The following is a 52,236-nucleotide window of genomic DNA, read 5'->3' as shown; positions in this document are numbered from 1 at the left end:
GGGCAAATTTAAAAAAGAAAATTAAGAATGAAATTGCTAATTTTGATTCTTTAGCTCAGGCGATTGATCATGCTTTTCAGGGGATCGTTTAAATTTTAATTCACTATAGAATGCTTCGTTTTACGAAGAACAATGGAATCACTGAAGGATTTCATCGAAAGATGAAATTGATTCAAAGAAGAGCTTATGGATTTAAAAATTTTGACAATTACAGAATAAGGGTTAGAGTGCTGTGTGGGTGAGCGAAGTGCCCCCGGATTTGGGGAAGAGCCAGAATGCGCCGCCACAAACTAGAGCTAAGTGCTTGATTTTAAATGGCGCGCTCGGAGGGACTCGAACCCCCGACACCTTGGTTCGAAGCCAACTTGATCAATTATAATTACCAATAAAATCAGTAACTTGAGATGTAACGATTCTGCCAATTACTGCCTAGAACTGCCTGAAACAACGGGGGTTGTATTTCACTTTGTTACAAATCTGCTACATCTGATTTTTGCAAATAACGAGCATTAAACTTGCAAAAAGTATCTTATAGGATACAATTAATTATGAAAGCAGTAAGAAAAAGAACAATAAAACTGTACCAGAAAGATAACGGCGATTGCCCCGTTATCTCATGGCTTAAATCCTTGAACGATTCGATAAGGTATCAGGTAAAATCAAGACTGGCTCGCGTAAGCCTTGGTAATTTGGGTGAATACAAAATGCTGGGTGAAAGTCTGGGTGAGTTAAAATTTAAATTTGGTTCAGGGTATAGATTATATTTCAGCGAAATTGATGGAGAAATTATCCTTTTACTATGTGGTGGAGATAAAAGCTCACAGAAAAAAGACATCAAGCTCGCTCGTGAATATTTAAATGATTATTTAGGGAGCAAGGACCATGGGTAAAAGCGTTGATTATCATGATTATTTAATTGAGTCTTTAAAAGACCCTAAAGAAGCTGCTGGTTATTTGAATGCAGCACTTGAAGATAATGACATTGACGGCTTTCTTGAAGCATTGCGCAATGTTGTTGAAGCACAGGGCGGGATGAGTAATCTTGCGGAAAAAACAGCCAAAGGTCGGAACAGCTTATACAAAACGGTTTCTAAAAGTGGCAATCCTTATCTGCGAAATACCAATGATATTTTGCATGCTTTGGGATTTCAGCTTGCTGTTTTACCTCAACATAACTCAAGATGAAACATTTCAAAAATCGTACCGTACAGAGAAAAACTTTATTTAATGGAAAATTGCCTGAAGTACTCTTTGAGAATTAATCGCCACAGATCAATGCCATGGTGCTCACATCACCACAGTCGGCCATAACGTGGCTGATTGTGGTGAATGGTTACAAAATAAGAAGTAGCTTCATAGCTACTTTTGAAAGTCTTCACTTCATTACTGAGCCTATTGAAATGGCATATTTTGTGGATTTACAGGTTGTGGCACATGTTCATTAGTGACAGGTGTTTTAAAGAATGTTGTGGTCTTCGCATTAGCCATCATATTTTGTGCATGAGCCGCAACAACTGGTTGAAGAGCTTGGCGTGCCTCATCAATACACCGCCTTAAATCAGTATGTGTTAAGCCATGTGTTGTTTGAGGTTGTGCAGACTGGATCCGAGCAAACAAACGGGCTATAGCGCTTTTCAAATCTCTATATGATAAGCCACTACTTAAATCACCTAACCGTAAACAATTCTGGCTTAATTCATCATTAAGTTCTTCATCTATAACAAGTTGAGGCAGTCTTTTTAGGCTTTCATTAATTTCACGTTGAATGAATAATCCTACTTGGGCAGGAGTTGGTAAAGGAACCGCTATTTTTGATCCAAAACGGGAGAATATAGGTTCGGCAATCTTATCAGGATAATTTGTTGCGCCTACAATAATAAGGTTGTTTCTGATTAAGCCATCCATTTGTTCTTGTAGGAAAACTTTTACAGGACTGTCATTATGAGCAATCTTATCAATTTCATCGATACAAATTATAGCAGAAGTATAAGATTTAGCTCTTTCAAAAATGGTAAAGATTTCTTGTGGGCTTGTACCTGATTCAATGAGGAGAAAGGGACAATTACAATCTCTTGCGAACTCCCGAATGGCTGTTGTCTTACCACTACCTGGGGGCCCATAAAGCAAGGTATGAATGCTCACATTTTGATATAGCTCAGGACAAGCTAGTGCATTTTTTAAATCTTTAAAATGATCGTCCGTTCCTTCAGAAGCGTTTTGTTGTATAGGTTCAAACATCGGCAACATCAAATAAGCAGATTTAAATTCTTTTTTAAAATCTTCTTCACAGAGTTTTTTAGCTTTTTCAAATACAGTACTCAAATAGGTACTATCTACTTCATGGCTTTTAATTTGCTCTACCATTTGAGCAAGCTGTCTTGGCGACCAACCTTGTGTTAACTCTGAGATACGCTCTATTAATTTTTCTGATATACAGTTGAAACGGAAGAGATGTGTTAATAATCTTTTTCTAGCACTTTCGTCAGGGACAGGAAATTGAATGGGGGTCATTCTATTTTTAATGGCTTTAGATAAGTTTTCAGGATAATTTGTAGCACCTATAAGAACAACATTATGTCCTTTGAGTCCGCTGATTTGTTTTTGAAACTCATTAACAATTTGTGCGTAATTACTTTCGCCCTTTTTAGCTATCCCAGAGGTTTCCGGACAGACGCCGTTTATTTCATCAATAAAAAGAATGATTGATTTAGAAGTTTTTTTAGATTCAGCTTTATTCTTGCCCCCGTTAAAAAATTCTATAACACGAAGAGACAGTTGCCCCACATACTTGTCATTTTCTTCTCCTCCTTGCCACTCCATTACCTCAAATCCTTTCGCACGTAAGTGAGTGAGAACCGCTTCTGATTTACCTGTTCCAGGTGGACCTTGTAATAATACAAAATGTCCTTCTTTATCTACATTTCCTTCTATTATAGAAATAAAATCATCCAACTCGCGCAGCTCATTTCCGAGTGGAACAAGTTTAGGACCACAAACCAGAGATTTTATAGAATAAGGATCTTCTTGTTCTAATAGAGAAAGTGGGGTTTGGTTTTGATGATTCCGTGCATAAATCATCCCTTTCATCTTTGCAGCTACTGACTTAAGCAAAACGGTATCAATATCTAGCCCTTTAGGCAGTTGGGCGAGCATGTGCAGCATATTATTTTGAGTTTGAACGCTGATTGAGTTGAAAAAATGTGGGGTATGATACCCATTCAATTCTTTTAACCATTCATTAATATTAGTGAAAGTTAATCCAAATTCATCATTTATTTTCATAAGAAATTGAGTAGAAGCATTATGTCTGTGTTTTATTTCCAAAAAGGCTGAAGGACTGACATTAAGTAATTTAGTGATTTCAATAATATTTCCACAAATTTCTAGGTGGTTTTCTCCTTCATCTAGCAAGCTACAAATACCTATTGCAAATTCTTTCATCATAGTATTGCATTGGCTAAAAGCAGGTTGCTGTTCCAATTTCGGATAAATAGTATTAAAAGCCAATAATTGTTGGAAAGTTTGCTTTAGTTTTGCAAGTACATAATCAATTAGTGAAGCAGTTCCTTCGGACGATAAATGTTTCATTAATAATTGGCGTATTTCTGGTATAGTTGCTGTTTTATTATTAAAATGAACGTATGCAACGATCAACGCTTGGAAAAATGAATAAACAATAGGTAAATAACTTCCATGTCCTTCTTCATAACCCTCTAGAATAAATAAACTTTGGATATTTAATACAGCTTGAATGCTTCTTAAATTCACAAATAAGGATTGATGACTGTTGCATAGGTTAGCTATAGCCTTCATATTGTTTTGTGCTTGCCAGTATAAAGAGGTTAGGCTATCTTTAAAAAAATGATTTAATTCAGTCAAATGATGTTTAATTAAATCTGTTGCTTGTTCATTAGGAGCACAAACTTCCTGGCCATGTGTACGTAAAAGCTCAATTAATTTTACATGTAATAATAAAATGATTACTTTTGCCCCTGTTTCTTGTGCATCATGTAAGGCTTGTTTGTATTCTTGGTAGGCCTTCTTTCTGCAATCTCTTTCTTCTTCTGCACACATTCCTCTAAAAAAATGAGCGACTGCATAATGTGCAGGGGTTAAAAAAGGTTTTCTCAATGCCCTATTTATTCCCCAACGATTAAATTCTCTATCTAACACTTCAGTGGCTTCTACAATTTTATCTTGTTCAATTAATTGACTTGCATTTTGTAAAGCTTTTTTATATTCCTCAGCATATTTTTTTCCAACGCTGCCACCAGCCAGTGTAAGCAAGGTACAGGTCAAAAAAACAGGAAGAGCTGCAGGCGCAATTACTAACAACCCCCCTCCAGCTGCACCGCCTATTAATATACCCCCGACTTCGGCAATGCCAAAAGTTAAACCTAACCCTATAGCTCCCCCAGTGGCTCCTGCTAATGCTGTTAAAGCTAAGGAGCCAGCCCAAGAATGGATAGACTCTACCGCTTTATTTGGGCAAAGTTCGACTATTTCTTTATAAGCATCACGAAGGGCTGTGTCGCTAGACATTTCAGTTAAATCACGCAAAGGTAAAGAAACGTTTGGAGTATCCAGTCTTGTTAAACTTGGCTCTGTTGAGGCACGCCATAAATTAAATTCTGGTGGGTTGGAGATATCTGCTGAAATAGCGTCTAATCGTTCTGGAAATATAGCCAAGGTTTTTTCTACTAATGTTTTTAATGCGGAACCAGTCAACATTTTTTTTGTGTTTATACTATTTTGAGATGAATCAAAGTTTAATGAAGGTAAAGATTGAAGAGCGATTTGCTGTGTGTCATTAAGTTGGCATACGTTAATCAGGGGCTGATAATGAGTTTCTTGTTGGAGAATAGAAATAGGAGCCGATTCACTGGCACCTACGGTTTGAGTTTTTGTTAAATTTTGTGCATTTTGTAAATAGATATGTATACTCACCTGCAATTTATGAGCTAATGTTTGTTGCGCAATAGGATTAACTTGACCTTGTTCAATGCTTTGAGCCCCTTCTTCAATTTGTTCAGCGGTTAAATCCGTTAAAAAGCTTGCACCTTCTGTTCTTAAATGGGCAGCCAGCCTTGAGAGAAAAGATTGTTGGATTAAAGAATTCAATGAAATAGGGAATACTCCATTTTGTTGATAATCATTCAACTCTTGTTGTAAACGAAAACAAATTGCAAAGGGCACATGCTCACCAAATATATGGCTTAGAAGAGTTGTAAATTCCTCTAGCTCTAAATGTTGGTCTTTAAAACAAGATATTAAAAACTTTTCAAAAATGACAGATTGATAAAAGCTATTGGAGTAGTTTTGAATAGTAAGTGCTTTATATTGTGTTGAAGTCGGCATGTTTTTTCCTAAAAAATATAAATTAAAGCCACATCATTAGCCAAGGACAGTCAGTTTAGGCGCGGGGCTGTATCGTGAGCTTCCAACCAGGAGAGTATTGTACGATGACCCTCAGTCACCAACTCAAACTCGGGGGGGAATGCTAATCCTCTTTCATTTTTTTTGTAAGACGGAGAAAAGCCATCGACCAGAATTTCTCGTCTTTCTTTAAAACATTGCCTTGCATTCTGTATGGCCTCTTTGCGAGGTATTTGCTGGAATAATTGTTCCGCATGCGCTTGCATGTGCTCCATAGGTATCAAGGTTTTTTGTTCGAATTCTTCTGCCTCTACCAATTGGTGGCGTTGCAATAATTCCAGTAGACGGCGAAAGCGATGTAAAGAGCAGCTTGGCTGATCTACTTCCTTTACATTAATTTTAAGTGGGGTTTGATAATTTCCCTTTATGAAAAATAATCCATGAAGCATATGCCACATACACACAAAATGAGGCAAAGCCAGCTGAACAAAGCCTGAGTCAATTAATTCCTTTATTTGTTCGTTATAAAATAGGTTAGAGATCTGTCTGTTGTTTTCTATCTCTTCTTGAGGGGAGCTGTATGTCTTCTCAAGAGAACCCCAGACATCATTAAAAAAAGCGTTTAATGTTTGAGCTATTTTTGAATGTTGATGGTAGTCTTTTGGCAGCATGTCGATGCATTCATCAATTTCATTTTGCTTTAGCCGCAATCTTTCTTGAAGTTGTCTTTCTCCGATTGGTGTTTGATATCTGTGTTTGGTTGAGCTTTTTTCTTTAAAAATTTCCAGTTCTTCATAATAAAAATTGATCAATTTTTCCATGACATCTATATATTCTTCATTGTTCTTTGCAGCTTCCAATGCTCGATGATAAAATTTTTCTGATTTACCCTCCCCACGATGCTCCCTTGCTTTTTGAACCAAAGTCTTACTGTCGTCTTTATAAAAAGATAAAACCATAGAATAAGCTTTTTCTTGAAGACATTTGGGTGGAAGAATATTTGTCGGCAATTTATCTGTTTTTTGCAAAGGGCGAACAAATGTAAACTCACGAAATACTTTAATTTTAAGAGGAAACTCATCCAGCTCTTGCCAAGGCTTAGTCCAAGGGGATGCATATTTGAAGTTTTGCCACCATTCTTCCTTCCCATTCACCAACGTTCGCTCAAGCGGGTATATATAGGTTATTACCGCTTTTCCATTCGATTTCATCACCTCATCATCCATAAACATGTATGGGTTGTCACGCATCACTTGAATAGCTTGTTTACAAAATCTTGTAATTCCTTCTAGCATCTTATTCGTTTCTTCTTCAATGGAGGGTGTATCAGGAAGTGTTGTAGTCAACGATGTATCTGTAGTATTGGTTGTATTGGTTGGCGATCCTAATACTTGAAGAAGATTTGAGTGAGATGAAGCCGTAGGTGTTGGCATATTATTTCCTAGGTTTAAGCTTGGGTCGGGCAAAGTGGTTGATTCAAAATAAGAGAAAGGAGGTGATCTAGAAGGTAGGTTTGGCTTTTCTATGCCTGCTTTCTTACAAAGATTTAACACCTTTTCAAGGTATATCGACCCATCTGTTCTCATAAAATTGACTGTACCGCGATTTTTCCAAGACCAAATCATTAAAAAAGGAATGGATATAGGAAAAGTAATAAGAATAACAGCCGCTTGAATAAGCCAAAGCCACCAAGGGGTTCGGTTCATGACTAATACTTGATAGCGCGGCACATCCAGGTAGGGGGAAATACCATGTTTTTTGTGTAAAAAATTAAGTACTTGTTGTGGCGTTTGGGCATTATTCCAAATATCAAATGCGATCGTTTTTTTAAGATGCTTACTCGTAAATAAAGACTCATTATTATGATGGATATAGGCAAGAGTAAGTTGCTTGATCTCTTCCATGGTTTCGATGTTGGTCATTTTTGCCTGGTTTTTTTTGAATGTAGTGCCAATATGTTATCCACGTAGTTCTTATTTTGTCAACTATCTTAAGACAGTTCTTAAGACAGTTCTTGTAACTGTATGAAGTGGTTTAATTGATTTAGACACATTAATTGAACTGTATAGTGGTCTGTGTTACCTATGTCTCTGGAATAGACCATTATTAAATGGCGCGCTCGGAGGGACTCGAACCCCCGACACCTTGGTTCGAAGCCAATTTGATCAAGATTAATTATCAGTAAAAATCAGCAGCTTGCGATGTAACGATTCTGCCAATTACTGCCTACAACTGCCCTATTCAACGGGAGTTGCATTTCACTTTGTTACAAATCTGCTACATGGGAATTTTTAATTTGGCAACCACCTATAGAGAGGTGACGTTATCGGCTAGCACCCTATCCTGAACATTAAATTTCTTTCAGACTCAAATGAATTTCATTTGTGGGAAATTTAGCTACAATATCAAGCTCCCCTCCCATCGCTTCAATATACTTCTTTAAAGTCGATAATTTCATATCCTTACGACGCTCAGTTCTGGACACATTGGCCTGCTTGGTATTTAACCTTAAAGCCATATCCTCCTGGGTAATTTTTAATTGCTCACGAATTTCATGTAAAAGCGTTTCCTTTAGCAGTTGATTGGTTTTTTCTGCAACCACTTTTTGCGCTTTAGCACTCATTTTATTTTTCAATGTTGAAAATGATTTAGCCATTGCCCTTCTCCTGATTTAAATCCATCAAATGCTCTTGATATAACTTTTCCGCTATAGGGATGTGTTTTTCATACCAGCGACCATCTCCAGCCTTGTTACCACCAACTAATAAGATGGCACAGCGCCTTGGATCAAATGCATACAACACTCTATATGGGTTCCCAGCATGCTGTATTCGCAGTTCTCTAAGATGAGCTAGTTTTGTTCCTTCAACCCCTGATGAAAATGGAAACTTCAAATTCGGTCCACATTGCTCCAAAAGATTAACAACAGAAGCAATGTCAATCTGCTCTTTCTCAGTCAAGCCATTCCACCAAAGCTCAAACTCATCCGTGTATTCAACTTCCCATATCATAACTATAGAAAACCTTATTATTACATGCAAGTTATATTACACCAAAGTAATCATGATTGGAATTTTTTTCTAATTAAAATGAGCTATGTTGCTATACCTTCAATAAATCTACTCAAACGCTATTAATTTAAGGGCTTTTCTCGAAATTACGCCCCCCTTTGAACCAAATAGTTCGAAAACTGCCTCACACAACATTTTTACTACAAATTTGCTACAATTGAAGAGCGGTTCAAATCGATCATATTAGAGCAAGTAGGCATAACTTGCTGATTTTAAATAATAAATAATGGCGCGCTCGGAGGGACTCGAACCCCCGACACCTTGGTTCGAAGCCAAGTACTCTATCCAGCTGAGCTACGAGCGCATGTTTGATGCTAGATTCTAGGGGATAGAAGCTAGTGGTGTTTTTAAGTTGTTCTGGACGTTTTTGTTTCTAGGTACTAGTATCCAGCTACTAGTTTCTAGGTGGTGGGCCGTATAGGATTCGAACCTATGACACAGAGGTTAAAAGCCTCCTGCTCTACCAACTGAGCTAACGGCCCAACGAACTGGATTATAAGATAATAATGGTTCTAGATGCTAGTATTAAAACTAAATTCTAGAATGGTGGGCCGTATAGGATTCGAACCTATGACACAAAGGTTAAAAGCCTTCTGCTCTACCAACTGAGCTAACGGCCCCAAAGAGGCTGAAATCATACCGGATCAGGCTGAAATTTCAAGTGTTTTGTGCATAAAATTTTCAATAAATCCTGTTTTGCTATACAAATCCTCTGCGGTGGCCAAGATCCTCAATCCTTTTAGCTGCAATTTTTTACAAAAATCTTGCTGAGCGGCCTTAGAAATTAATATCACGACGACATCGGCTCCCATAGCACCGCACCCTTTCGCAGCAAGTACTTCTGGTTGCGTCATAAGATCCCGCACTAACTCAAGAGTATGTGGCGCCACGAGATTAAATTCAGATAATGTCTGTGCATAGGCGTTTACCGCTTCAATAAGCAACTGACTGTTTTTTGAATCAAACGCTTCTTTTCCCATAACCACAAGCTTTTTTAATCGATCAAGATTATCTGGCAAACCCACTTCTTGCAGATGATTATGCGTCGGAAGCTTATGTCCCGTATGCAATAAAATAAATGAGAGATCCTCAAACACCCAGGGATACGAATAAACGGCTTTGTTAGTTTTGTTCAGGTAGGAACATCCCCATGAAATTTGGGCTAACACATCATATCCACTAGGACGCAGTCCTACTCCATTCCAGGCGTAGTTAAAATACGCTTTTAATAAAGCTGAAGAATTAAACTCTTTTGAATCTAAAGTGCTTAAATATGCGCCAATAAATTGAGCGCTGGAAGCCCCCATTCCCCCTAAGCTATGATAGGGATCATAGAAACATATCCCTTGCGTTGATGTAAAATCCTGCCAATATTTTCCAGCCGGTGACTCGGGGTGAATTCCTAACAACGTTGGCTTATCTAGAACACGCACTTCAAAACAAGGCGACGTGGTTAAGATTAACGCGGCGCTATCTGCTAAAACCGCGTATTCGCCAAGTAAAAATGTTTTTGCAGGAATTGACCAAATCATCAGACGGAAGCCACTTTGCGAATTTCAGCTAATAATTGACTGGCATGGTTTAAGCTAACACGTTTGTATACTTGTAACCAATGCTGCAACCGCTCTTTAAGCAGAGGCATTTCTTCATCGGTCGCTCCAGCGACCATCAGAAGGTTATCAATGTGCAGTTTCATATGACCTTGGATGATACCTTCCGTACATAAGGCTTTAATTGCACCCAAATTTTGGACGAGTCCAACCGCCGCAATCACTCGTGACAATTGATTGGCGGTTTCAACTCCCATCATACGAAGACACATCTTAGCGGTTGGATGTAATGAAGTGACACCACCTACGGTGCCGACAATAATTGGAGCGGTTAATTCTCCGGTTAATTCTCCATTATGATAGCGCCAGCGCGTAATGGCTTTATAACGGCCAGTTCTGGACGCGTAGGCATGGACTCCTGCTTCAACCGCACGCCAGTCGTTGCCTGTGGCGATTAACACGGGGTCAATTCCATTCATCACCCCTTTATTATGCGTCGCGGCACGATAAGGATCAATTTCTGCAAATAAGGAGGCTTCTTGCAGCCGCTCTCCAAGCTCAGGCTGAACATCTCTTATAATCACTCTCGCGGTGGTGAGCTTTTGGTCGTTTAAATTAGATAAAATACACATGGTGACCTGTTCACCTGTGATGGCTTCAATAGGGGACTTTAAATACTCAAGTACTTGGTTAATGATGTTCGCCCCCATCGCATCGCAACTGTTCATTTTCAAATGAACAACGGCCATATCGCCTCCATCTTCTCGAGGCAATCTGCGAAGCTCTAAATCTAGGACACCCCCGCCGCGTTTTACCATGCTGGCTGCAACATCTTCATTGGCTTTTTCGATAAAAAAAGGTTTGTTTTCAGCAAAAAGAAGGGCAAGTTTTTCGTAATTTTTAACGTTTGCGATTTGAATCTGGCCTAATATACAATCCCCTTCAACGTTCGTTTGAATTTCACCCGATTGCCTAATCCATTTGGCGGTTTTTGATAAAGCGGCAATGATGGATGTTTCCTCAACCGCCATGGGAATTACATAATCGTTGCCATCGATACAAAAATTCGTTGCAACACCCAAGGGTAATTGAAAGTATCCGATGACGTTTTCAATTAATTTATCAGCAAGGTTCGTGTCTCTTACACCGCCTTGACGTAAAAAAGCCAGATCACCGGTGGTTAAAGCACCAAGATCCATCAGGCGTTTAAAGCGTTCTTCGCGGTTTAATTTTGAAAAACCCTGGAATAATTCATTGGCATTTTTGCTTAGCGACATGCCTTCTCCTTTAACTCATTCAATTCACGGCTACCAGTACAAAACATAGCAACTTTTAATTCATATTCAATCATAGCCATGTGTTCAATGACGGCTTTTGAAGAGGTTAAGGCTGCGGTAAGCATGGGTTTAGCAAACCCTACCGTAGTAGCCCCAAGAGCAAATAACTTAGCTGCATCTAACCCATGCCGCACCCCCCCAGATCCCCATACCTCAAAACGGGGGGCAATTGAAATTGCGTCCTTCACGCTTTGAATGGTATCGATGCCCCAATTTTTAAACGTTGTTGCAGCACTTTGCCGAATGGGATCATGACTGGCGCGATGGCCTTCAATGCGCCCCCAATGCGTACCACCTACCCCACTAACATCAACCGCCCCAACGCCAATTTCATTCAATCGCAGTAACGTGGGCAAAGAGAATCCACATCCCGTTTCTTTCACTATAACGGGAATATCTAAGTGTTCCACAATCATAGCAAGCGCATCCCAACCCCCTTTAAAACTAGGGGTTCCCTCAGGTTGGATGCATTCTTGCAACGGATTGCAATGAATAATTAGAGCCTCGGCGTTTAAGGCTGATGTGATTTGCTGAATTTGTTCCAGAGATGAGGAAATCAGTTGTGCGATTCCTAGATTACTATACAGAACAACATTGGGAAATTCTTGCCTTAGGACATGCCATTCATCGGCCGCCTTCTCATCAGTAAGTTCTCGCCGTTGCGAACCAACTCCCATCGCCCATCCCTGCTCTGAGCAGGCAGCAATGAGATTATGATTGATGTTCACAGCATTACGATGCCCTGCTGTCATCGAAGAAACAATAAACGGCTTTGTTCTTGTTCCAAAACGCTCACCACGGATATCAATTTCATTAAAATTCATATCCGGTAGGGCTTCATGCACTAATGCCATGCGGTCAAAGGGATTTAACTCACTGGTTTGGTTCGCTTGCATGAGCGCCAGATCAATATGATCTTGTTTACGCCGTTCAAACTGACTGTAATCATCAGACATCGTGTTACCACATCACTGTTTAATTGGTTTGAATTTTACCACATCATCCTTCAGGGGACTAGGCGCCTAGTAATTCTCCGTTCTTTATCCAGAATATCAAACACATGATTTAAGTTCGTGTTTAGCTCAGTAAAAAAATACATCAGGTTGTAAAAGCCGAGCGCATCACTCTCTAGCGTTGCAAATCGCTGAGGGGAAGTCTTAATTTCACGTTGTAATAAACATGATACATCCTGTGCGGGGCACATTTCTTTTCCTTTTTTATTTTCTAACAAATCAATAAGTCTTTTTATGTTCTCCTCGGTCGTTTTTGCCGCTTTCTGGATCAAAGGAATTTCCTCATGACTTAAGCGGCACTTTAACCAGGGGAAAGACTCTATCAAATGAATGGCATAATGTGCACTTGCCCCAACATATTTAAGTAAACTGTTGAATTCTTGGGTATTTAACCGATGAAACATCAACTGATAACGAATGGCTAACGCCTCTTTTTTAATCATTAAAAATTCGATCGCTAGATTCTGGCTGGAAACATAAGTCCGCATATCTTTGGGATTAAACACCATGGTTAATGAGGCGCGCATCTTTTTCAAATAATCCACGAACATTGACGTCACATTCCGCTTTAAAGGGAAAAGAAAATTTCCAACCGTTAAGGCCACCAGAGCGCCTATAGCCGTATCGATAATTCTTACGCCCAGCAATCCCCAGTTCCACTGGCCAATTAAGGCAAATAAAAACACCACAAAGCACGTTAAAAAAATACCGCAATTAAGTGATATATGGGCATCATGAACGAGGTAAAAAATACAAAAAATAACAAAAAAGCTAATATTAATTCATTATTCGCAGGCAGGGTAAAATACAATGCTGTGCCCGCTGCCCCTCCTAAAACGGTCATACCAACGCGCTCAAATGAGCGTTTTATACTTTCGCCCCAGGTTTGAGTGGTTAGAGCCATAGCGGTCAGTGTGATCCAATACCCACGTTCAACCTTAAAATTCAAACTGATTAACTCTGCGATAGCAATGGCCACGGCAGCTTGCAATCCCATCTTGGTGGTATTCTTAAGATTCATAATGATTCCGAAGCAATTTAGCGGCGCTTTGATTGAGCAATTCAAAACTAAGCTTAAAATTTAATAGAATAATAATTAGATCCGACTCAACCGAGGGTATTTTCCCTAGTCTTTCTCCTAAATTCGGACTAAACCGATAATCGCTCGTTTTTTGAATCACAAAATCAGAATTGATATAAAGAAAAGAAAAAAATTTTGCGCATTGTTTACACATTAAGCTGAGTGCTAACCGAGTTGGCGCAGGCAATGATAGATGTTTTTGCCACAAAACATGACATGCATCAACGGCTAAAGAATACGCGTTAATGAGGGCAAAGAGGTCCGCAGTAATATAACTTAATTTCGTTTCTTCCTGCTGAAACGCCGAGCTATGGATGATAGTTTGATTTAAATCAGCCAGTTGTTTTAAAACCAGCTTAATACGCACAAATGGCAGTTCGTTAAAGTCATCGATGGGGTTATCCAGTAATATATTCGTACGAAGTTGATTCATTCCCTCACTTAATGAGTGGAAAAACAGATTGGTATTATTTAGGAATAATTGACGGTAGTTATCTGGGAAAACAAATAATATCACCCCGGCAGAAACTCCAAGACCAACCAATAAACCATAGATATTTCCCCACGCTTCCTGTGCACCATTAAACGGAAGAATGGTGGCTAAAAAGCATAAGATCCATACCATGAAAGGCGCAATGCTTTTTTCAAGACCAAATCTGCGAATATAATTCACGAGGAAACCAAGCATAGTTAAGATGATAGCTGTCCAAACTTGGGAATCCCGCACCATCAAACCTAAAGAAAATACGGCAAAATAAAAGGCATCGAACGTCAAAACATGCAGCGCTCGAAAACGCGTGGATTTAGCCACAACGCCCTGCATTGCAAAGCCGCTGCCGATACCGGCCAGCATTTTTGTCAACATGGGTTCATCCCGGACAAGCCATAAAGAAATAACAATCGCTAAAATCGTTTTAGTAGCGAGCTTAACGTTAAAATATCCTGGGTCAATATTCCAAAAAAACGTGCGAAAAGAATTTATTGCGCGCATGCACTTTGCCGAACGACCGGGTTTCGTATTATCCTAGGCTTTTCTATCTTTGATGGCAATCAATTGATGACAAAGACTCCTGCCCAGCTAATCTTCGACAATGAGAATAATCGTTATACCTGTACTGGAGACTGGTCTATGCACTATATCGCCGACCTGCACCAGCAAGTTCGCTCGTTCAGCATACCCTCAAATTCCAAAATCGAAATTGACGCTGAAATCACCCAATTTGATAGTGCTGCGGCGTTATTTTTGTTTAATTTTATTGCCACCCTTAAAGAACAGGATAATTCATTAACGCTTAATAATTTCACCCAACAACAACAGGATCTATTGTCGCTTATTGAAGATAAAAAGAGCATTTTAAACTACTCCCCACCTCCGCCCGAGCGAAAAGGACTCTTACATAATATTGGCGAAGAGACCATGCATAAATTAGACCAGGGCCAGGGTTTAATTATTATGGTGGGCGATTTGAGTGATAAAATTTTAAAGGCATTCTACTATTTCAGACGGTTTCATTTTCCAAGCATTGTTTCCACAATCTATAACACTGGCGTTACCGCTTTACCCATCATAGGTTTGTTGTCCTTTTTAATTGGAGTTGTTTTGGCCTATCAAATGGGACTTCAACTTGAAACTTATGGTGCGAATATCTTTATTGCTTATCTTTCTGGAATGGCCATTTTCCGCGAATTTTCTCCTCTAATTACCGCCATTATTGTTGCAGGGCGCACAAGCTCTGCCTTCACTGCACAAATTGGCAGCATGAAAATCAATGAGGAAATCGACGCGCTTTACACAATGGGACTTTCGCCCACAGAATTATTGGTGTTACCCAAAGTCGTTGGGCTCTTGATTGTATTTCCTTTATTAATTTTTTGGTCAGTATTATTTAGTACAATCGGCGCCATGATCATGTCAAAAACCATGCTTCATGTTGGATATAGCGATTTCTTGAGCCGGCTTCAAGATTCAGTCGGGTTTAAACAATTAGAACTAGGTCTGTATAAAGCCCCTACTTTTGCTATCTTAATTGCTATTGTTGGTTGCTTTCAAGGAATGTGTGTTCAAGCAAACGCGGATAGCGTTGGTAAGCAAACCACCAAAAGCGTGGTTCAAGCATTGTTTTTAATTATCGTTGCCGATGCGATTTACTCTGTAATTTATAGTTGGTTGGATATCTAAACATGAGTGATCCGGTTATTGAAATCGAGGGGTTAAAAAATTATTTAGGTGGCCAATGGGTTCACTCAGATGTAAATTTAACGGTTAAAAAAGGCGAAATACTGGCCATTATTGGCGGAAGTGGCAGCGGTAAAACCACCATTTTGCGAAGTATTTTAATGCTTTTAAAACCTACAGCTGGTTCCATCAAAGTATTTGGAAAGGACGTCTTAAACATCGGTGAACAAGAAGCGAATAAAATCAGACAACGCTGGGGGATGTTATTTCAACATAGCGCCTTATTTTCTGCTTTAACCGTTCTTGAAAATATTATGTTTCCTATGAAAGAGTTGACTGAGCTCAGCGCACACTTTCGCCGCCAATTAGCGATGTTAAAATTAAGCCTTGTGGGGCTTTCTAAAGAGACCGCGGGGAAATTTCCATCGGAACTTAGTGGCGGTATGCAACGACGGGCTGCTGCTGCGAGAGCGATTGCGATGGATCCTGAATTATTATTTCTGGATGAGCCAACTTCGGGGCTAGATCCATTGAGTGCCAAAAAGTTTGATGAATTGATTTTATTTTTACGCGATGCGCTTAACTTGACGGTTGTTGTCGTGAGCCATGACATTGAATCATTAAAGCGAATCTCCGATCGCGTGGCGTTTGTTGGCAAGGGAAAAATATTGAGTGTTGAACCCATCGAATCACTCATGAACAATGATAATCCATTAATTGCTGATTATTTTAGTAAAATGTAATTTGACTTTTACATCGACTCAGCGAAAATGTGACTTAGATCAGTTACGATAAAGTAAGACGGGAGCAAAGTGTTTGGAATCAAAAGTTAATTATACCCTAGTCGGCTTGACCGTTATTTTGCTTACCATTGGTTTGATCACCGCTGGTCTATGGCTATCCGTTGGGTTTGATCGAAAAACTTATAATCGCTACATTGTCTACATGCATGAATCTGTGACCGGTTTATCTGAGGAATCGCCAGTAAAATATAATGGAGTAAAAATCGGGCAGGTTAGCAAAATCGAACTAAGTAAAACCGATCCTCAAAAAACTAAAATTTTAATACAAGTTGAAGAGGGAACGCCGATTACAGCATCCACGTACGCCACCCTAATTACGCAAGGAATTACAGGCACAACTTACCTGGGCTTATCACCCACCACATCAACCTTTGTTCCCTTACAAAAAACCCCTGGAGAGCGTTATCCAGTGATCCCCTCTAAGCCTTCGTTTTTCAATCGCTTAGAAAAAAATCTAAATGAGATCAGTGAAGGATTCAAAAGCATCTTAACCAAAGAAAACGCTCGAAACCTTAACGCTGCGTTAAACGAATTGCCTAAAGCATTAAACGAACTTCAAATCGCAACGAAAAAATTTACTGCCATGTCAGAGGATATGTCCACAGCTGGCACACAAGTCACAACCACGATGAAAGCCGGGAAAGAAAGCATTGATAAAATATCACAGCAAACCTTACCCCCAGCAATCCTATTGCTTCGTCGTTTAAATGATATTGCCGCTAACTTAGAAAAAGTTAGCGAAGAAATGCGCCAAAATCCAGCGGTAATAATAAGGGGTTCAACTCCACCACCCCGCGGACCAGGAGAATAACTGTGAGACTATTCGGGATAACCATACTGGTTTGCCTATTATCGGCATGCGCCGTAAAAACATCGGTCCAAAATAAATATAAACTAGCGGAATTTAGTAGCAAGCCTTCCCAAGTAAAACATCGCCCGTCATCAATTCTTGTATCCTCCCCAATCGCCGCCTCGGGTTATGATACTGCACAAATGCTGTATATGATCAAACCCTATGAGTTAAGCCCTTTTTCGAAAAATGCCTGGATTGATGCTCCATCTGGCATGTTATTTCCACTCATTGTGCAAAGCCTGCAAGCCAGCCATTATTTTTATGCAGTAACGTCTATCCCTTATTCGGACCGTTCTGACTATCGCCTGGATACCCAATTAATTTCGCTACAACAGAATTTCTTATGTAAGCCAAGCGTTTTAGATCTGGTGGTCAAAAATGTGATTACCAACACGCAAGAAAATCAGGTGATCGCCTCTAGAATATTTACTCATCATATTCCGTGCCCAATGGAGTCACCTTATGGAGGAGTATTAGCAGCCAATCAGGCTACAAAACTTTACACAGCCGAGCTCACCGATTTCGTCATCAAAACCATTAATCGTGACCGCGGTCTAGGGAAGGTTCCCTAATAGCAGAAAGTAAAAAAAAAATGTACAATGAGCCGCCACAAGCGTTGTGCTGATAGGTCGATGTTATTGTGGGTCTTATTTTAAACTTATAATCCTAGAAAAAGCAGTTGAGTAGGTAGCGAACAAGTTAAGGGTGCTGAAGATATTGTGCCTTTAGCTTGCATAGTAGTGCTTAACCGCATTATCTTGGATAAATCAATTGCCTAAGATTTCAAGGAGATCAGAATGCGTATCCGAGCTGTATTAAAAACTGGGTTATTAGCAGCAAGTATTATTTTGCTTGCCTCTTGCTCGAAAAGCCCTGGAAGTACTGGAATGGGTGGAGAAGATGATGGCGGTTTGGCGGCTAACGGGCTAGGTCAATTAAACAGCCGCTTTGCAGGCCAAGAAGAAGGGGAATCTTATACTACTCGGGCACCTCACAATCAGGTTTATCTATTTGCTTACGACAATAGCACCTTGGCTTCTAAATACGTGCCTTCTGTAAATGCCCAGGCTGAGTATTTAAAAAACCATCCCGGCGCCAGAATATTGCTGGCCGGCCATACTGACGAACGTGGCAGTCGAGAGTATAACATAGCTCTTGGAGAGCGACGCGCAAACACAGTTGCAGATCTTATTCGCATGGCAGGCGTTAATCGCAATCAAGTTAGAGTTGTAAGTTATGGCAAAGAACGTCCCGTTAGTTCTGGCCATGATGAAGCGTCAAGACGTCAAAATCGACGAGTTGAACTAATCTATGAGGCAACCCAATGATAAAAATTCATCGCTTTTTTCTAACACTATGTTTTGCTGTGCTGTTGCCCTGCAGCGGATTTTCTGAAGTACCCGTAGTGGATGAAAGTGAAAATTACGCGATGTTGGACGACCATCAGGCCGAGTTTGATCGGCCTGATGCCCCTTTGGAGCGCGACTATGCCTTCAATGACATGGCACCGCTCGCTGTAGAAGAACCTGAATTTAATGCGGAGTTGATTGATGAAACACCTATAGCCAAAGCTACAGCTCCCAGCGCTGATGATCTTCCCATGGCCTATGATGATTATGAAACTTCTAGTACTCAAAAGAATGCGCTTCTTCTCGATAAAGTCCAGCACTTGCAACAAGAGGTGCAGGAGCTTCGTGGTCAGTTAGAGGTACAGGCTCATGATTTAAAATTACTTCAGCAACAACAACTGGCTTTTTATAAAGATCTTGACGCCCGTTTGAGCAATAACTCAAGCATTTCCGGCAAGCAAAATCAACCGATGACACTTCAGGAACCTATTAAAACCGAAGCCCTTAAGCCATCATCTTCGAGCACAACTGCAACGTTAGCGCCTTTGAATGCCGCTGCAAAAACTAACCCTGCTAATGAACAAATTAGCTATCTTGCTGCTTATGAATTGGTTAAGAACAAAAAATACGATGACGCGCTAAGTGCTATGAAAACGTTTGTTAATCAGTACCCTCAAAGTGGCTATAAACCTAATGCGGAATATTGGCTAGGTGAGCTATACTTAGTCAAGAAAAACTACCCAGAAGCGATCCAACATTTTGATGCGGTTTTACAACATTATCCTTCTTCGAGTAAAGCGGCTGCCAGCTTGTTGAAAAGTGGTTATGCACTGGCCGCCAGCGGTAAAAAAGAAGAAGCTCGCCAGCGCCTGCGTGATGTGATTAAAAATTATCCCGATACAAACACAGCACAGCTGGCAACTGCAAAATTAAATGCGTTGGGGACCTAATTACTAAATTTCGATGCATGGAGGGCAACTTTAGACGGTAAAAACACAATGGCTCGTTCGAATAATCAATTAAGAATTACAGAAATATTTTACTCCTTACAAGGAGAATCCACGACCTCCGGGTTGCCCACCGTGTTCGTGAGATTAACGGGCTGTCCTCTTCGTTGTCAATATTGCGATACCGCTTATGCATTCAACGGTGGCCGTGTTATTTCTTATGATGAAATTTTGGGCCGCATCGCTGAATACAATTGCTTAAATGTTTGCATTACTGGTGGCGAACCTCTCGCCCAACCTGGATGTTTTGATTTAATGACTGAGCTCTGTGATAAGGGATATTTTGTCTCTTTAGAAACGAGCGGAGCAAGAGATATTTCACCTGTGGATAAACGCGTCATGGTAGTTATGGATCTAAAAACGCCAGACTCTGGTGAATGTGAAAAGAATTTGTATACAAACCTGGATCATTTAAAAAAAACGGATCAAATTAAGTTCGTTTTATGCAGCCGTGAAGACTATCAATGGGCATTAACCATCATTGAAACGCATCAATTACAACAAAAAGCACAGATTCTTTTTTCCCCGAGCTGGGGGCAATTAGAACCTAAAATTTTAGCCGACTGGATTGTGGGCGATCAAATTAATGTCCGTTTTCAGCTACAATTGCATAAGATTTTATGGAATGATTCGCCAGGCCATTAGACAATACTGTGACGCACTAATGTTGTCCGCATGATCTGAGCTACGTGCGGAAGCTTAGACTCATTATTGCCCACTTTTATAAAAGTGGCCAGCTCAAGTCTATCACTTTTGTAGTTTATGCATTTATAAGGAGCATTCTCCCATGCAATGGTTCGCCCAAGCCCCATCCAATATTGCGTTAATTAAATATATGGGAAAGAAAGACGATAAGCGAAATCTTCCTATCAATGCGTCTCTTTCTTATACCTTAAATAAATTATTAAGTAGCGTTGAACTAGAAACAAAACCTGGCCACAAAGACGATTGGGCTCCGTTAACCATTCCTGGCGCGAAACCTTTTGAACTCAGTAAAACCGCACAGCAACGTTTTTTAGATCACCTTACACGATTAAAAGCCTATTTTAATTACGACGGCGCATTTAGAGTTCGCTCCAGCAACAACTTTCCCCACAGTAGCGGACTGGCAAGCTCTGCTTCGAGTTTTGCTGCGTTAACAAAATGTGCTGTTCTTGCCCTCAGTGAGCTGACCCACAAACCTATACCACCGATTGAAGAGCAGGCGCATTTAAGTCGATTGGGCTCAGGCTCCTCATGCCGCTCTTTTTTTTCACCCTGGGCCTTATGGCGAGAGGACACTGTAGAAGCCATTGAATTACCCTATAAAAATCTTATACATCAAGTGATTGTGATTAGTCATGATGAAAAAAAAATCTCTTCGAGTGAAGCGCATATGCGAATTCATACCAGCAAGTTATACCCTACTCGCGCTGAACAAGCAGAATACAATCTAAAAGCATTATTAGCAGCATTTGAAAACGAAGATTGGAAAAGTGCTTATCAAGTCTGCTGGCGTGAATTTCATGATATGCATAAATTGTTCACCACTTGCATATCTCCTTTTTCTTATATGACCGAACAATCCAATCAAGCTTTAAAACTGCTTCAAGGGCTTTGGCAAAATGTCGGGGATGGTCCTATTGTCACCATGGACGCCGGCCCCAATATTCATTTATTATATCGCCCTGACCAAGAAGAACTGGCCAACCAGTTTAAGAAAAAGTATTTGTTAGGCAACTATGATCTCATCTGATTTTAAAACAACCACACATGGAAAGTGGATTCTTGCAGGCGAACACGCGGTACTGCGAGGATTCGGTGCATTGGTGTTTCCGATTAAAGAAAAACAATTAACGTTACATTATAAAGCGACATCAGAGAATTTAAGCGCTGATTTTAATGGCAGCAACGGCGAAGATATGCACTTGCTATTTTGGAGCGTTCTTGAACATGGGATGCAGATTTTAGGCAAGTCTATTAATCATTTATCCGGACATTTTGCCATTCACAATAATATACCCATTGGCGTAGGTATGGGCGCGTCTGCAGCCCTCTGTGTCGCAATGACTCGATGGTTTGAATCCCGGGGGTTGCTCGGCAATTATTCTTGGCAAAGCTTTGCAAAGCAACTAGAAAATCTATTTCATGGAAAAAGCAGTGGTTTGGACATCGCGGGAGTTGCTGCTGACTCGGGGTTGTATTTTAGAAACGCTCATACAACGCCTATTAATCAAGACTGGAAACCTACATGGTTTTTATCCTCATCGGATCAAATTGGAATTACTTCTCACTGCATTACTCAAGTAGACATCTTATTAAAAGAAAATCCTCTGCAAGCCATAGCAATTGACGAGCAAATGAATCAGGCTGTCATTGAGGCTAAAGCCGCGTTAAACCAGTCCTCTTCCGACGCCCTCAATAGATTAGCAAATGCAATCAATTTGGCCAGTGATTGCTTTAAAGCCTGGGGATTAGTCAGTGATAATCTGATTCAACATATGCGAATGCTGAAGGAAGCCGGCGCCATCGCCGTAAAACCAACCGGCTCAGGAAATGGTGGCTATGTGGTAAGTTTATGGGAACAACAGCCAATCAATCTAAACATGACGCTTATACCCGTTTAATCTACGAAGTGGTAATAATCCTCAGTTTCTTTGATCATACCTAATTCATAGCGAGCACGTTCCTCGAGGGCTTGATCGCCAGATTTTAATTCCACCACATCGGCTTCTAAAGCCCGATTACGAGCGGTGAGTTTTTTATTCTCTTCTTTCTGGTGAGCCACTTGCTGTTCTAGCGCTTTCCATTGAACAATGCTCCCGTCACCCAACCATAGTTTATACTGTAACCCAAACAGAACCAAGAGCAAGCAGCTTATGAATATCCGCATAATATGACTCTCAATGTATCTACTCAAGAAACTTTAAATGCGACTTTTATGTTGATGCCTTTTTTACTTAAGCTTTAAGAAAAAAAGATATCGCCAAAATATCGCATTTTGAAGTATCTTGAGTAAGGCCTAATAGGCAATATTCCCGTGATCGTTCAAAATGCGTGATTTATGCTATTTCTTTTTTGCCCTGCCGCATTTTATAAAAACTCGCATTTTGAACGATCACGGGTATATCTTTTGATAAACGGGTCTAAATTTGCACTATATCGCATGACAATAGCCTTGATGGCTCACTTATTTAGACTCAATTTATCACCTTTTTGCTTCTAGCAAAAATTTCGGGCGTTAAATGCCAAGTGCTGCTTTTCCAGCATAAGGTAATTTTGCCATTTCATTAATGCGCAAAAGCTCGTTGTATTTTGCGACACGATCCGTTCTACAAAGAGAACCGGTTTTAATTTGCCCACATCCGGTAGCAACCGCGAGATCGGCGATAAATACTTCTTCGGTTTCACCTGAGCGGTGGGACATGACACAGCGATAATCATGTTCATGTGCAAGCTTAATTGCTTGTCTGGTCTCAGTTAATGTTCCAATTTGGTTAAGTTTGATTAAAATTGCATTGGCAGTTTTTTCGGCAATCCCTCTTTTCAAGATGCTTGGGTTGGTTACGAACAAATCATCCCCAACTAGCTGAACTTTTGAACCCAATTCAGCGGTCAGTGTTTTCCAACCATCCCAATCATTTTCATCCAAACCATCTTCAATACTGACAATGGGATATTGTTTTAATAAGTCCGCATAATATTGGATCATGTCTTCACTGCTATATACCTTTTGTTCCGAGCTAAGCTCATATTTCCCATGGCGGTATAATTCTGAGGCTGCAACATCTAACGCAAAAAACACATCTTCCCCTAGTCGAAACCCTGCTTTTTGGACAGCGTCCACAAGCATATCTAAGGCTTGATGATTGGACTTTAAATTAGGCGCGAATCCGCCTTCATCACCAATCGCTGTGTTTAACCCTTGCTGTTTAAGCACGGATTTTAATACATGAAAAATTTCTGTACCCATTTGTAAGGCGGTAGGAAAATCAGAAGCTCCGACAGGCATAATCATAAATTCTTGAATATCGATATTATTATCTGCATGCGCACCACCATTTAATACATTCATCATAGGCACGGGCATAGACATCGCTTCATGATCATTTAAAGATTGGAATAAAGGGGTATTCGTCACTTTAGCATGTGCTTTAGCGCATGCTAAAGAAACGGCCAGAATGGCGTTAGCCCCTAACTTAGATTTATTTTCAGTGCCATCTAATTCGCATAAACGAGCATCAATTTTAGTCTGGTTATCGACAGCAAATCCTTCTAAGGCATGATTGATTGCTTCATTAATATTTTGAACGGCTTTAAGAACACCCTTACCAGCATAACGAGCCGAGTCTTTGTCTCGTAGCTCACAAGCTTCTCGGCTTCCGGTAGAAGCTCCGGAAGGAACGCTTGCCCGCGCCATCACCCCATTATCTAACAATACATCGGCTTCTACAGTAGGATTGCCTCTTGAATCTAAAATTTCACGCCCTCTAATACTGGCAATACGCATCACACATCCTCAGTTAGTAAATTTCGAATGTACCCATTCCACCTGAAGATACTGGTTTTTTCGCGATTTGATTTTTATGTCAGCGATAGCGAAAATCCAGTATCTTCAGGTGGAGTGGGTATATACCCGTGATCGTTCAAAACGCGTGTTTTTACGCGCCTTTATTTTTTGTGCTGCCGTATTTTAAAAAGCGAGTAACGGCTTATGCCCTTGCGAGTTTTTTAAAATACGGTAGGGCGAAAAAGAAAAAGCATAAATCACCCATTTCGAACGATCACGGTTATATTGTTTTGGTCTACCAACACGATGTCAAGTTTTTTCAAAACACTCCGTTATTCAGGATATTAAGTTCTAATCCAAGGCATTCCACCTATTTTTTCTCTGTGCGGTACTATTTTTTATAAAAAAACTCTCTGTACATGACAAAAAAACTTGCAAAACATTTCGTTACTGTATTTTTTTGGATATAATTAGCCACATTTTCAGCGAGACCGTGTGAATCATGAGCCGCATTTTTAACATGTTTGGCCCATCCCCAATTCGGCCTATTGAGCAGCATATGCGCAAAGTGTATCTTTGTGCGAAACAGCTGTCTCCATTTTTTGAAGCTGTATTGAATAATAACTGGGATGAAGCGCTCATTATTCGCGATAAAATTTCAAAAGTTGAAAAAGAAGCCGATTTGATTAAGCGTGATCTTCGCTTACATTTACCAACAGGCCTTTTTCTACCCGTTTCACGCACAGATCTTCTTGAGCTGTTAAGCGCTCAAGATCGTATCGCCAATAAAGCCGAGGATATTGCAGGACTTATTATTAGCCGACAAATGCAACTTCCAAAAGCGCTTTCTAACCTCTTCATGCCCTTTTTAAATCGCTCACTAGATGCCGCAAAACAAGCTTGTAAAGCCATTAACGAATTGGATGAACTTCTTGAAACTGGTTTTCGTGGTAGTGAAGTAAAAATTGTTGAAGAAATGATCGTAACTCTCGATGAAATAGAGCACGACAGTGATGATAAGTTAGCAGACATTCGTCATCGCATTTTTGAGCTGGAAAAGGATTTGCCTGCTATTGAAATTGTTTTCCTTTACAAATTAGTCCAATGGATTGGTGACTTAGCCGACCATGCTCAAACTGTAGGTGGTCGCCTGCAAATTCTTATTGCCCGGTAAGTTCTCTATGGATTTAACACTAATATACGTAATACTCGCAATCTTTCTTTGTTTCTTTATGACCTGGGGCGTTGGGGCCAATGATTTAGCGAACGTCATGAGCACGACGATGGGATCTAAGGCCGTAACGGTTAAACAAGCCATGTTAATCGCTGTGATCTTCGAATTTGCCGGTGCTTTTTTAGGCGGAACCGGCGTGACCGAAACCATGCGCGATGGCATCATTAACACCAGCGAGTTAGTGACTCATCCCTATATTTTGATTCAGGGCATGTTAAGCGTATTACTGGCTTGCACCATCTGGATGAACCTTGCCAGCTACTATGGCTTGCCTGTATCAATTACCAATGCATTGGTCGGCTCTATGGTTGGTTTTGGTGGAATTGTACTCGGGAAAAACGCGATACATTGGCACCAAGTCTCTCATATTGCCATCGGGTGGGTGACGTCGCCCTTGATCGCTGGAACCACAGCTTATGCCTTATTTATTAGTATTCAGCAATCTATTTTCGTTAAAAGCGACCCTTTAGCCAAAGCAAAACGCTTTATTCCAGTTTATTTATTCTTAATTGGAACGGTTTTGTCGTTTATTACTGTCTTTAAAGGACTCAATCATTTCGATATTCGGTTAAATCTTAAGCAAGATATTGCAGTAACATTAGTAACAAGCATTGTCTTAACCGCAATTGGTTTAATTTTTATTCGCCGAATTCCAGAACGCCCTAATTTAAGACGGCGCGAGCGTTTTCTACAAGTCGAAAAATATTTTGCAGTATTAATGGCTCTTACAGCCTGCGCCATGGTTTTTGCCCATGGTGCTAATGATGTTTCCCTGGCCGTAGGTCCTTTAACAATTATTCACTCTCTGGTTCTTGATGCCAATCAACCGTTTGAAGCCACCGATTATCCAGCGTGGATTATCTTGTTAGGTTGTGTTGGGGTTGTCACTGGTTTATTGATGTATGGACGTAAAGTGATTGAAACCGTAGGTAGCTCCATCACTGCACTGACCCCAAGCCGAGCGTTTGCCGCAACGCTCGCAGCGGCTACAACGGTTGTGATTGCAACGTCCATTGGGATCCCCGTTTCTGCCACACAAACACTGGTTGGTGCAGTTTTGGGGGTTGGTCTCGCACGAGGTATTGGTGCTTTAAACCTGTTGGTTATTCGCAATATTTTCACCTCATGGATATTAACCTTACCTGCTGCATCCCTTTTAACGATACTTTCCTATAAAATCATCCATGCAGCGTTTGGTTAACTAAAAATCTTGCCAAATTTGATCTTGCTGTTTGCCAGCTTCAGGATTATCACGCAGATTCGCTATGCGCTCATGCTTCTTGATTTCTTTTAGCTGCGATTGGGTTTTCTCATGCGTCGCATCGTATTTATATAAAAATTTATCAATGGGACTGACGTAGGATTTATCAATATCTTGTACACTCATATTGTTTCCATTTAAACAAGTTAAACCTACTGGTAATTTTATAAGGTTTTCATTAAAGTTGCCATTCATGATTTAAATAAAGAGGGCAAAATGTCATTAAAAAAAGCAGAATTGCACGTTCACTTAGAAGGAACTATATCACCTAACCTTGCACGAACCTTAGCTCAGCGCAATAATCTTCCTTTACCTGAGGATTTAATTTCTGAAGATGGAACAAGTTATTTATCCCGTGACTTTCTTCACTTTTTACAGGTCTATGATGTTGTTGCCGATCTCATTAAACGGCCGCAAGATTATTATGACATCACTTATGATTATTTACGTTCTTGCGCTGAGGGTGGCGCTATTTATGTAGAGATGATGTACTCACCGGATCACGCGGAAAAAGCAAGTGGCATTCCTTCCATAGAACATTTACAAGCAATTCAAAAAGCCGTGGATGATTCAAAAGCAGACTTTGATATTGTTGGACGAATTATTATTACCGCGGTAAGACATTTTGGGGCCGAATCTGCTGAGCGCGTCGCACAGAATGCTGCTCGCCACTCCGTGCCTTGTGCTACTGGTTTTGGATTGGGCGGTGATGAAATTAACTTCCCTCCAGGGCTGTTTAGCAAAGCATATCAAATTGCCTCCGATGCTGGACTCGAATGTACCGCTCATGCCGGTGAGTTTGCACCAGCCAGTGGTATGGTTGAAGCGATGGAAACATTACCAATAAAACGCATTGGGCATGGCGTGCAAGTGATTAATTCACCGGAAACCATGGCTATGGTTAAAGATCGCGGCATTGCTTTAGAGCTTTGTCCATCCAGCAATATTAAGTTGGGACTATTTAAAAATCTTAGTGAGCATCCCTTTCCTAAATTATACGAAGCTGGGTTAAACATTAGCATCAACTCAGACGATCCCCCGTTTTTTACCACGAACCTAGCGCGCGAATATCGACTTGTTCAAGAAGCTTATGGTTATAGTGACGATCAGATCAATCAGATCACATTAATGGCTATCGAATCTGCGTTCGTTGATGAGAAAACAAGGGAAGAATTGCGAAGTAAATTACAGTAAGGTTATACTCTGTATTGATAAGGCTAACTACCGTAGCTTATCACCCCTTGAGTGACCGACATTGATAACACAGATGCAAGGTCACTCAAGGGGACCGACCGGTACGAGAACAGCAAGATCCATGAGATTTAAGAGCGTCTCTCTTTAGCTAAGCCACTTCTTCCATATACTGACGTAACTTTTTCATTGCATTTTTTTCCAACTGTCTGACTCGTTCAGCCGATACTCCATATTTATCAGCCAAGGCATGCAGCGTAACGGCTTTTTCATTAGACAACCAGCGCTGCTGTAAAATATCTTGGCTACGCTCATCCAGACGCTCTAAGGCTAAATGAAGCTTTTCATGGCTTTGGGTGCTGCTATCTTCTTGTTCGAGAACATACGCCGGATCACTGCCATTATCATGTAAAAAGCGAGCGGGAACTGATTTGTAACTACCGTTGTCATCTTCATCCGAATCGGAAAAATCAAATGAAGCGTCCATAGCATTTAGACGCTCTTCCATCACCAAAACATCTTCACGGGATACGCCAAGGTCTTGAGCCACAGCATCCACTTCTTCACTAGTCATCCAGCCTAAGCGCTTTTTCATTTGTCGCATATTAAAAAATAACTTACGCTGCGCTTTGGTTGTTGCGACCTTAACAATACGCCAATTTTGAATAACGAATTCATGAATCTCGGCTCGAATCCAATGCACTGCAAACGAAACCAGACGAACGCCGATGGATGGATCAAAGCGCTTTACCGCTTTCATCAACCCAACATTTCCTTCCTGAATGAGATCGCCCAGAGGTAATCCATAACCCAAATACCCTCGTGCAACACGTACGACATAGCGTAAATGCGCAAGTACTAAACGACGTGCGCTTTCTAAGTCACCTTCGTCATGAAACCGCTTTGCACAATCAATTTCTTCCTCTGCGGTCAACATTGGGATTTGATTTACGCGATGGATATAAGCGTCAAGACTACCTAACGGGAAATTTGCGGTTGAAAGATGCAACTGAAGACTCATGTTCATTCCTCTAGATAAAGCCATACTTTCATATAAAACTTATTTCTTCTTTTTTATCTGTCGAAATAATGATTGGGTATATTATAATACTATCAGTAATAAGGCTCAATAGATGCAAGCTGGCGTTTAACCGACAGCCTTGCACCAAGCCAGCCAAGTATAGTCGCTGCAAGAATGAGTAGCAAGATTTGAGCGAACGTCAGTCCTGCCAAAGGATAATGCATCTGATAAGCTGCGGCCAGATTATTGGCAGCCATAACGAGGCTTAAGAGAAAGATATTGACGAGCAATACAGCCACAACAGCTCCGGCCAACCCGTACCAAAGCCCAGAATATAAAAAGGGGCGAACAATAAATGAATCGGTAGCTCCAATTAATTTTAAAACTTGTATTTCTTCATGCCGGCTTTGAATTGCAAGACGAAGTGTATTACCAATAATTAAAATCACAGCCAAAGCCAGTAAAATCATTAACCCATGCACGATATTCGTAGCAAAATCCAAGATTGCGTGGAGACGATTTACCCATTGCATATCGAGTTTTGCCTGATCAACGTGTGAAAGCGCTTTAAGTTGCTGATATAAGGCTTCAATCTCGCTAGGTTTATCGATACTAATCGCAGGGATAATCTCAATGACTGCGGGTAAAGGATTTTCAGGTAAATAACTCATAATATCCGCCATACCTTCTTGGCGCTGCAACTCAGTCATACCTTCTTTAGGTGTTTTGAGCGTTGCTTGACCAACACCTTTTATGGAACGAACTTCAGTAAGAACAGCTGTTTGCTTAAGTTCGGATAAGGACGGCGTCAAGTACAAAGAGATGTGCCCACTTTGTTTCCAATTACTGGTGAGCTGCTCAAGGTTGGCTGTAAATACCCAAAATAAAGCCGGTAGCGATAAGGTAATTGCGATAACAATAATTGTCATTATGGTCGCTAAGGGCTTTTGCAACATGGTGTTCATGCTACTTATCGCAGCTTGCACATGATGTGCTAGATAAGTACGTAATACACTTAACATAAGCGGCCACCTCTTAACATCAAAATACGATGCTTCATTCCAGCGATCAAAGCCAGATCATGCGTTGCGATAAGTACACTTACGCCAACCTGATTAAACTCTTCAAAAATGTTCATCACTTCAGACGATAAACTTGGATCTAGATTTCCGGTGGGTTCATCCGCCAATACGAGTTGAGGCTTATGGACCACGGCGCGTGCAATTCCTACGCGCTGTTGTTCACCGCCAGACAGATGAATGGGCAACAACTTGCCTTTGCTCAGTAAGCCGACCATATCTAATGCCGCGTGAACGCGCTTTGTCAGTTTGTGCGGGTGAACACCTTGTATCTTAAGCGGTAGGGCAACATTTTCAAAAACGCTGCGGTCATTTAAAAGATGAGGGGATTGGAACGTTATCCCAAGGGTGCTACGAAACCCAGCAATATCGCGTTTTTTTATCTGGTTAAGTCTTGTCCCATTAATAATAATCTGACCCGAAGTCGGCTTCTCCAGCATAGCAATGAGTTTAAGCAAAGTACTTTTGCCTGCACCTGAATGCCCCGTTAAAAAGGCCATTTCTCCTTTCTCTAAACAAAAGTTGACTTCATTGAGGGCCTCAAAGCCACCTGGATATCGTTTACAGACTTGGTTAAATTCGATCATCATTGAAAATTGCATCAACAAAATACGCCGCATCGAAAGGACGTAAATCATCAATTCCTTCACCAATCCCTATATAACGAAATGGTATATCTAATTCATTAGCAATAGCAAATAAAATTCCCCCTTTGGCTGTGCCGTCTAACTTAGTTATAGCAATCCCTGTAACGCCAACGGCTTCTTTAAATTGCCGAGCTTGGTTAAGAGCATTCTGTCCAATCGTTGCGTCTAAAACCAACATCGTCTCATGGGGGGCATTGGGGTCTAATTTAGTTAAAACCCGCTTTATTTTTTTTAGCTCATCCATAAGGTTCTGTTGCGTATGCAACCGCCCCGCGGTATCAGCAATTAATACATCATAGTTCCTCGCTTTTGCCGCTTGCAACGCATCATAGACAACAGAGGCGCTATCCGCGCCTGAATGTTGGGCAATCACTGGTATTTTATTACGCTCTCCCCAAGCTTCCAATTGCTCAATGGCTGCCGCTCGAAAGGTATCCCCCGCAGCCAACATCACTTTTTTCCCTTGTTGTTGAAATTGTTTAGCTAATTTGCCAATAGTAGTGGTTTTGCCTGCGCCATTAACGCCCACCATCAGAATAACAAATGGTCCTTCCTCTTCTGCTTTAAGCGTCAAAGGTTCTGAGGAACGCATAAGAACCGTCTGCAAATGTACTTTAAGTGCAGCAAATACCGCGTCACCATCGGCTAATTGTTTTCGAGCAAGCCCATCACTCAACTTCTCAATAATAGCTTGGGTGGTTTCAATCCCTACATCGGCGGTCAATAACATGGTTTCGAGATCATCGAGCAAATCCGCATCGATTTCTTTTTTGCCTAATAAAAGCCGGCCGATCCCATCCCCAAGATGATGCCTTGTTTTAGTCAACCCCGCTTTAAAGCGACCGAATATTCCTTTTCTTTCCAGTGGCGGCGTTATAGCCGGTTCCTCTGCTATAATTGGAACTGATGAAGCGCTTCCCTCTTCAGGCTTTACCGAAGAGGTCTCGGATGTCTTCGTTTCTTTGTCGTCTTGATTTCGCTTAAACCATTTAATCATAGGTATACAAATTAGGTGAAATGTGGAATTCTATCACTTTTTTTTAGTTGAGGTGTAATCATGCGAGTTGTGTTAATGGTTCTATTAACGCTACTAACCCCCCTAACCTACAGTAAAACACAAGATTTTACACTGGACAATGGTTTAAAAGTTGTGGTGAAAGAAGACCATCGCGCACCGGTAGTCGTCTCAATGATTTGGTACGATGTTGGATCGGCGGATGAAAAAGGCGGTATTACTGGCGTCTCTCATGCCCTTGAGCATTTAATGTTTAAAGGGACGGAGAAATATCCTTTAGGTGTTTTTTCCAAAACCATTTCTTCTTTAGGTGGACAAGAAAATGCATTCACCAATACAGACTATACTGCTTATTTTGAAAAAATTGCAGCCCCTCATCTTGCGACCAGTTTTGAACTGGAAGCGGATCGGATGCAAAACTTACTGTTAGATAAAGAAGAATTTGATAAGGAAATAAAGGTGATTCAAGAAGAACGTCGCCTAAGAACGGATGATAACCCTCAAGCACTCACTTACGAACGATTTTTATCGGCAGCTCATCTGGCCTCTCCTTACCATCACCCCGTCATTGGTTGGATGAGTGATCTTGAACAAATGACGGTTGAAGATGCCCGTGATTGGTATGCCAAATATTATGCACCTAATAATGCCACATTGATTGTGGTGGGGGATGTAAAACCAACTGAAGTTTATGAATTGGCAAAAAAATACTTTGGGCACCTGAAACCAATCACCTTACCAAAACGTAAAGCCCAGATTGAACCACCAACTCTAGGAAAAAAAGAAGTTATTGTAAGAGCACCAGCTCAAGTTCCTATGCTCATGCTTGGATATACTGTTCCAACCGTGAAATCTATAGGAGACAATTCTTATGAACCCTATGCACTTGAAGTCATGGCGGGGATTTTAGATGCCGGAGATAGTGGACGCTTTAGCCGACAGTTAGTACGAGGAAAACACGTAGCTAGCGTTACTGATGTGATTTACAACCTCTATTCACGCTATGAGACACAATTTGTTTTGTATGGAACGCCTAGCCAAGGCCATAGCCTAGATGACTTGAAATCAGATATGTTAACTGAACTTCAACAACTGCAGCAGAAAACAGTGTCAAATAAAGAATTGCAACGAATCAAAACACAAATCATCGCTCAAAAAGTATTTGAGCGCGACTCTATTTTTGGTCAGGCAATGGAAATCGGTCTTCTCGAAACAATTGGACTTGGTTGGAAAACGGCAGAACAATATATCGAACGCATTAATCGTGTCACACCTGAGCAAATTCAAGCGGTTGCTAAAAAGTATTTCCAGGAAAAAAATCTGACGGAGGCTAAATTAATTCCTGATAATTCAATGTAACCTCAACTTGATCAAACCGAAGATTGAACGTATTACTGCTAGATTACGCAAAGGTTTAACGAGTCAAGAACAATAAGGATAATGATGAGACTATTGTACCCATTCTATCTAACGATACTGAATTTTCGCTCTTGCTTTTCGCGCATTCACGATTTTAAAACACTTCCAATAGAGCAAGCTATTATCCGTTTTTTAAAATCCCGCGGCCACAAAAATCATTTCACGGAAAAATCAGCATCTATAGGGAAAATAGGTATAGTCGCATTCTGCAGCTTATTCTTACTAATGCCTACAGCCATAGCTGCTAGCTCCTTAAAGCCAATGAGTTGGAAGACAAGCAATGGGGCCAACGTTGTTTTTTATCAAGCCATGGAAGTCCCCATGCTGAACATTAAAGTCGCATTTGCAGCAGGCTCAGCTTATGATGGCGATCAATTTGGTCTAAGTGCCCTTACAACGGATTTGTTAAATCAAGGTAATGATGGCAAAGATGCGAGCACCATTGCTGAGCTACTGGAGGCAACCGGCGCCCAATATCACACTGAAAGCACAAGAGATATGGTCGTATTGGATCTCAAAACGCTCAGCGAAGCCACCGCATTGAACAGTGCAACAGACATTTTTGCCAAAATTATTGCCAAACCAGATTTTTTAGCTCCCGCGTTTGATCGTGAAAAAAGTCAACAATTAATGGCCATCAACCAAGCATTAGAGTCTCCCAATGAAGTGGCTAATCAAGCTTTTTTTAGAGTTCTCTATCAAGATCATCCTTATGCTCATCCAGTGCTTGGAACCACTGAAACCGTGGAACAGATAGCCTTAAAAGACGTTCGTAATTTTTATAGAACTCATTTTGTGGGCCAAAATGCCACCGTTGTCCTGGTGGGAGCGATCCAACCTGACCAAGCTAAAGCAATTGCTGAGAAACTTACTCAAGGCCTTCAGAAAGGGGCTTCACCCCCTAGTATTATAAGAGCTTTACCACTCAGTGAAGACATGAATGTCGAAGTTCCCTTTCCCTCTTCGCAAACTATAATTCGGCTTGGACAACTTGGCATCACGCATCACAATAAAGACTATTTCCCCTTAGTGGTAGGAAATTATATTTTAGGCGGTGGCAGTTTGGTATCACAACTGGCTATAGAGGTTCGAGAAAAGCGCGGCCTTAGTTATGGGGTTCATAGCCAATTTTTACCTTTAGCCGGTGTTGGCCCCTTTTTGATAAGCCTAGCTACGAAAGCTAATCAAGCCAATACAGCCATTGATATCACACGAAAAGTGCTTACAAATTTTGTTCAACATGGTCCAAATCCCAAAGAGATAACCGAAGCCAAACAGTATTTAATTGGCAGCTTTCCTCTGGCCATTGCAAGCAATAGTAGCATTGCAGATATGCTTCTCAAAATAGCCTTTTATAATTTACCAGAAGATTATTTAGATACCTACATTGAACGAGTGAATGCGGTTACTCAATCTGAAATAAAATCTGCGTTTAACTCTACATTGTCTTCCAGCAAGTTGTTACAAGTTACTGTGGGGCAACGGTGAAACAAGTGATTCGAATTATTGGAGGACAATATCGCGGAAAAAAAATTCATTTTCCAGCCATCACTGGTTTGCGTCCCACCCCGGATAGGGTGCGAGAAACCTTGTTCAATTGGCTTATGTCCATCATTCGAGGATCCCGATGTCTTGATGCGTTTGCTGGAAGCGGGGCGCTTGGTTTTGAAGCACACTCACGCGGTGCAGCTAAAGTGGTCATGGTTGAGGAATCAAGCAAAGCCTATAGTCATCTTTTAAACGAAGCGAAAGCATTTGAACCTTCAGGGATAACCATTATTAAAGGGGATGCCTATCGGTATTTAAAGGAAACCCAGGAACAATTTGATATTATATTTTTGGACCCCCCTTTCGCTCAGAATTATCTTCCCTTAATCCAGGCGCTGGAACATAAAAATGTGCTTGTTCCTACAGGTTATGTGTACATCGAATCACCACAAGAAATTGAACTAAATCCTCTGTATTGGAAAAAATTAAAATTAAAACAAAGTGGCCAGGTTTTTTATGGTCTCTATCAGAAATTAAATTAAGAGCAGGTAATGCTTGACAAGGGGTCAGCCTCCTGTTTCAATCAATACTAATCTAATGTTAATAAAAAATTTAAGATGAATCATCGGATTGTCATCATTCTCTTGACAACTTTGCTGCTCGCTAGCTGCCATAACCGTGTTATGTTAAAAAAGCCTCCATTTAATGAGCCTAGTGATGACGCAACGATCAAACTTGCTGAGGCAGCTAATTCCGTTAGTCGTTCCATGTTGGAAATGGCACGAGTTGAGAAGGACATTCGACCTCCAGCCAAAGATAATGTCTTAACCATTCCAAATGCTTATAATTTGCAAGCTCGCGCATCCGTTGATTGGTCAGGTCCTATTGCCGAAATAACAGAGCGAATTGCTAAATCCGCGCATTATCGCCTGCGGATACTTGGAAAAGAACCCGCTATTCCCGTATTAATTAGCATGAACGTTAAAGATGAGAGCTTAGCGGAAATTCTCCGCGATATTGATTATCAGGCTGGAGATAAAGCCTACATCCATGTTTACCCTAACAGTCAGGTCGTTGAATTACGCTATGCCAAACTTTATTCGTAGCATTCCACTCATACTTAGCGCCTTGCTTGTATCCTGCCATTCAAACACAGGGAGAGTTGGGGATACTGGATCCCTTGCAGGCTTACAAGCAATGGGCAACGGTGGAGCAAATCAAGGTGATACTTCAACCGGAAAAATCCGGGAAATGGCTATTCGAGAAACAGCACTAAGCCTTGGCGCTCAATCCGGACTTGCCTGGCGTGCCAAGTTTATCGATGAAGAACTTGTAAAAGAAACTAGAAATCTCGATGCTATTTTCGATTTTAATTCGCTAGTACTTCCTCACAATATATTGCCCCCAGTGTTGCTTGAGGGTCGAAATACATTAAATCTTGCCGATCCTGGCACAATCCGCATTTCTGACCGCACTTACAAAGTTGCAAAACAAGCAAGATTTATAACTACCCCTCCTAATTGGCGTCAATACTTATGGATGGATTATAAAAAACCGGATTATCCCAACGTGACTTTATTGCCTAAAACCAAAGAAGAAAGAGCCGTATGGATTGAGTGCGTCGAAAAAGGTTGGAAAAATGGCGTTGACCAAGCCAATGTTATTTTAGAAGAAAGCTTAGCGCGCATTAAAGAAGATTTTAACGGCATGATCCTATATCGTAAATTATTGGCTATGAATATGATATCCGCGCCTTTTGTATCTCATACGGATCTTGGCGTTACAGGCGATGCGTCTGAAATTCATATCGATGATCGAGTTCTTCGTATTGCAGCCCTTCCTGCTTTGAATACTAACAGTAATGAATGGCGTGCTGCAGTAACCAAAGATGATAACGCTTTAGAACAGTTTAAGAAAATGGAAAAACTGGTTAATTCGGCTAAAATTAAAGTAACGAGTAAAGCCTGGCAACCAGTAATTGCGCCAATCAATATAGCGAAGTGATCCCTATCCTGGGGAAGAGAGTAATTAAAGCCGCAGTACATGGTAGCCTGGATGGAGTGCCGCGAAATCCAGGATTATAGATTCTATAACGCTCAGATCCTGGATTTCGCTTCGCCCCACTCTGGCTACCTGATGTTAATAAATACTAAGTTTTATACTCTCTAACCTATGTTCACCAATGATATGTATATATTGCGCGCCTTAGCCAGATGATTTATCCCTTATCATTGTGTTTTACAAGTATTCTAATGCTATAAGTTTTTATAGGAGTTTCGTTATATGGCAGAAAGTGATCATATTAATATCATGCCTGATGAACCGACCCGTTTTACACCCGTCTTTATGGATCGGATGCTGGAACATGCAGAATCGTTAAATGCCTCGGATATTACCATTCAAACGAGTGAGCCGATTTTTGCTGAAGTGTATGGTCGGCTTGTTAAAATCACAAAGCGCCCTTTATCCAATACCGAAGTCGGCGATTTAATTAACGCCATCTACGGACCCAATGCCACCACGCAATTACTATCGGGCACCGACATTGATACGCACTATGAATTTCGACCCAATCGTGGCGTTCGTTTTCGCTATCGTGTTAACGGTACGGCCTGTTTAGTTGAAGGCCATGATGCGATTCAAATTACCTTACGTACCATTCCTACAACTCCCCCCAGACTTGAGTCCATGGAATTACCGCAAAATATCATTGAGGCCATTGAACCGCAGGAGGGAATCATCTTCATTACTGGCGCGACTGGTTCCGGTAAATCAACCTTATTAGCTTCAATCATTCGCGACTTAATTGAAAAAGAAGAATCAAACCGTAAGGTTTTAACCTATGAAGCCCCTATCGAATTCGTTTACGATGAAATTGAAACTATTTCAGCGGTCGTCAGCCAATCTGAAATTCCACGCCACATCCCATCTTTTGCCGATGGTGTGCGAAATGCGTTGCGCCGCAAACCACGCCTAATTATGGTGGGGGAATGTCGTGATGCTGAAACCATTAGCGCGGCCCTGGAGGCCGCTTTAACCGGCCATCCAGTTTATACAACGTTACACACTTCTGGGGTCGCAGAAACCATGCGACGTTTGGTTACCTCGTTTTCTGGAGAAGAGCGCTTAGGTCGAACCATTGATATTTTAGAGACCATTCGTCTTTGTATCTGGCAAAAATTAGTACCTACGGTAGATGGAAAACGCGTAGCACTGCGAGAATATTTGGTCTTTGATGAAGAAACCCGCGATATTCTATTAGAAGGCAATCCTAATGAAGTCACCAACATGACACGTAAATTGGTACGTGAGCGGGGCCAGCTTATGACCGTGGATGCCAAACGCAAATTTGAAGAGGGCATTATTAGCGAACGCATGTATAAATTAATAATCGCTGGTACGAAAGAATATCATCATTGAAAAATTGCGTCATTAATGGTTTCAACCATTAATGACGACTATACCTAAGGCATTGGCTCTGCAGGAGGCGTAGCTCCACCACCACCAGCTCCACCACCAGATGACCCCTCATCGCCACCGCCACTAGGTGTACTTTCAGCTCCCTTACCGCCTGTTGCTTTAACGTCTGGTTTGCTAGCACCTTTTTTACCTTTTTCAATAAGTTCTTGAGCCTTCCCTTGCAACTGAGCTTGCGTAGCCGCTTGAGCCCCTGAAGTTTCTTTTGCTGCACCTTCCACTTTACCTTTGGCTTCCTCACCCCATTGAGCCGCTTCAGAACCAATCGTTTCAGGGGCACCGCCAATCCAACGTAAGACTTTATCAGGAAGATACGTAATCAACGTAAATGAACGCTGCACGATAGTTAGATACATCATCGTGTACATTAAAATAGAGAAAAAGTAGGCGAACACACCCGCCCAGCCTATGTACCCGCCTGCAACGTTACCAGCACTCGTTTGAACGGCTGAACTATGTGTAAAACTGCTTGCCAAACGGTCTGCAATATCAGCTCCGGGGATAGAAGGCTTTTCTATTCCAGCACCCGATGACGTGCCTGGCGGCTGGATAAAGGCAATCGCATGATCAAACCCAGCGTTTAATATCCAGACCCCGACATACGATAATGAAATTGCGGCGATATAACCAATGATCATCATTGAAGGCCTTAAAAAGACGTTCATGAGAATCATAATCGCTTGCTCACCTTTACCAAACGCCTCATGGCCTTCTGGGTGAGTTACCCCGAGTGCGACGATTGGCGCGGCGACCATCGCCTCTATCACAGCAATCAACCAAGCTATCGTTGCGAAAGTAAAGATCATATAAGGTAAGATTGGGACATAATACGCCGTAATAAACCCTACTGACACCATAATTCCTAACCATGCTAGAAGCAAAGGCCCGCTAAACACCATTATCACAAAGACAACGACTCCAAACCAAGGGATGATAGCGGATACGATTGATAACTCTAACATCAGTATGAAAAGCGTGCCGGCAAAGTTGATATAATAGGTTCCCATTTGAGCCAGAGCGACGATTGGGTTAATTCCTGGTGTACTAATGATCTCTACACCTTGTCTAAAAATAGCCGAGATGCCTTCTAACGGTAAAAGCAAAAAGGTGAAAATAAGTTGCTCAATAATGGCGTTAACCCATCCTAGAAAGGCGTTATAAACTGGGACAATGATCGCATTATACACCACATCGCCAATGAGCTCTCCAAGGCAGAAACTGAAAAATAAGATTTTCACTTTACCGCAAGGGAAGTCTGCAGAAGGTAAGGCATAGGCGCTAGTATCCGCTTTCACATGCATCATGTCTGCAAACTGGACTCGATTTTGGCCCGCTTGCTGTGGCGGCTGAATTAAAATTTGGTTTGTGGTAAACCCATACACCGTTGATGAAGCCGTGCTAGTCACAGGATTAGTGACGCGAGATAAATTTGTAGGTGGACTTATATTGGGAACACCACCCCCTCCCCCGGAAATTAATGTGGTGATAGGCTCAACACTGGATTTATCTTGATTTAACCAAGTGCATAAAAGACTGTATTGATTGGTTGTATCGCATCCTGTGCTTGTAAACAGTTTAGTGAGCTGGCTCACATCAAACGAGCTTTTATTTAGGCCAGTATTGGAATCAAAGGCATCTTTTGAAGCTTCCAGGGCTTGTTGATTTAACAAGACCAGATCAAAGAAATAGCTTCCAGCCATAAGCCAACCTTGGGCGTTAGCGCTTTGAATAAACGCTCTACTAGCTTCCGCTGAGGATTTATTTTGTGCTTCATTTTCAAGCGTCAACAAAGGCCGCATAACGGCATCATAATCGGAAATCGCTCCTCTAAATTCAGTGCCTGTAAACAGAGGGGGGTTTTTTGCGCCAGGCGCCTGATTCCAGACATGACAGGTTGCATTGGCCATGTTACCGCCCTGTTGAAACCATGAAGAATTATTACTTGGACCAGAACCAGGAGCATTCTGTTGGATACCACAGGCCGCCGCACCAGAAGCACTCACTGCGACACCAAAATTTTGTTCAGCCACCTCAGAATAATTGGTTTGAGTCTGATCCGCTGGAGTTTGATCGGAGAGTTCTGGATTGTTATTGACCATAACTTGGGCTATGGAGGCTAAATCTACGAACATTTGCTGAATTGCAATGGCTCGAGACATCTCAAGCGTTCCAACATCCCCACCTGCGATAGTACTGGCGTCTTTACCCACTACTTTGCGACTCCAGTTGATGGTGCCACAGATACCATTTAACGGTTGATAAGGTGATGTGCTATCAAAGTTTGGCATCGGAACTTCATAAGCGGCTCTCTGATTTTGATCATCTTGCATGCGAACATTTAAAATGTTGACTGAGTCAAGAAAACTGGGGACGGAGGTATTGCAAATCACTTGCATGTTATCTGAAACGGTTCCATAGCAAGGGCCTGTTTTATTTTGTTTCTGACGAAGATAATATTCCCGATAATTTCGTAATTGTTTTTCCAGTCCTAGCATACAAACTTGTCCTGCTAAAATGGTTTGGGCACCATCTGCAATCCCAGAGCCCCCTGCTGCCGTTAATGCTTTAGTCGGATCCTCTTGAGCAATAATGATTGAGCCTCCCTGATTGAGATAGCTTAAAGCCGCCCCCCATATTTTATCAGCGGCTCCAACGCCTTGAACCACAATCCACATGACAAAAATTTGCATTAGGCAGTAACCGGAAGCTTTCGGAATTAATAACGCCAATCCAAACGTCGTTCGCACAGGAACCCATATTGAAGACCATTTTTGGCCTAAAAATTGACCCTCATGAGCGGTATTCATCGTAGATACTAAAAGGGTATACATGATGATAATGCCACCCAATGCTAGAACCGCGGCATTGAATACGCCAAACATAGCGCCCATAATCTGGCTACCAGTGCCATGCAAAACGCCATCGACCACCCCAAAAATATTGCTCAGAAATATAATGGAATAATCCGTTGCTGGAGGCGTAAACGCTAAAGAGCTATCTGCAGCTAAACCCAAAGCAGGTAAAATGATTAGACCAATTGCCAAGATAATTTTGTTCATGGTTTCTCGCCTAATAGGCCTTGCCTATACCACTCATTAAGGGAGCAATTAAGCTTTCGTTCTTTAATAAGATAATGCCAATAGTGATATCTGAACGCCAGCATCAATGCCAGCATCGAAACCACAAAACTTAACAAGAACGCTGCGATGTTTAAGAGAAACAAATGGTACAACGAATACATCATAATTAAGGTAGAGACTACGACCATCATAATACTTAAGCGTAATAACGATTTTTGCCGAATCAACAAATCTTCATCCGATAAATTCATTTTAGTCTTCACCGCGTCAAAAGATTCCACCTTTTCGGTCGAGTTTGGGATAAAAATACGCTTGAACCCTTTCACTAAATAATCCGTGAAATTTTTCATGCGATCCCAGTCAGACCACGCTCTGACATTAAAGATGCGTTTTATTAAATTTCTGGTTCGCTTAAAGGATTTTTTTTTCATATATTTTAGTCAGTTATTCACATAGACATTTCATTTCTATACTATATTATAATAGTCATCAAACTAGCAATGCTCAACTTTCAATGGGCTTAAATAGTAAAAAAAGAGTAAAATATGCCTAATCTTAGTCATGAAGCTTCGGCCAAATATTGGCATGAGTTCATTGATCCAATGATCTACCGGGTCGTCACCTTCCTAGAAAGTGTTGAGGATTGGACGCTGGATGGCAATCCCGAGCTTGAAAGCGCCATTGAACAATTAGGGACAGAGCTAGATGCAATTGAATCTGTTGATTTAAATGCATTAGGTCAGGAAGATAAATTTATCCGTCTAGTTGGCAATATAAAATCTGGACGCGGGCTCAGAATTTTACAGGCAATCGATTCAGTCCATCCTGGCAGCGCTTCAAAAGTCCTTATTCATGCCGAAGAATCTAGTCTGTCCAGCAATGATCCGGCAGGCGTCTTTCTTAAGCGGAATATTATTTTTGAACGGTTACGATTATTATCGCGTGTCTTTTCAGAGTATCGTCTTAAACTCGTTGCACGCGCTTTAGAAGGGGAAGAATAATGATAAAGTTAAAAACAAAAGGATTCGTAGCTGGATTGTTATTAAGTATGAATCTCCCTGTTTCAGCACAATATGATATTCAATATAATCCCGATAATCCCTTTGCGGATTCCATGCAAAAATTAGTTCAGTATGTTCAAAATCTTGGAATTTATCTGGGTTATGATTTGGGATCCAAACAAACGCCAACCCCTTATTCTCAACTAGTAAATGCACCTCTAGCTCAAGTGCTACAAAGCTATGCCTTTAACACGCTGCTCGGCTCAATTCCAGTGAATGCAATCTCTGCTGCGTATTCATCGTTTACTCCTCCCGCAACCGAGGGATATAGCCAATTAAATGTCTTTGCTAATCTAGTATTTAGTCAAACTACCGGGGGGCTAGGTAAAAGCATTTATATTAATCCCGCGCTTGATCAAGAGCCGAATCAGCAAGATCCAGTTAGCCAAAATGTGCTTAATCTCTTAACCACACCCGATATCTCATATTGCACAGCCAAATCGCCTCCGCCACTTTGTAAGGGATTAGTCTCTAAAAATGTGGTAGGACAACCACCAAGCGTTGGATATTATACTTATGATCAATTAAAAAACGTTCTACCGCAATTAAATGGAAATACGCTATTGGCTCCATTGTTGTATTCCACGCAATCCGCGCAGCAAGGCACAACTTCATCAGATGCCGCTGTGTCGCAACAAAATCAAGGATTAACGGCCCAAAACCAAGCGCAAGCAGCTGCAAACTTTGTCCGGTTTGCCACGGGGATTGTGCCAATAGAACTTCCTTCACAAAGTGAATATCAAAAACTCTATGAGATAGCTACCGCTTCAGGCGTGAAGCCCCCCCCGGAGCAGCAACAACTAACGGCTCAAGCCTCTTTAAATAATTATTTAGTCTCGCTGCAATCCTATGCATCACAACTATCTATTCCTTTAAGCAATCTTTATTATATTCTTGGAAAACGCTTACCTCAGAACCAAGGCGATGCGAATAATCCAAGAATGACTAGTCAGGCTTTGAGTGAATTTTCCATGGCCACATGGAGGCTTTATAATCCTTCTGGTACTGGAGATACTCAGTGGCTCAATAAAATTAATACCGCCTCTCCTGCGACCGTTCAAAAGGAGATTGCCATTTTGCTAGCGGAAATTAATTATCAAATGTATTTAAATCGCCAACAAGAAGAACGACTATTATTGAACAATAGTTTACTTTTGATGACGAATTTAAAATCAGCACAGCCTTCCTTCCCTTCAACCGAAACGGAGGCGCAACCCGGAAGTTAATTTCAAGTCGAAATTCTATCGAACTGAGATTAAATCATCCCTCTAATCCTAACCCTCTCCCTGACACTTCGTGCGGAGAGGGGGAAAGGTGGAACATTTAGGCAACAACGCCAGATGATCTGGGGTCGCAAAAACGACAATGTTCGGTGCGTATTTTTACAAAGTACAGGGTATAAAATTTTGTTTCTTTTGACTCTCCAGAGAGGCAGCGACTGGCTGAAATTTTAATTCGGTTAAGACTTGATTAGCTCGAGCTATGACCGATTCAAGCGGTACCAAATTCATAGTAGTGTCACCATGAACCTGCGTACCCCAACAATCGGTTTCGGAATTTTTCTTCAAAACTGTTTTAACAGCCTCATCATAGTAATCAACAGCAAGATGACGATAAGGATACGGGCCAGATACGTTCGCACTGGTCACGGCATGCAATGCGATAACGGGTGTTCCTACTGCAGCAGCCATGTGCGACGGCCCTGTATCAGGACAAATCATTAGATCCGCCTGCTTAATTACTGCCAGTAGCTGCTTAGGGCGAGTTTTCCCTATTAAATTTCCATCCACAGAAATGGCCTTTAAAATTACGGCTGCGAGTTGTTGGTCATAGTCTCCCGGGCCACCGGTTAGAACCACCCGAGCTTGCCAGTGGGTTTTTAAGTGTTGAATCAACGCAATATACCGCTCCACTGCCCAACTGCGTTCGGCCTTACTCGCTGCTGGATTTAATAACACTAAAGGCTCAGTATTGTGTTCAGGTAGTTGTCTAATTGCAAATGCTCGCTCAGCTTCGCCAATGGGTAAATCCCAAGTGAGCTGTTTTTGCTTAACACCCAAGGCGAGCGCAAATTTTAAAAATCCTTCTAACGTATGATCTTGACCAGGGGCAATTTGTTCATTAATAAACCATTGATGCGCGTCCTTAGCTCGCGCCTTATCATACCCAATTTTACGCTTTGAGCGGATAAACGGAAATAATAAGTTAGCGCGAAGACTGGCTTGAGCAGCAAGCAGCACATCAAATTGACGTTTACGCATCAATTGAGCAAAACGCCAGTAATCACGAATATTTTTGGGTTTATCAATGACAATAAATTCAACGCCTGACATTCCCTCCACCAAATCGTAGGCAGGTCGTGAAATAATCCAAGTGAGCTTGGCATCAGGAATTGCGGCTTGCAAAGTACGCACTAATGGCACAAGCATTAATACATCGCCTAAAGCAGATAGGCGAACGATGCAAATCGATTTAATCATTCTTATTCTTCTTTTTCATCTTTTAGTTCATAACGTGCGCCACAATAAGGGCAAACCTCAACACCTGTTTCTTCAATGGGTAAATACACTTTAGGATGTGCATTCCAAAGCTCCATATTTTCAGTTGGACAACTTAAAGGGATATCCTTATTAGTTATAAAATAAGTGGTCTGGGCACAGGCTGGTTTTTTGTCTTGTTTCTTCATTGTTTACTCCTTAATCTTGCGGAATTTATTATCCAGGATTTTGCTGATTCTGGCCATGACTTCTCGACAAATGAGTGGATTTTCAGCAGTAAATTGCTGACCATTGGACCAATGCCTCAGCCAAGTCAACTGACGTTTTGCAAGTTGTCTAGTCGCGGCAATCCCGGTTGCAATGAATGTTTCATAGTCAATCTCGTCCTGCAAATATAATAAAGCCTGACGATAACCAACACTTTTCATCGCTGGATGAGATAAATTCAAGGGCCATTGTTGTAAAAGCGTTTTGACTTCGTCCAAAAAGCCCTGATCGAGCATTTGTTCAAACCGAAGCGCAATTCGCTCATGGAGCCAGGACCGCTCGTCAGGCATTAACAGCAAGTTAATAAAACGCTCTTTGGACGGTTCGGCCGTTTGATGAACGAGTTCTGAAAGAGGTTTTCCGGTGAGTTCATACACTTCTAATGCGCGCTGAATACGTTGAGAATCATGGGGATGGATACGAGCAGCGGCTACTGGATCTACGCTAAGAAGTCTATTATGCAACGCTGGCCATCCTAATGTACTTCCTTGCTGTAATAATTGCGCTCTTAATGATTCATTCGCCTCTGGTAGTGTTGCAATACCTTTTTGAAGCGCATTAAAATACATCATCGTGCCGCCAACCAGCAGTGGGATCTTTCCCCGACTGTGTATTTCTTTACAAAGCTGTTCTGCGTCACGACAAAAATATGCGGCTGAGTAACTTTCAATTGGATCTAATACATCAATTAAATGATGCGGTGCGCGTGCTAAGTGTTCTTGCGTGGGCTTTGCTGTTCCAATATCCATTCCTCTATAAATCATCGCTGAATCAACGCTAATAATTTCAAAAGGGAATGTTTCTACCAATTGACAAGCAAGATCGGTTTTTCCAGAGGCCGTCGGCCCCATTAAACACACTGCTAAATTAACCATAGAGTAACTCACGACAGGCCGTTTCATCTAACTGTTTATAAACAGGTTTTAAATTGGGCGCTTGTGTGCGTGCTGCCTCAAAAAAATCAAACAATTGATCCCGCTCTTCAGAACTTAACATTTCTGTTTTAAGGGTATGACAAGCGATCATTAAACGCAACACACCTTCCCTATCTAGCTTGGTTTGGTTTTTTAATGTGTTCATAAAACCATGAATATCCAGTTGCGGAAGCAGTTTAGGGATAGTTCGAATGATTAATTGGTCTTGAGCAATCATGTCGATGTCGATACCAAGACTGGATAACACTTCTTGATAATACCTGATAAGATCCTCAGCCTGATTGCCGGCAGGAAATCGGACTGGAACTAATAAGGGGCGCTTACCTAAAAGACCCTGTTCTTTTTTAATATGTTGTTCCATTCCAAGCTGATAGAGTTTCGATACATCAACCAAAAATGAACCCTCCGGATGAATTATAATCGCAAAATCGGAGTTTAACACAGCCAATGAATGATCTGCGTAGTGCTGCTGTTCATTCATGTGCAAACGCTGGCTGAAATTCGGTTCCCGAATAGATAACGGTTGCTTAAGCTTTGGCATTAGAGGGAACTTTGGGTTTGAAGACTGTTGCTGACCACCTAATGCTTCATCGATTTGTGAGACGATTAAATCATGAACCAATCGTGGCTGTTGAAATCGCACTTCATGTTTCGTTGGATGAACATTGACATCAACTTCTTGCGGAGCTATCCCTAAATACAACAAACATCCTGAAAATCGTCCAGGGGGCAAGTAGGGTTCGTAGCTTTGTTTTATGGCATGATTTAAGAGCTTATCTTTAACCATTCGGTGATTCACATAAATCCATTGCTTATCATTTTGACTCCGATGATAGGATTTTCCGCCAAGCCAGCCTGAGAGCTCCATGCCAGATCGTTTTACCTCGATGTACACTGCCTCTTCGAGAAATGATTTTCCCAGTAATTTTTTAATACGTAGCAATTTTGTTTTCTCACAACGTGCTGCTGGAAGGGCTAGTATTTGTCGACCATTATGCATGAGACTAATTGCCAAATCTGAGCGACACATAGCAAAACGTCTTACCAATGCCTCTATGACTTGAAACTCCGTTTTTTCTGTCTTTAAAAATTTTTTTCGCACAGGGGCGTTATAAAATAAATCTTGAACATCAACCGTTGTCCCTGGAGTACGAGCCGTTGGTGAGAGTATTGGTCCAGCAGGGGTTAATTGCAATAAAGTGGCATGGTCTTCGCCAAGCGCTCTTGAGCTAATGGATAGTCTTGCAATCGATGCAATACTTGCCAGCGCCTCTCCTCGAAATCCCATACTTTTAATTTGATATAAATCATTAAGACTACGGATTTTACTAGTCGCATGCGCTGCAATTGCCAAGGGTAGATCTTCTGGGCATATTCCTTGGCCATCATCGCTTATTTTAATACGATTCACACCGCCACCATCGATTGCGATGTGGATGGTTTGCGCTCCGGCATCGAATGCATTTTCCAACAATTCTTTGACAACGGAAGCCGGTCGTTCGATAACTTCGCCGGCCGCAATCTGATTTGCAAGTTCTGGTGGTAAGGTTTGAATTCTCATGACACAGGATTAGGTACAATCAGACTCTGACCAATTACGATACGAGCATTGTTCAAATGGTTTAGTTCTTTCAGCTTCTGTATCGTAGTACTGTATTTTGCAGCGATTCCACCCAATGTTTCTCCCTTGCTGACAATATGCTTATTGGTTCTGGCCTGAGCTTCTATATAGGTGCCATGGGGCGGATGGTCAAAGAAATACTGCTTTACACCTTGAAAAATGGCATAGGATAACTTGGATTGATAGGAAGATGATGTTAGATTTTTCTCTTCTCTAGGATTTGAGATAAATCCCGTTTCAATCAGAATTGATGGAATATCTGGTGATTTCAATACGACAAATCTTGCTTGTTCAACGTCTTGGTGATGTAAGTTTGTAATATTATCCATGGCGTGCAGAACTCGCTCGCCCATGTTTAAGCTTGCGCCAATCGTTGCGGTTTGCGATAAGTCAATAAGTACCGAGCGAATTACCCCGTTATCATCGTCTAACTCCGAAAGATTAACACCACCCAATTCGGAATAGTTTTCTTTTTCAGCTAACCATCTTGCAGCCTCACTGGTTGCTCCAGTTTGAGAAAGAGCGAACACAGAAGCTCCGTTTGAGTTGCGGTTTTTAAACGCATCGGCGTGGATAGAGATAAAAATATCTCCATCATATTTTCTAGCAATGTCTAAACGTTCGCGAAGCCCGACATAGTAATCACCATTACGAGTTAATACCGCACGCATACCTGGTTGTTTGTCGATAATGTTTTTCAACTTCAACCCGATAGCTAACACCACGTTCTTTTCCAAATGATGCCTTGGGCCAATAGCGCCAGGATCTTTTCCACCATGACCTGGGTCAATGATCACGACCACATCTCTTAAAGCGCGGGATGGACTGCGACTGACCATCACTGGAGTTTTAGAAGCGTTTAGTTGGACGTTTGTCTTTTGTTTGGTTGAGCGATTTTGCTTAGCGCTTAAATTGATACTTAATGTATGTTTCGCTTTATCTGCTGCAAGCGAAGCCGGATCATTTAAATCCAAGACCACTCTTAATGTGTCGTGTTTTGGCCGCCCATCTCGAATGGCTTTCACCAAAGCGCTTTTTGAGCCTAATTTAGAGAAGTTGACGGATGTGGTGGTGTGCTCAAGATCAATCACAGCTCGAGATGGATTCGATAAAAGAAATGCTTTGTAAGCGAAGGGGCCAGATAAATTGAAGGTTAATTTGGTAATTGTGCCCTCTTCTTCAATATCCAGAGAACGTAATTCTGCGGCAACAGCAACGTGACCAATTAATATAAAACTGGCTACGATTTTGAAAATTGCCTTTCTCATTATGCCACTTCCAAACAAGACAACATTTCAACTCCAAGAGGGCTTTTCGCGATTATGCATAACCTTCGCCCTCCACCATGGGTCATCAACGCAAACTCGATATCCACGCCCTCTAAAAAATGCTTTCCATGCTCAGGCCACTCAATGCAGCACACAGATTGACTCGAAAAATAATCTCTAAACCCAATATACTCTAATTCGGCTTCGTCTTGTATACGATACAAATCAAAATGATGAATTTGTAGGGCGTCTAAAAGATACGTTTCCACGATTGAAAACGTTGGGCTCTTAACGGTTGAGCCGACTCCGAGCGTTTTAAGCATCGCGCGAATAAACGTAGTTTTTCCTGCGCCTATGTGTCCTTGAAAGGTTAATATCGCTGGCACTCGTAGAACGCTTGCAAATTGCTTAGCTAATCTGATTGTATCTTCTTCTGAGGGAAGTTCAAAAGTTAACGCTTTGCTCATAGTTTTTCTGTCAATCATCCAATCGTATTTATTCGGTAACGTAAAAAAGGCATTAAGTCGCTTGCAATCAAGCCGCGTTCTCCATATTTAACCGCTGCATCATCACCTGCTTTTGCATGCAGCCAAACGCCAAGATTGGCCGCTTCTGCTAAGGATAGCCCTTGCGCCAACAGTCCTCCTATAACTCCGCTTAACACATCGCCCATTCCAGCGGTGGCCATACCAGGATTTCCTGCGGGGCAAATATGCACCTCATTCTCGCCAGAATCAATAACGGTTCCAACCCCTTTTATAATCACACTGCCCCCATATTGCGCTTGAATAGATCGCGCAGCTTTGAGGCGATCGCTTTGGATGGTTGCCGGATCGCATCCTAATAAATCGGCTGCTTCACCAGGATGTGGGGTTAAAATCCAGTTATCATCATGCTGTTGATTGCGAGCCAATAATCTTAATCCAGATGCGTCTATCACTAAAGGCAATTGGGCAGCAATTGCTGCTGTAAATAGTCCCTCTGCCCAAACGTCTTCGCCCAATCCGGGCCCAAGCACACAAACAGTCGCCTTCGATAATAAGGGCTTTAAGTCGTTCTCATCGGCAACGCCATAAACCATGGCTTCGGGCAACCCAGCCAAAGCTTGCTTTGCATGCTCAGGATAAGTGGCTATGGAAACCATTCCTGCACCCACTCTTAAAGCAGCCATTGCAGCAAGCCAAGAAGCACCAGGCATTCCTCGAGCTCCTCCAATGACTAGCACATGCCCATACGTTCCCTTATGTGAGTTTTTTTTACGAGCGGGCATGAATTGACACAGCTGTTGCTGCTCCAATAAATAAGCAGCTGGAAGAATCGTCTGATCCGTTTTTTCTAATTCTAAATCATGACAAATTATTTCACCGCAATGATCCGGGCCATCCGCCGTATACAATCCTACCTTTGCCCCAATAAACGTTGTTGTGATGTCCGCTCGCACAGAGGTTCCAAGCTTCATGCCGGTGTCTGCGTTAATTCCTGAGGGAATATCCAGCGCGATGACCGGCAATTCACTGTCATTAATGATTTCAATGACGTGCTTGATTGCGCCATGCACCGCGCCTTCTAACCCAATTCCTAACAAGGCATCAACGATTAGCTCCGCATCCCCATCCAGGGCTTCTTCAAAGGGAAGACATTGCACACCTGTTGCTATTGCACGTTGCGCCGCTTCAGCTGCTGTAGGGGGGAGTTCATCAATGGGTTTGTCATGGTAGACGACTACAGCCAAACCTTCCTCGGCAGCCAAACGTGCCAGGACATAGCCGTCGCCTCCATTATTGCCGCCACCGCAGAATACAGCAATTTGGCGGACTTGATTATAAAATTTGCGCATGGTGAGGTAGGCTGAATAACCCGCGCGCGCCATTAATTCGCTTTCCTGAATTCCAAGCTCATGAATCGCCTGATGCTCAAGCTGTCTAATTTGGCTTGTTTGATAGAGCGCAATATCCTTTGGCATTCATTTAGCTCCCTGGAAAAATTTAGGAACTCATCTCTTTCTAGAAAAAGCAGTTAAGTCCGACTACGCAAGCTATAGACTCAACTGCTTTTTCTAGGATTATTTTACCAATTTTAATGTCGGTTTTCGTCCGCTTTTTTCAGGAGTAGGCGTCGTTGGTGGCGGCAAGCTGTCTTCTTCCTCTTCAAACTCCATCCCTCGACCATTTTCCTGTGCATAAATCGCCAATACTGCCCCTGGTGTTAATGAAATTTGGAAGGTCTGACCTGAGAAACGTGTGGTAAACACAATTCGATCATTGTCTAAATGCAGACCTCGACACGCTTGTGGTGAAATATTAAGAACGATTTTTCCATCCACGACATGCTCTTGTGGAACTTGAACCCCCTGGGATTCGGCATTCACTAAAAGATAAGGGGTCAGATTATTGTCTACTATCCAGTCATAAAGACCGCGAATAAGATAAGGTTTGCTTGAGGTCATTTTTTTTGTCATTACGCCGCCCTTAGCTGCCTCTCAGCTTCCGTTAAACTGGTTTTAAAACACTCTCGCGCAAATAATCGTTGCATGTACTCATGTAAGCCCGTAGCTTTTTCTGGGATTTCAACGTTTAACCCTGGCAAACGCCATAATAAAGGTGCCAACGCGCAATCTAGGAGTGAAAACTCTTCGCTTAAGAAATAGGGCTTGTCAGCGAATACAGGCTCTAGATTGACTAGGCTGTTTTGTAAGTGTTGGCGAGCCTGGTTTGCATCATCGTTTTGATAAATGCGCTGTAACAGTGAATACCAATCTTGTTCGATGCGATGCATCATTTTCCGGGTTTCAGCGCGCGCAACAGGATACACTGGAAGTAACGGCGGATGCGGGAAACGTTCATCAAGATACTCCATGATGATACGAGCTTCATACAACACCAATTCTCGATCGATCAACGTAGGAACCGTTCCATAAGGATTTACTGCTAATAAATCACTGGGGGCCTCTGTCTGCTTGGCAGTTAAAATTTCAACATTAACGCCTTTTTCGGCTAATACAATTCTTACTTGATGACTATACACATCATCATTATCAGAAAACAATGACATAATAGTACGCTTTGCAACGATCGCCATCAAACACTCCTCATCATTCATTAAAAAGTTTTACATGCTAAACAGAATCAAAGGTTGTTATTTTAGCATAATTTTTCTAATTCATGTTGGAAATGATTAAATAATACGCAAGACAACATCCTCATGTGAAAAATTCCGGCTTCTTCATCCTGTTGCTCTGTACGGTACAGCGATCCTGTTGATAAAAGGAATGGTAGAACAAGACCAAAGTAGAATGCCAATCCAAAACTTAAAAATTAAGCTAAAAAATTTAATCGTTGCCGCATGAGAAATAAAGCTGCGGCTAATTTTCCAAAAACATGCACTATCAAACCTTGATAAGATCTAACTTTACTTGCGATTTGGATACCGGGTTTCTCGTTAACCCAATTAAACAGTGATTCGACAGGTTGGCGTACTTGCGAAATTGCTGTTGATAACCATTGGTCTGCTGCATCAAGAAAGTTTTGTCCTTTTTCTTTTTTCACAGGAGTTAATAGGATAATATGTTG

General features: G+C 41.5%; 51 protein-coding genes, 3 tRNA genes and 1 pseudogene. 23 read left to right on the top strand and 32 right to left on the bottom strand.

What is annotated here, in order from left to right; translation table 11 throughout:
• Positions 1-107: 107 nt before the first annotated feature.
• The 3 genes and pseudogenes from E1O47_RS09305 to E1O47_RS09295 all read left to right on the top strand — a co-directional run.
• Positions 108-242: pseudogene (locus E1O47_RS09305) on the top strand (transposase); the annotation flags it as partial.
• Positions 243-548: 306 nt separating this feature from the next.
• Positions 549-890, top strand: a complete 342-nt coding sequence (locus tag E1O47_RS09300) for a type II toxin-antitoxin system RelE/ParE family toxin (RefSeq protein WP_133130981.1) — start codon at positions 549-551, stop codon at positions 888-890.
• A complete protein-coding gene (locus E1O47_RS09295) occupies positions 883-1,185 on the top strand; it encodes an addiction module antidote protein (protein ID WP_133130980.1) in 303 nt (100 codons plus the stop codon). The genes E1O47_RS09300 and E1O47_RS09295 overlap by 8 nt, the downstream gene beginning before the upstream one ends.
• A 207-nt stretch (positions 1,186-1,392) precedes the next feature.
• Here the strand turns inward: E1O47_RS09295 and E1O47_RS09290 are convergent, their stop codons facing one another.
• From E1O47_RS09290 to E1O47_RS09230, 13 genes are all read right to left on the bottom strand, one after another.
• Complete coding sequence (locus tag E1O47_RS09290; RefSeq protein ID WP_133130979.1) at positions 1,393-5,358, bottom strand: AAA family ATPase; 3,966 nt, start codon at positions 5,356-5,358, stop codon at positions 1,393-1,395.
• Positions 5,359-5,408: 50 nt separating this feature from the next.
• Positions 5,409-7,298, bottom strand: a complete 1,890-nt coding sequence (locus E1O47_RS09285) for a hypothetical protein (protein WP_133130978.1) — start codon at positions 7,296-7,298, stop codon at positions 5,409-5,411.
• A 428-nt stretch (positions 7,299-7,726) separates the two neighbouring features.
• Entirely contained in the window at positions 7,727-8,032 is a 306-nt protein-coding gene (locus E1O47_RS09280; RefSeq protein WP_133130977.1) for a helix-turn-helix domain-containing protein, read from the bottom strand.
• Positions 8,025-8,387, bottom strand: coding sequence for a type II toxin-antitoxin system RelE/ParE family toxin (locus E1O47_RS09275; protein WP_207384314.1), 363 nt, complete (start codon positions 8,385-8,387; stop codon positions 8,025-8,027). The genes E1O47_RS09280 and E1O47_RS09275 overlap by 8 nt, the downstream gene beginning before the upstream one ends.
• A 287-nt stretch (positions 8,388-8,674) precedes the next feature.
• A tRNA-Arg gene (locus E1O47_RS09270) sits at positions 8,675-8,751 on the bottom strand.
• Between the two features lie 102 nt (positions 8,752-8,853).
• Positions 8,854-8,929: transfer RNA gene (locus E1O47_RS09265), tRNA-Lys, on the bottom strand.
• A gap of 62 nt (positions 8,930-8,991) precedes the next feature.
• A tRNA-Lys gene (locus E1O47_RS09260) sits at positions 8,992-9,067 on the bottom strand.
• Between the two features lie 24 nt (positions 9,068-9,091).
• Positions 9,092-9,979 carry a hypothetical protein gene (locus E1O47_RS09255; protein ID WP_133130976.1) on the bottom strand — a complete coding sequence of 296 codons (888 nt, stop codon included), beginning with the start codon at positions 9,977-9,979 and terminating at the stop codon, positions 9,092-9,094.
• Complete coding sequence (locus tag E1O47_RS09250; protein WP_133130975.1) at positions 9,979-11,274, bottom strand: hydroxymethylglutaryl-CoA reductase, degradative; 1,296 nt, start codon at positions 11,272-11,274, stop codon at positions 9,979-9,981. Before E1O47_RS09250 ends, E1O47_RS09255 begins: the two co-directional genes overlap by 1 nt.
• Entirely contained in the window at positions 11,265-12,290 is a 1,026-nt protein-coding gene (gene fni / locus E1O47_RS09245; protein WP_133130974.1) for a type 2 isopentenyl-diphosphate Delta-isomerase, read from the bottom strand. Before fni ends, E1O47_RS09250 begins: the two co-directional genes overlap by 10 nt.
• 50 nt (positions 12,291-12,340) lie before the next feature.
• A complete protein-coding gene (locus E1O47_RS09240) occupies positions 12,341-13,036 on the bottom strand; it encodes an FUSC family protein (protein ID WP_133130973.1) in 696 nt (231 codons plus the stop codon).
• Between the two features lie 8 nt (positions 13,037-13,044).
• On the bottom strand, positions 13,045-13,368 hold the full coding sequence (locus E1O47_RS09235; RefSeq protein WP_133130972.1) for an FUSC family protein: 324 nt from the start codon (positions 13,366-13,368) through the stop codon (positions 13,045-13,047).
• Positions 13,358-14,419 (bottom strand): hypothetical protein, encoded by a 1,062-nt coding sequence (locus tag E1O47_RS09230; protein ID WP_133130971.1) that lies wholly within the window; start codon positions 14,417-14,419, stop codon positions 13,358-13,360. The genes E1O47_RS09235 and E1O47_RS09230 overlap by 11 nt, the downstream gene beginning before the upstream one ends.
• 66 nt (positions 14,420-14,485) lie before the next feature.
• Here E1O47_RS09230 and E1O47_RS09225 point away from each other — a divergent pair, with 66 nt between their 5' ends.
• The 9 genes from E1O47_RS09225 to E1O47_RS09185 all read left to right on the top strand — a co-directional run bounded on the left by E1O47_RS09225 (position 14,486) and on the right by E1O47_RS09185 (position 22,222).
• The gene (locus tag E1O47_RS09225) at positions 14,486-15,607 is read left to right on the top strand and encodes an MlaE family ABC transporter permease (RefSeq protein WP_133130970.1); all 1,122 of its coding nucleotides are present in this window, start codon (positions 14,486-14,488) and stop codon (positions 15,605-15,607) included.
• A 2-nt stretch (positions 15,608-15,609) separates the two neighbouring features.
• Positions 15,610-16,347, top strand: coding sequence for an ABC transporter ATP-binding protein (locus E1O47_RS09220; RefSeq protein ID WP_133130969.1), 738 nt, complete (start codon positions 15,610-15,612; stop codon positions 16,345-16,347).
• A 73-nt stretch (positions 16,348-16,420) separates the two neighbouring features.
• Positions 16,421-17,218: an MlaD family protein gene (locus E1O47_RS09215; RefSeq protein WP_133130968.1), complete on the top strand. Its 798-nt coding sequence runs from the start codon at positions 16,421-16,423 to the stop codon at positions 17,216-17,218.
• Between the two features lie 2 nt (positions 17,219-17,220).
• A complete protein-coding gene (locus E1O47_RS09210) occupies positions 17,221-17,832 on the top strand; it encodes an ABC-type transport auxiliary lipoprotein family protein (RefSeq protein ID WP_242602088.1) in 612 nt (203 codons plus the stop codon).
• Between the two features lie 225 nt (positions 17,833-18,057).
• Positions 18,058-18,588, top strand: coding sequence for a peptidoglycan-associated lipoprotein Pal (gene pal / locus E1O47_RS09205; protein ID WP_133130966.1), 531 nt, complete (start codon positions 18,058-18,060; stop codon positions 18,586-18,588).
• Positions 18,585-19,559, top strand: coding sequence for a tol-pal system protein YbgF (ybgF, locus tag E1O47_RS09200; protein ID WP_133130965.1), 975 nt, complete (start codon positions 18,585-18,587; stop codon positions 19,557-19,559). Before pal ends, ybgF begins: the two co-directional genes overlap by 4 nt.
• Before the next feature lie 48 nt (positions 19,560-19,607).
• On the top strand, positions 19,608-20,261 hold the full coding sequence (gene queE, locus E1O47_RS09195; RefSeq protein WP_133130964.1) for a 7-carboxy-7-deazaguanine synthase QueE: 654 nt from the start codon (positions 19,608-19,610) through the stop codon (positions 20,259-20,261).
• A 142-nt stretch (positions 20,262-20,403) separates the two neighbouring features.
• Entirely contained in the window at positions 20,404-21,351 is a 948-nt protein-coding gene (locus E1O47_RS09190) for a diphosphomevalonate decarboxylase (RefSeq protein ID WP_133130963.1), read from the top strand.
• A complete protein-coding gene (locus tag E1O47_RS09185) occupies positions 21,338-22,222 on the top strand; it encodes a mevalonate kinase family protein (RefSeq protein ID WP_133130962.1) in 885 nt (294 codons plus the stop codon). Before E1O47_RS09190 ends, E1O47_RS09185 begins: the two co-directional genes overlap by 14 nt.
• On the opposite strand, the gene ftsB is transcribed toward E1O47_RS09185, so the two are convergent.
• Both ftsB and eno read right to left on the bottom strand, forming a co-directional pair.
• Positions 22,219-22,488: a cell division protein FtsB gene (gene ftsB / locus E1O47_RS09180; RefSeq protein WP_133130961.1), complete on the bottom strand. Its 270-nt coding sequence runs from the start codon at positions 22,486-22,488 to the stop codon at positions 22,219-22,221. The genes E1O47_RS09185 and ftsB overlap by 4 nt on opposite strands.
• A 348-nt stretch (positions 22,489-22,836) precedes the next feature.
• Complete coding sequence (gene eno / locus E1O47_RS09175) at positions 22,837-24,105, bottom strand: phosphopyruvate hydratase (RefSeq protein WP_133130960.1); 1,269 nt, start codon at positions 24,103-24,105, stop codon at positions 22,837-22,839.
• Between the two features lie 502 nt (positions 24,106-24,607).
• Between eno and E1O47_RS09170 the strand changes: the two genes are divergently transcribed.
• Both E1O47_RS09170 and E1O47_RS09165 read left to right on the top strand, forming a co-directional pair.
• Complete coding sequence (locus tag E1O47_RS09170; protein WP_133130959.1) at positions 24,608-25,279, top strand: TIGR00153 family protein; 672 nt, start codon at positions 24,608-24,610, stop codon at positions 25,277-25,279.
• A 7-nt stretch (positions 25,280-25,286) separates the two neighbouring features.
• Entirely contained in the window at positions 25,287-26,540 is a 1,254-nt protein-coding gene (locus E1O47_RS09165; protein ID WP_133130958.1) for an inorganic phosphate transporter, read from the top strand.
• Here E1O47_RS09165 and E1O47_RS09160 read toward each other — a convergent pair whose 3' ends face one another.
• A complete protein-coding gene (locus tag E1O47_RS09160; protein WP_133130957.1) occupies positions 26,541-26,726 on the bottom strand; it encodes a CBU_0585 family protein in 186 nt (61 codons plus the stop codon). It abuts the gene before it with no gap.
• Positions 26,727-26,816: 90 nt separating this feature from the next.
• On the opposite strand from E1O47_RS09160, the gene E1O47_RS09155 reads away from it, so the two are divergent.
• The gene (locus tag E1O47_RS09155) at positions 26,817-27,794 is read left to right on the top strand and encodes an adenosine deaminase (protein WP_133130956.1); all 978 of its coding nucleotides are present in this window, start codon (positions 26,817-26,819) and stop codon (positions 27,792-27,794) included.
• A 148-nt stretch (positions 27,795-27,942) separates the two neighbouring features.
• Here E1O47_RS09155 and rpoH read toward each other — a convergent pair whose 3' ends face one another.
• The 4 genes from rpoH to ftsY all read right to left on the bottom strand — a co-directional run bounded on the left by rpoH (position 27,943) and on the right by ftsY (position 31,535).
• Positions 27,943-28,812, bottom strand: coding sequence for an RNA polymerase sigma factor RpoH (rpoH, locus tag E1O47_RS09150; RefSeq protein ID WP_165475088.1), 870 nt, complete (start codon positions 28,810-28,812; stop codon positions 27,943-27,945).
• A gap of 92 nt (positions 28,813-28,904) precedes the next feature.
• Positions 28,905-29,834, bottom strand: a complete 930-nt coding sequence (gene ftsX, locus E1O47_RS09145; RefSeq protein WP_133130954.1) for a permease-like cell division protein FtsX — start codon at positions 29,832-29,834, stop codon at positions 28,905-28,907.
• Positions 29,828-30,478 carry a cell division ATP-binding protein FtsE gene (gene ftsE / locus E1O47_RS09140; RefSeq protein WP_133130984.1) on the bottom strand — a complete coding sequence of 217 codons (651 nt, stop codon included), beginning with the start codon at positions 30,476-30,478 and terminating at the stop codon, positions 29,828-29,830. Before ftsE ends, ftsX begins: the two co-directional genes overlap by 7 nt.
• On the bottom strand, positions 30,465-31,535 hold the full coding sequence (ftsY, locus tag E1O47_RS09135) for a signal recognition particle-docking protein FtsY (protein WP_133130953.1): 1,071 nt from the start codon (positions 31,533-31,535) through the stop codon (positions 30,465-30,467). The genes ftsE and ftsY overlap by 14 nt, the downstream gene beginning before the upstream one ends.
• A 60-nt stretch (positions 31,536-31,595) precedes the next feature.
• Here ftsY and E1O47_RS09130 point away from each other — a divergent pair, with 60 nt between their 5' ends.
• The 6 genes from E1O47_RS09130 to dotB all read left to right on the top strand — a co-directional run bounded on the left by E1O47_RS09130 (position 31,596) and on the right by dotB (position 37,880).
• Positions 31,596-32,912: a M16 family metallopeptidase gene (locus tag E1O47_RS09130; protein ID WP_133130952.1), complete on the top strand. Its 1,317-nt coding sequence runs from the start codon at positions 31,596-31,598 to the stop codon at positions 32,910-32,912.
• Positions 32,913-33,197: 285 nt separating this feature from the next.
• Positions 33,198-34,460, top strand: coding sequence for a M16 family metallopeptidase (locus tag E1O47_RS09125; protein WP_133130951.1), 1,263 nt, complete (start codon positions 33,198-33,200; stop codon positions 34,458-34,460).
• Positions 34,457-35,002: a 16S rRNA (guanine(966)-N(2))-methyltransferase RsmD gene (rsmD, locus tag E1O47_RS09120; RefSeq protein ID WP_133130950.1), complete on the top strand. Its 546-nt coding sequence runs from the start codon at positions 34,457-34,459 to the stop codon at positions 35,000-35,002. Before E1O47_RS09125 ends, rsmD begins: the two co-directional genes overlap by 4 nt.
• Before the next feature lie 75 nt (positions 35,003-35,077).
• A complete protein-coding gene (gene dotD, locus E1O47_RS09115) occupies positions 35,078-35,566 on the top strand; it encodes a type IVB secretion system lipoprotein DotD (protein WP_133130949.1) in 489 nt (162 codons plus the stop codon).
• Positions 35,547-36,464: a type IV secretion system DotC family protein gene (locus E1O47_RS09110; RefSeq protein ID WP_133130948.1), complete on the top strand. Its 918-nt coding sequence runs from the start codon at positions 35,547-35,549 to the stop codon at positions 36,462-36,464. The genes dotD and E1O47_RS09110 overlap by 20 nt, the downstream gene beginning before the upstream one ends.
• A 306-nt stretch (positions 36,465-36,770) precedes the next feature.
• The gene (gene dotB / locus E1O47_RS09105) at positions 36,771-37,880 is read left to right on the top strand and encodes a Dot/Icm type IV secretion system ATPase DotB (protein ID WP_133130983.1); all 1,110 of its coding nucleotides are present in this window, start codon (positions 36,771-36,773) and stop codon (positions 37,878-37,880) included.
• A 44-nt stretch (positions 37,881-37,924) separates the two neighbouring features.
• On the opposite strand, the gene dotA is transcribed toward dotB, so the two are convergent.
• Both dotA and icmV read right to left on the bottom strand, forming a co-directional pair.
• Entirely contained in the window at positions 37,925-40,996 is a 3,072-nt protein-coding gene (gene dotA / locus E1O47_RS09100) for a type IVB secretion system protein DotA (protein WP_133130947.1), read from the bottom strand.
• The gene (icmV, locus tag E1O47_RS09095; protein ID WP_133130946.1) at positions 40,993-41,448 is read right to left on the bottom strand and encodes a type IVB secretion system protein IcmV; all 456 of its coding nucleotides are present in this window, start codon (positions 41,446-41,448) and stop codon (positions 40,993-40,995) included. Before icmV ends, dotA begins: the two co-directional genes overlap by 4 nt.
• Positions 41,449-41,562: 114 nt before the next feature.
• On the opposite strand from icmV, the gene icmW reads away from it, so the two are divergent.
• Together icmW and E1O47_RS09085 are read left to right on the top strand one after the other, a co-directional pair.
• The gene (icmW, locus tag E1O47_RS09090; RefSeq protein WP_133130945.1) at positions 41,563-42,018 is read left to right on the top strand and encodes a type IVB secretion system protein IcmW; all 456 of its coding nucleotides are present in this window, start codon (positions 41,563-41,565) and stop codon (positions 42,016-42,018) included.
• Complete coding sequence (locus tag E1O47_RS09085) at positions 42,018-43,304, top strand: type IV secretion protein IcmX (RefSeq protein WP_133130944.1); 1,287 nt, start codon at positions 42,018-42,020, stop codon at positions 43,302-43,304. Before icmW ends, E1O47_RS09085 begins: the two co-directional genes overlap by 1 nt.
• 156 nt (positions 43,305-43,460) lie before the next feature.
• On the opposite strand, the gene E1O47_RS09080 is transcribed toward E1O47_RS09085, so the two are convergent.
• From E1O47_RS09080 to E1O47_RS09035, 10 genes are all read right to left on the bottom strand, one after another.
• Positions 43,461-44,558, bottom strand: coding sequence for a glycosyltransferase family 9 protein (locus tag E1O47_RS09080; protein ID WP_133130943.1), 1,098 nt, complete (start codon positions 44,556-44,558; stop codon positions 43,461-43,463).
• Positions 44,559-44,560: 2 nt separating this feature from the next.
• Positions 44,561-44,764 (bottom strand): zinc-finger domain-containing protein, encoded by a 204-nt coding sequence (locus E1O47_RS09075; RefSeq protein ID WP_133130942.1) that lies wholly within the window; start codon positions 44,762-44,764, stop codon positions 44,561-44,563.
• A gap of 3 nt (positions 44,765-44,767) precedes the next feature.
• The gene (gene miaA, locus E1O47_RS09070) at positions 44,768-45,718 is read right to left on the bottom strand and encodes a tRNA (adenosine(37)-N6)-dimethylallyltransferase MiaA (RefSeq protein ID WP_133130941.1); all 951 of its coding nucleotides are present in this window, start codon (positions 45,716-45,718) and stop codon (positions 44,768-44,770) included.
• Positions 45,711-47,339: a DNA mismatch repair endonuclease MutL gene (gene mutL, locus E1O47_RS09065; protein WP_133130940.1), complete on the bottom strand. Its 1,629-nt coding sequence runs from the start codon at positions 47,337-47,339 to the stop codon at positions 45,711-45,713. Before mutL ends, miaA begins: the two co-directional genes overlap by 8 nt.
• A complete protein-coding gene (locus E1O47_RS09060) occupies positions 47,336-48,667 on the bottom strand; it encodes an N-acetylmuramoyl-L-alanine amidase (protein WP_133130939.1) in 1,332 nt (443 codons plus the stop codon). The genes mutL and E1O47_RS09060 overlap by 4 nt, the downstream gene beginning before the upstream one ends.
• On the bottom strand, positions 48,667-49,134 hold the full coding sequence (gene tsaE / locus E1O47_RS09055; RefSeq protein WP_133130938.1) for a tRNA (adenosine(37)-N6)-threonylcarbamoyltransferase complex ATPase subunit type 1 TsaE: 468 nt from the start codon (positions 49,132-49,134) through the stop codon (positions 48,667-48,669). The genes E1O47_RS09060 and tsaE overlap by 1 nt, the downstream gene beginning before the upstream one ends.
• Positions 49,135-49,148: 14 nt before the next feature.
• A complete protein-coding gene (locus tag E1O47_RS09050; RefSeq protein ID WP_133130937.1) occupies positions 49,149-50,630 on the bottom strand; it encodes an NAD(P)H-hydrate dehydratase in 1,482 nt (493 codons plus the stop codon).
• A 99-nt stretch (positions 50,631-50,729) separates the two neighbouring features.
• Positions 50,730-51,125 carry a ClpXP protease specificity-enhancing factor gene (locus E1O47_RS09045; protein WP_242602086.1) on the bottom strand — a complete coding sequence of 132 codons (396 nt, stop codon included), beginning with the start codon at positions 51,123-51,125 and terminating at the stop codon, positions 50,730-50,732.
• Positions 51,125-51,745: a stringent starvation protein SspA gene (gene sspA / locus E1O47_RS09040; protein WP_133130936.1), complete on the bottom strand. Its 621-nt coding sequence runs from the start codon at positions 51,743-51,745 to the stop codon at positions 51,125-51,127. Before sspA ends, E1O47_RS09045 begins: the two co-directional genes overlap by 1 nt.
• A gap of 236 nt (positions 51,746-51,981) precedes the next feature.
• On the bottom strand, positions 51,982-52,236 hold a 255-nt coding region (locus E1O47_RS09035), incomplete at its 5' end, for a hypothetical protein (protein WP_207384313.1).

The sequence above is a fragment of the Legionella yabuuchiae genome (assembly GCF_900640115.1).
Classification (GTDB): domain Bacteria; phylum Pseudomonadota; class Gammaproteobacteria; order Legionellales; family Legionellaceae; genus Legionella_A; species Legionella_A yabuuchiae.
This window is presented reverse-complemented; position numbering and strand designations above follow the sequence as displayed.

Bases quoted from the DNA above. Each gene is read 5' to 3' on its own strand.
- E1O47_RS09155 (WP_133130956.1), top strand. From the start codon at position 26,817: ATGTCATTAAAAAAAGCAGAATTGCACGTTCACTTAGAAGGAACTATA.
- E1O47_RS09085 (WP_133130944.1), top strand. From the start codon at position 42,018: ATGATAAAGTTAAAAACAAAAGGATTCGTAGCTGGATTGTTATTAAGT.
- queE (WP_133130964.1), top strand. From the start codon at position 19,608: ATGGCTCGTTCGAATAATCAATTAAGAATTACAGAAATATTTTACTCC.
- miaA (WP_133130941.1), bottom strand. From the start codon at position 45,718: ATGGTTAATTTAGCAGTGTGTTTAATGGGGCCGACGGCCTCTGGAAAA.
- E1O47_RS09185 (WP_133130962.1), top strand. From the start codon at position 21,338: ATGATCTCATCTGATTTTAAAACAACCACACATGGAAAGTGGATTCTT.
- ybgF (WP_133130965.1), top strand. From the start codon at position 18,585: ATGATAAAAATTCATCGCTTTTTTCTAACACTATGTTTTGCTGTGCTG.
- dotD (WP_133130949.1), top strand. From the start codon at position 35,078: ATGAATCATCGGATTGTCATCATTCTCTTGACAACTTTGCTGCTCGCT.
- ftsB (WP_133130961.1), bottom strand. From the start codon at position 22,488: ATGCGGATATTCATAAGCTGCTTGCTCTTGGTTCTGTTTGGGTTACAG.
- eno (WP_133130960.1), bottom strand. From the start codon at position 24,105: ATGCGTATTGCCAGTATTAGAGGGCGTGAAATTTTAGATTCAAGAGGC.
- E1O47_RS09250 (WP_133130975.1), bottom strand. From the start codon at position 11,274: ATGTCGCTAAGCAAAAATGCCAATGAATTATTCCAGGGTTTTTCAAAA.
- E1O47_RS09045 (WP_242602086.1), bottom strand. From the start codon at position 51,125: ATGACAAAAAAAATGACCTCAAGCAAACCTTATCTTATTCGCGGTCTT.
- ftsE (WP_133130984.1), bottom strand. From the start codon at position 30,478: ATGATCGAATTTAACCAAGTCTGTAAACGATATCCAGGTGGCTTTGAG.
- dotB (WP_133130983.1), top strand. From the start codon at position 36,771: ATGCCTGATGAACCGACCCGTTTTACACCCGTCTTTATGGATCGGATG.
- E1O47_RS09255 (WP_133130976.1), bottom strand. From the start codon at position 9,979: ATGATTTGGTCAATTCCTGCAAAAACATTTTTACTTGGCGAATACGCG.
- icmW (WP_133130945.1), top strand. From the start codon at position 41,563: ATGCCTAATCTTAGTCATGAAGCTTCGGCCAAATATTGGCATGAGTTC.
- E1O47_RS09075 (WP_133130942.1), bottom strand. From the start codon at position 44,764: ATGAAGAAACAAGACAAAAAACCAGCCTGTGCCCAGACCACTTATTTT.
- E1O47_RS09165 (WP_133130958.1), top strand. From the start codon at position 25,287: ATGGATTTAACACTAATATACGTAATACTCGCAATCTTTCTTTGTTTC.
- E1O47_RS09050 (WP_133130937.1), bottom strand. From the start codon at position 50,630: ATGCCAAAGGATATTGCGCTCTATCAAACAAGCCAAATTAGACAGCTT.
- E1O47_RS09300 (WP_133130981.1), top strand. From the start codon at position 549: ATGAAAGCAGTAAGAAAAAGAACAATAAAACTGTACCAGAAAGATAAC.
- E1O47_RS09060 (WP_133130939.1), bottom strand. From the start codon at position 48,667: ATGAGAAAGGCAATTTTCAAAATCGTAGCCAGTTTTATATTAATTGGT.
- E1O47_RS09225 (WP_133130970.1), top strand. From the start codon at position 14,486: ATGACAAAGACTCCTGCCCAGCTAATCTTCGACAATGAGAATAATCGT.
- E1O47_RS09280 (WP_133130977.1), bottom strand. From the start codon at position 8,032: ATGGCTAAATCATTTTCAACATTGAAAAATAAAATGAGTGCTAAAGCG.
- E1O47_RS09285 (WP_133130978.1), bottom strand. From the start codon at position 7,298: ATGACCAACATCGAAACCATGGAAGAGATCAAGCAACTTACTCTTGCC.
- E1O47_RS09290 (WP_133130979.1), bottom strand. From the start codon at position 5,358: ATGCCGACTTCAACACAATATAAAGCACTTACTATTCAAAACTACTCC.
- E1O47_RS09235 (WP_133130972.1), bottom strand. From the start codon at position 13,368: ATGAATCTTAAGAATACCACCAAGATGGGATTGCAAGCTGCCGTGGCC.
- fni (WP_133130974.1), bottom strand. From the start codon at position 12,290: ATGTCTGATGATTACAGTCAGTTTGAACGGCGTAAACAAGATCATATT.
- E1O47_RS09170 (WP_133130959.1), top strand. From the start codon at position 24,608: ATGAGCCGCATTTTTAACATGTTTGGCCCATCCCCAATTCGGCCTATT.
- E1O47_RS09220 (WP_133130969.1), top strand. From the start codon at position 15,610: ATGAGTGATCCGGTTATTGAAATCGAGGGGTTAAAAAATTATTTAGGT.
- E1O47_RS09125 (WP_133130951.1), top strand. From the start codon at position 33,198: ATGCCTACAGCCATAGCTGCTAGCTCCTTAAAGCCAATGAGTTGGAAG.
- icmV (WP_133130946.1), bottom strand. From the start codon at position 41,448: ATGAAAAAAAAATCCTTTAAGCGAACCAGAAATTTAATAAAACGCATC.
- sspA (WP_133130936.1), bottom strand. From the start codon at position 51,745: ATGGCGATCGTTGCAAAGCGTACTATTATGTCATTGTTTTCTGATAAT.
- E1O47_RS09130 (WP_133130952.1), top strand. From the start codon at position 31,596: ATGCGAGTTGTGTTAATGGTTCTATTAACGCTACTAACCCCCCTAACC.
- ftsX (WP_133130954.1), bottom strand. From the start codon at position 29,834: ATGTTAAGTGTATTACGTACTTATCTAGCACATCATGTGCAAGCTGCG.
- E1O47_RS09295 (WP_133130980.1), top strand. From the start codon at position 883: ATGGGTAAAAGCGTTGATTATCATGATTATTTAATTGAGTCTTTAAAA.
- E1O47_RS09275 (WP_207384314.1), bottom strand. From the start codon at position 8,387: ATGATATGGGAAGTTGAATACACGGATGAGTTTGAGCTTTGGTGGAAT.
- pal (WP_133130966.1), top strand. From the start codon at position 18,058: ATGCGTATCCGAGCTGTATTAAAAACTGGGTTATTAGCAGCAAGTATT.
- mutL (WP_133130940.1), bottom strand. From the start codon at position 47,339: ATGAGAATTCAAACCTTACCACCAGAACTTGCAAATCAGATTGCGGCC.
- tsaE (WP_133130938.1), bottom strand. From the start codon at position 49,134: ATGAGCAAAGCGTTAACTTTTGAACTTCCCTCAGAAGAAGATACAATC.
- E1O47_RS09190 (WP_133130963.1), top strand. From the start codon at position 20,404: ATGCAATGGTTCGCCCAAGCCCCATCCAATATTGCGTTAATTAAATAT.
- E1O47_RS09230 (WP_133130971.1), bottom strand. From the start codon at position 14,419: ATGCGCGCAATAAATTCTTTTCGCACGTTTTTTTGGAATATTGACCCA.
- E1O47_RS09110 (WP_133130948.1), top strand. From the start codon at position 35,547: ATGCCAAACTTTATTCGTAGCATTCCACTCATACTTAGCGCCTTGCTT.
- E1O47_RS09080 (WP_133130943.1), bottom strand. From the start codon at position 44,558: ATGATTAAATCGATTTGCATCGTTCGCCTATCTGCTTTAGGCGATGTA.
- E1O47_RS09160 (WP_133130957.1), bottom strand. From the start codon at position 26,726: ATGAGTGTACAAGATATTGATAAATCCTACGTCAGTCCCATTGATAAA.
- ftsY (WP_133130953.1), bottom strand. From the start codon at position 31,535: ATGATTAAATGGTTTAAGCGAAATCAAGACGACAAAGAAACGAAGACA.
- dotA (WP_133130947.1), bottom strand. From the start codon at position 40,996: ATGAACAAAATTATCTTGGCAATTGGTCTAATCATTTTACCTGCTTTG.
- rpoH (WP_165475088.1), bottom strand. From the start codon at position 28,812: ATGAGTCTTCAGTTGCATCTTTCAACCGCAAATTTCCCGTTAGGTAGT.